Source organism: Thalassospira sp. CH_XMU1448-2, from assembly GCF_037027285.1.
Taxonomy (GTDB): Bacteria; Pseudomonadota; Alphaproteobacteria; order Rhodospirillales; family Thalassospiraceae; genus Thalassospira; species Thalassospira profundimaris_C.
Genome location: NZ_JAYMEA010000001.1, coordinates 229,856 through 287,526, shown reverse-complemented (window position 1 = coordinate 287,526; position 57,671 = coordinate 229,856). Strand labels below are relative to the sequence as shown.

General features: G+C 55.5%; 53 protein-coding genes and 1 riboswitch (2 of these 54 running past the window's edge). Of the genes, 27 read left to right on the top strand and 26 right to left on the bottom strand.

Features of this window, described 5'->3' with window-relative positions:
• The 11 genes from nusA to WA318_RS01270 form a co-directional block, all read left to right on the top strand.
• Window positions 1–1,059, top strand: partial view of a transcription termination factor NusA gene (gene nusA, locus WA318_RS01320; RefSeq protein ID WP_114096302.1) — the 3' portion only. Its footprint begins 510 nt before the window's first position; only the last 1,059 of its 1,569 coding nucleotides appear in the window; the start codon falls outside the window, past its left edge; its stop codon occupies window positions 1,057–1,059.
• An 18-nt stretch (window positions 1,060–1,077) separates the two neighbouring features.
• Window positions 1,078–1,668 carry an RNA-binding protein gene (locus WA318_RS01315; protein ID WP_114096301.1) on the top strand — a complete coding sequence of 197 codons (591 nt, stop codon included), beginning with the start codon at window positions 1,078–1,080 and terminating at the stop codon, window positions 1,666–1,668.
• Between the two features lie 80 nt (window positions 1,669–1,748).
• Window positions 1,749–4,415: a translation initiation factor IF-2 gene (infB, locus tag WA318_RS01310; protein WP_114096843.1), complete on the top strand. Its 2,667-nt coding sequence runs from the start codon at window positions 1,749–1,751 to the stop codon at window positions 4,413–4,415.
• Window positions 4,416–4,432: 17 nt separating this feature from the next.
• Complete coding sequence (rbfA, locus tag WA318_RS01305) at window positions 4,433–4,852, top strand: 30S ribosome-binding factor RbfA (protein WP_114096300.1); 420 nt, start codon at window positions 4,433–4,435, stop codon at window positions 4,850–4,852.
• Window positions 4,852–5,778, top strand: coding sequence for a tRNA pseudouridine(55) synthase TruB (gene truB, locus WA318_RS01300; RefSeq protein WP_114096299.1), 927 nt, complete (start codon window positions 4,852–4,854; stop codon window positions 5,776–5,778). Before rbfA ends, truB begins: the two co-directional genes overlap by 1 nt.
• Before the next feature lie 17 nt (window positions 5,779–5,795).
• Window positions 5,796–6,065 (top strand): 30S ribosomal protein S15, encoded by a 270-nt coding sequence (gene rpsO, locus WA318_RS01295; RefSeq protein ID WP_101246771.1) that lies wholly within the window; start codon window positions 5,796–5,798, stop codon window positions 6,063–6,065.
• A gap of 209 nt (window positions 6,066–6,274) precedes the next feature.
• Window positions 6,275–8,398, top strand: coding sequence for a polyribonucleotide nucleotidyltransferase (gene pnp / locus WA318_RS01290; protein WP_336079617.1), 2,124 nt, complete (start codon window positions 6,275–6,277; stop codon window positions 8,396–8,398).
• A 99-nt stretch (window positions 8,399–8,497) separates the two neighbouring features.
• A complete protein-coding gene (locus WA318_RS01285) occupies window positions 8,498–9,892 on the top strand; it encodes an NAD(P)H-dependent flavin oxidoreductase (protein WP_114096842.1) in 1,395 nt (464 codons plus the stop codon).
• A 185-nt stretch (window positions 9,893–10,077) separates the two neighbouring features.
• A complete protein-coding gene (irrA, locus tag WA318_RS01280) occupies window positions 10,078–10,518 on the top strand; it encodes an iron response transcriptional regulator IrrA (RefSeq protein ID WP_114096297.1) in 441 nt (146 codons plus the stop codon).
• A gap of 228 nt (window positions 10,519–10,746) precedes the next feature.
• The gene (locus WA318_RS01275; RefSeq protein WP_114096296.1) at window positions 10,747–11,175 is read left to right on the top strand and encodes a rubrerythrin family protein; all 429 of its coding nucleotides are present in this window, start codon (window positions 10,747–10,749) and stop codon (window positions 11,173–11,175) included.
• Between the two features lie 104 nt (window positions 11,176–11,279).
• Window positions 11,280–11,564, top strand: a complete 285-nt coding sequence (locus WA318_RS01270) for a YciI family protein (RefSeq protein WP_114096841.1) — start codon at window positions 11,280–11,282, stop codon at window positions 11,562–11,564.
• 55 nt (window positions 11,565–11,619) lie between these two features.
• On the opposite strand, the gene eutC is transcribed toward WA318_RS01270, so the two are convergent.
• From eutC to WA318_RS01245, 5 genes are all read right to left on the bottom strand, one after another.
• Window positions 11,620–12,393 carry an ethanolamine ammonia-lyase subunit EutC gene (eutC, locus tag WA318_RS01265; RefSeq protein WP_336079615.1) on the bottom strand — a complete coding sequence of 258 codons (774 nt, stop codon included), beginning with the start codon at window positions 12,391–12,393 and terminating at the stop codon, window positions 11,620–11,622.
• Window positions 12,393–13,784, bottom strand: a complete 1,392-nt coding sequence (locus tag WA318_RS01260) for an ethanolamine ammonia-lyase subunit EutB (protein ID WP_336079613.1) — start codon at window positions 13,782–13,784, stop codon at window positions 12,393–12,395. The genes eutC and WA318_RS01260 overlap by 1 nt, the downstream gene beginning before the upstream one ends.
• Before the next feature lie 168 nt (window positions 13,785–13,952).
• Entirely contained in the window at window positions 13,953–14,777 is an 825-nt protein-coding gene (locus tag WA318_RS01255) for an ABC transporter ATP-binding protein (RefSeq protein WP_336079612.1), read from the bottom strand.
• Entirely contained in the window at window positions 14,771–15,730 is a 960-nt protein-coding gene (locus WA318_RS01250; protein WP_336079610.1) for a FecCD family ABC transporter permease, read from the bottom strand. Before WA318_RS01250 ends, WA318_RS01255 begins: the two co-directional genes overlap by 7 nt.
• A 101-nt stretch (window positions 15,731–15,831) precedes the next feature.
• Window positions 15,832–16,962 (bottom strand): ABC transporter substrate-binding protein, encoded by a 1,131-nt coding sequence (locus tag WA318_RS01245; RefSeq protein ID WP_114096292.1) that lies wholly within the window; start codon window positions 16,960–16,962, stop codon window positions 15,832–15,834.
• Window positions 16,963–17,140: 178 nt separating this feature from the next.
• On the opposite strand from WA318_RS01245, the gene WA318_RS01240 reads away from it, so the two are divergent.
• Window positions 17,141–17,935, top strand: a complete 795-nt coding sequence (locus WA318_RS01240; RefSeq protein WP_336079607.1) for a class I SAM-dependent methyltransferase — start codon at window positions 17,141–17,143, stop codon at window positions 17,933–17,935.
• Window positions 17,936–17,969: 34 nt separating this feature from the next.
• On the opposite strand, the gene WA318_RS01235 is transcribed toward WA318_RS01240, so the two are convergent.
• Together WA318_RS01235 and WA318_RS01230 are read right to left on the bottom strand one after the other, a co-directional pair.
• Window positions 17,970–18,431, bottom strand: a complete 462-nt coding sequence (locus WA318_RS01235) for an OsmC family protein (RefSeq protein ID WP_336079605.1) — start codon at window positions 18,429–18,431, stop codon at window positions 17,970–17,972.
• 16 nt (window positions 18,432–18,447) lie between these two features.
• Window positions 18,448–19,068, bottom strand: a complete 621-nt coding sequence (locus tag WA318_RS01230; RefSeq protein WP_336079603.1) for a GntR family transcriptional regulator — start codon at window positions 19,066–19,068, stop codon at window positions 18,448–18,450.
• 145 nt (window positions 19,069–19,213) lie between these two features.
• Between WA318_RS01230 and WA318_RS01225 the strand changes: the two genes are divergently transcribed.
• Complete coding sequence (locus WA318_RS01225) at window positions 19,214–19,555, top strand: hypothetical protein (RefSeq protein ID WP_147251912.1); 342 nt, start codon at window positions 19,214–19,216, stop codon at window positions 19,553–19,555.
• A gap of 28 nt (window positions 19,556–19,583) precedes the next feature.
• Here WA318_RS01225 and WA318_RS01220 read toward each other — a convergent pair whose 3' ends face one another.
• The gene (locus WA318_RS01220) at window positions 19,584–21,935 is read right to left on the bottom strand and encodes an alpha/beta fold hydrolase (protein ID WP_336079601.1); all 2,352 of its coding nucleotides are present in this window, start codon (window positions 21,933–21,935) and stop codon (window positions 19,584–19,586) included.
• A 300-nt stretch (window positions 21,936–22,235) separates the two neighbouring features.
• Between WA318_RS01220 and WA318_RS01215 the strand changes: the two genes are divergently transcribed.
• Window positions 22,236–23,567, top strand: coding sequence for an MFS transporter (locus tag WA318_RS01215; protein ID WP_336079599.1), 1,332 nt, complete (start codon window positions 22,236–22,238; stop codon window positions 23,565–23,567).
• 62 nt (window positions 23,568–23,629) lie between these two features.
• A complete protein-coding gene (locus WA318_RS01210; protein WP_336079597.1) occupies window positions 23,630–24,199 on the top strand; it encodes a CHAP domain-containing protein in 570 nt (189 codons plus the stop codon).
• Window positions 24,200–24,333: 134 nt separating this feature from the next.
• Here the strand turns inward: WA318_RS01210 and bioB are convergent, their stop codons facing one another.
• From bioB to WA318_RS01145, 13 genes are all read right to left on the bottom strand, one after another.
• Window positions 24,334–25,350, bottom strand: a complete 1,017-nt coding sequence (gene bioB, locus WA318_RS01205; RefSeq protein WP_336079595.1) for a biotin synthase BioB — start codon at window positions 25,348–25,350, stop codon at window positions 24,334–24,336.
• A 3-nt stretch (window positions 25,351–25,353) separates the two neighbouring features.
• A complete protein-coding gene (locus WA318_RS01200) occupies window positions 25,354–25,935 on the bottom strand; it encodes a biotin transporter BioY (RefSeq protein ID WP_336079593.1) in 582 nt (193 codons plus the stop codon).
• A gap of 267 nt (window positions 25,936–26,202) precedes the next feature.
• On the bottom strand, window positions 26,203–26,853 hold the full coding sequence (locus WA318_RS01195) for a GntR family transcriptional regulator (protein ID WP_114096838.1): 651 nt from the start codon (window positions 26,851–26,853) through the stop codon (window positions 26,203–26,205).
• Between the two features lie 150 nt (window positions 26,854–27,003).
• Entirely contained in the window at window positions 27,004–27,753 is a 750-nt protein-coding gene (locus tag WA318_RS01190) for a proteasome-type protease (RefSeq protein ID WP_336079591.1), read from the bottom strand.
• Window positions 27,754–27,770: 17 nt separating this feature from the next.
• Window positions 27,771–28,589 carry a transglutaminase family protein gene (locus WA318_RS01185; protein WP_114096282.1) on the bottom strand — a complete coding sequence of 273 codons (819 nt, stop codon included), beginning with the start codon at window positions 28,587–28,589 and terminating at the stop codon, window positions 27,771–27,773.
• Between the two features lies 1 nt (window position 28,590).
• Entirely contained in the window at window positions 28,591–29,538 is a 948-nt protein-coding gene (locus WA318_RS01180) for an alpha-E domain-containing protein (RefSeq protein ID WP_114096281.1), read from the bottom strand.
• 19 nt (window positions 29,539–29,557) lie between these two features.
• The gene (locus tag WA318_RS01175; protein ID WP_114096280.1) at window positions 29,558–30,961 is read right to left on the bottom strand and encodes a circularly permuted type 2 ATP-grasp protein; all 1,404 of its coding nucleotides are present in this window, start codon (window positions 30,959–30,961) and stop codon (window positions 29,558–29,560) included.
• A 175-nt stretch (window positions 30,962–31,136) separates the two neighbouring features.
• Window positions 31,137–31,898 carry a precorrin-4 C(11)-methyltransferase gene (gene cobM, locus WA318_RS01170; RefSeq protein WP_336079588.1) on the bottom strand — a complete coding sequence of 254 codons (762 nt, stop codon included), beginning with the start codon at window positions 31,896–31,898 and terminating at the stop codon, window positions 31,137–31,139.
• Window positions 31,898–33,847 (bottom strand): precorrin-3B C(17)-methyltransferase, encoded by a 1,950-nt coding sequence (cobJ, locus tag WA318_RS01165; RefSeq protein WP_336079587.1) that lies wholly within the window; start codon window positions 33,845–33,847, stop codon window positions 31,898–31,900. The genes cobM and cobJ overlap by 1 nt, the downstream gene beginning before the upstream one ends.
• Window positions 33,844–34,581, bottom strand: coding sequence for a precorrin-2 C(20)-methyltransferase (cobI, locus tag WA318_RS01160; RefSeq protein WP_336079585.1), 738 nt, complete (start codon window positions 34,579–34,581; stop codon window positions 33,844–33,846). Before cobI ends, cobJ begins: the two co-directional genes overlap by 4 nt.
• A complete protein-coding gene (gene cbiE / locus WA318_RS01155) occupies window positions 34,578–35,831 on the bottom strand; it encodes a precorrin-6y C5,15-methyltransferase (decarboxylating) subunit CbiE (protein ID WP_336079583.1) in 1,254 nt (417 codons plus the stop codon). The genes cobI and cbiE overlap by 4 nt, the downstream gene beginning before the upstream one ends.
• Window positions 35,828–36,511 carry a precorrin-8X methylmutase gene (locus WA318_RS01150; protein WP_336079581.1) on the bottom strand — a complete coding sequence of 228 codons (684 nt, stop codon included), beginning with the start codon at window positions 36,509–36,511 and terminating at the stop codon, window positions 35,828–35,830. Before WA318_RS01150 ends, cbiE begins: the two co-directional genes overlap by 4 nt.
• 33 nt (window positions 36,512–36,544) lie before the next feature.
• Window positions 36,545–37,582: a sirohydrochlorin chelatase gene (locus WA318_RS01145; RefSeq protein WP_336079580.1), complete on the bottom strand. Its 1,038-nt coding sequence runs from the start codon at window positions 37,580–37,582 to the stop codon at window positions 36,545–36,547.
• A 428-nt stretch (window positions 37,583–38,010) separates the two neighbouring features.
• Between WA318_RS01145 and cbiB the strand changes: the two genes are divergently transcribed.
• Together cbiB and WA318_RS01135 are read left to right on the top strand one after the other, a co-directional pair.
• Window positions 38,011–39,027, top strand: coding sequence for an adenosylcobinamide-phosphate synthase CbiB (cbiB, locus tag WA318_RS01140; protein WP_336079578.1), 1,017 nt, complete (start codon window positions 38,011–38,013; stop codon window positions 39,025–39,027).
• The gene (locus WA318_RS01135; protein ID WP_336079576.1) at window positions 39,024–39,641 is read left to right on the top strand and encodes a nucleotidyltransferase family protein; all 618 of its coding nucleotides are present in this window, start codon (window positions 39,024–39,026) and stop codon (window positions 39,639–39,641) included. The genes cbiB and WA318_RS01135 overlap by 4 nt, the downstream gene beginning before the upstream one ends.
• Before the next feature lie 20 nt (window positions 39,642–39,661).
• Here the strand turns inward: WA318_RS01135 and rfaE1 are convergent, their stop codons facing one another.
• Genes rfaE1 through WA318_RS01120 form a run of 3 tightly spaced genes read right to left on the bottom strand, consistent with a single transcriptional unit; the run spans window position 39,662 to window position 42,755 of the window.
• On the bottom strand, window positions 39,662–41,134 hold the full coding sequence (rfaE1, locus tag WA318_RS01130; RefSeq protein ID WP_336079574.1) for a D-glycero-beta-D-manno-heptose-7-phosphate kinase: 1,473 nt from the start codon (window positions 41,132–41,134) through the stop codon (window positions 39,662–39,664).
• A gap of 53 nt (window positions 41,135–41,187) precedes the next feature.
• Complete coding sequence (locus tag WA318_RS01125) at window positions 41,188–41,772, bottom strand: D-sedoheptulose 7-phosphate isomerase (protein WP_336079573.1); 585 nt, start codon at window positions 41,770–41,772, stop codon at window positions 41,188–41,190.
• A gap of 29 nt (window positions 41,773–41,801) precedes the next feature.
• Window positions 41,802–42,755: a UDP-glucuronic acid decarboxylase family protein gene (locus WA318_RS01120; RefSeq protein ID WP_336079572.1), complete on the bottom strand. Its 954-nt coding sequence runs from the start codon at window positions 42,753–42,755 to the stop codon at window positions 41,802–41,804.
• Window positions 42,756–42,987: 232 nt separating this feature from the next.
• Here WA318_RS01120 and WA318_RS01115 point away from each other — a divergent pair, with 232 nt between their 5' ends.
• A complete protein-coding gene (locus WA318_RS01115) occupies window positions 42,988–44,217 on the top strand; it encodes a hypothetical protein (protein WP_114096268.1) in 1,230 nt (409 codons plus the stop codon).
• Between the two features lie 61 nt (window positions 44,218–44,278).
• On the opposite strand, the gene cobT is transcribed toward WA318_RS01115, so the two are convergent.
• Window positions 44,279–45,313: a nicotinate-nucleotide--dimethylbenzimidazole phosphoribosyltransferase gene (gene cobT / locus WA318_RS01110; protein ID WP_114096837.1), complete on the bottom strand. Its 1,035-nt coding sequence runs from the start codon at window positions 45,311–45,313 to the stop codon at window positions 44,279–44,281.
• A gap of 265 nt (window positions 45,314–45,578) precedes the next feature.
• Between cobT and cobS the strand changes: the two genes are divergently transcribed.
• Together cobS and WA318_RS01100 are read left to right on the top strand one after the other, a co-directional pair.
• Window positions 45,579–46,400, top strand: coding sequence for an adenosylcobinamide-GDP ribazoletransferase (cobS, locus tag WA318_RS01105; protein WP_336079571.1), 822 nt, complete (start codon window positions 45,579–45,581; stop codon window positions 46,398–46,400).
• Window positions 46,401–46,460: 60 nt separating this feature from the next.
• Window positions 46,461–47,072 (top strand): histidine phosphatase family protein, encoded by a 612-nt coding sequence (locus tag WA318_RS01100; RefSeq protein ID WP_114096266.1) that lies wholly within the window; start codon window positions 46,461–46,463, stop codon window positions 47,070–47,072.
• A gap of 114 nt (window positions 47,073–47,186) precedes the next feature.
• Here the strand turns inward: WA318_RS01100 and WA318_RS01095 are convergent, their stop codons facing one another.
• Window positions 47,187–47,861: a hypothetical protein gene (locus WA318_RS01095; protein ID WP_114096265.1), complete on the bottom strand. Its 675-nt coding sequence runs from the start codon at window positions 47,859–47,861 to the stop codon at window positions 47,187–47,189.
• A gap of 243 nt (window positions 47,862–48,104) precedes the next feature.
• Window positions 48,105–48,294, top strand: a riboswitch (cobalamin riboswitch).
• A gap of 56 nt (window positions 48,295–48,350) precedes the next feature.
• On the opposite strand from WA318_RS01095, the gene cobU reads away from it, so the two are divergent.
• From cobU to WA318_RS01060, 7 genes are all read left to right on the top strand, one after another.
• On the top strand, window positions 48,351–48,878 hold the full coding sequence (gene cobU / locus WA318_RS01090; protein WP_336079569.1) for a bifunctional adenosylcobinamide kinase/adenosylcobinamide-phosphate guanylyltransferase: 528 nt from the start codon (window positions 48,351–48,353) through the stop codon (window positions 48,876–48,878).
• Window positions 48,879–48,912: 34 nt separating this feature from the next.
• On the top strand, window positions 48,913–49,953 hold the full coding sequence (cobW, locus tag WA318_RS01085; RefSeq protein WP_114096263.1) for a cobalamin biosynthesis protein CobW: 1,041 nt from the start codon (window positions 48,913–48,915) through the stop codon (window positions 49,951–49,953).
• Window positions 49,954–50,046: 93 nt separating this feature from the next.
• On the top strand, window positions 50,047–53,817 hold the full coding sequence (gene cobN, locus WA318_RS01080) for a cobaltochelatase subunit CobN (RefSeq protein WP_336079566.1): 3,771 nt from the start codon (window positions 50,047–50,049) through the stop codon (window positions 53,815–53,817).
• Between the two features lie 183 nt (window positions 53,818–54,000).
• Window positions 54,001–54,702, top strand: a complete 702-nt coding sequence (locus WA318_RS01075) for a hypothetical protein (protein WP_114096261.1) — start codon at window positions 54,001–54,003, stop codon at window positions 54,700–54,702.
• Between the two features lie 175 nt (window positions 54,703–54,877).
• Window positions 54,878–55,708, top strand: a complete 831-nt coding sequence (locus WA318_RS01070) for an endo alpha-1,4 polygalactosaminidase (RefSeq protein ID WP_336079564.1) — start codon at window positions 54,878–54,880, stop codon at window positions 55,706–55,708.
• 53 nt (window positions 55,709–55,761) lie between these two features.
• Window positions 55,762–56,388, top strand: a complete 627-nt coding sequence (gene cobO, locus WA318_RS01065) for a cob(I)yrinic acid a,c-diamide adenosyltransferase (RefSeq protein ID WP_336079562.1) — start codon at window positions 55,762–55,764, stop codon at window positions 56,386–56,388.
• A 57-nt stretch (window positions 56,389–56,445) separates the two neighbouring features.
• Window positions 56,446–57,671 carry the 5' portion of a cobyric acid synthase gene (locus tag WA318_RS01060; RefSeq protein WP_336079560.1) on the top strand. It continues 343 nt past the right edge of the window, so only the first 1,226 of its 1,569 coding nucleotides appear in the window; it begins with the start codon at window positions 56,446–56,448; its stop codon lies off the right edge, out of view.

Sequence of the window (57,671 nt, the reverse complement as noted above, 5' to 3'; positions counted from 1 at the left end):
GAAGAACTGATCCCGCGTGAAACCGTCCGTCAGGGCGATCGCGTACGTGCACTGATCCTTGATGTGCGCCGCGAACAGCGTGGTCCGCAGATTTTCCTGTCGCGTACCCATCCGACCTTCATGGCAAAACTGTTTGCCCAGGAAGTTCCGGAAATCTATGACGGCATCATCGAAATCAAATCGGTTGCCCGTGATCCGGGTTCGCGCGCCAAGATTTCGGTTCTGTCTTCTGACAGCTCGATCGATCCGGTCGGTGCCTGTGTTGGTATGCGCGGTTCGCGTGTTCAGGCCGTGGTTGCCGAGCTGCAGGGCGAAAAAATCGACATCATCCAGTGGTCGGAAGACCCGGCAACCTTCGTTGTGAACGCCTTGGCTCCGGCCGAAGTCACCAAGGTTGTTCTTGATGAAGAAACCAACCGTATCGAAGTCGTCGTTCCGGACGATCAGCTGAGCCTCGCAATTGGCCGTCGTGGTCAGAACGTGCGTCTGGCATCCCAGCTGACCGGTTGGGATATCGACATTCTGACCGAGGAAGACGAAAGCGAACGTCGTCAGGAAGAAGCGCGCAAGCGTGCGGAAATGTTCATCAAGGCACTTGATGTTGATGAAGTTATCGCCCATCTCCTGGTCGCCGAAGGCTTTACCTCGATCGAGGAAGTCGGTTACGTGCCGCTGGCCGAACTGGCAGAGATCGAAGGTTTCGAAGAAGAAATCGCCGAAGAGCTGCGCAACCGTGCACGGACCTTCCTTTCTGAAGAAGCCGAGCGTCTGCAGAAGCGTCGTGAAGAGCTCAAGGTTGCCGATGATCTGGTCGAATTCAATGGCCTGTCGCTGGCGGTTGTTGTTCGCCTTGGCGAAAACGACGTCAAAACCCTTGAAGATTTCGCTGATCTGGCCAGTGACGAGCTGATCGAATATATCGGCGATGCCGACAACATGACCATGGATCAGGCAAACGACCTGATCATGGAAGCCCGTCGCAAGCTTGGCTGGTTCGAAGGTCTTGAAGACGAGACTGACGAAACTTCCGAAGACGCGGTCGAAGGCGAAGAGGCTTAAGGCCGATCGGAGGACACCATGTCGCATCGTAAAGGCGGCAAGGTAGCCGAGGTTCCGGAACGCCGGTGCATTGTCACCGGCGAAGTCCGGGACAAGGAAGATCTTCTCAGGGTTGTGATCGGGCCGGATGGTTCGGTTGTTCCCGACCTTGAGGAACGGCTACCGGGACGGGGATTATGGTTGTGCCCGTCGCGGGATGTGGTAAATACCGCCTGTGCAAAAAACGCTTTTGCCCGGGCAGCACGGCAAAAAGTCGTGGTCGACGCCGCGCTTGCAGACCGGATCGAGCAGCTGCTGACGCAGAAATGCCTCGATCTGCTGTCGCTTGCGCGCCGCGCCGGTCAGGCTGTCGCCGGATTTGAAAAGGCCCGCGCCCAGATAGCTGAGGGAGCGGCTCTGATATTGGCAGCACGCGATGGTGCTGCGGACGGAAAATCCAAGATCGAGGCCAAGGCCCGGGATCTGCCGATTTATTCCGTTCTGGATGCTGCTGAAATCGGCGCGGCTTTTGGCCGTGAAAAAGCAGTACATGTGGCTGTTGCACCAGGTGGTCTGGCCAAACGGCTGGGTCGCTCGCTGAAGCGGCTAGAAGGATTTCGCGCAGTCTGACATCAGATATGCGCCGGACGGACAGGACAGGATCGGCATTGGAAGTCGATCCCGCAGGAAATGAGGAAGTTGGACGGATTATGAGTGATCGCGATCAGGAGAAGAAACCGCTGAGCCTCAACAGATCGAAGCTTGAATTGAGCAAGACGGTCGAGGCAGGGCAGGTTCGTCAAAACTTCTCGCATGGACGGTCCAAATCTGTGACCGTCGAAGTGCGTAAGAAGCGTACATTCGAAAAGAACGAATCCGGCCGCTTCCGTGAAGTGAAAAAGGATATCGTTGCAGAGCAGGCCCCGGCTGAAACCCCGGCACCGGAAGCCAAAAAGGAACCGGTAGAAGAGCCGAAATCGCGCCCGGTTGTCGAAGATCATGGCAACCTGACCGATAGCGAACGTGCTGCCCGTATGGCTGCTTTGAAGGCCGCTGAAGAGCGCCGCAAGCAGGAAGAAGCTGACGCCGAAATCCGTGCGCGCGAAGAAGCTGCCCGCAAGGCTGCAGAGGAAGAAGCCCGCAAGGCCGAGGAAGCAAAAGCTGCCGAAGCTGCGCCGGTCGAGGAAGAGCAGTCCAAGGACAAGGCTGAAGTTTCTGTCGAAGACGTTGAAAAGCAGCTTGCTGCATCGACGGCAAAAGGCAAAACCTCCAAGCCGAAACCGGCTGCGACTCCCAAAGCCAAGGAAGAAGAAGTGATCATGGGTGAGCCGGCAGAGCCGCTGGTTCCCGAGGAACGTCGTCGTTCTGCGCCTGCAACTGCGAAGCCGAAAAGCCGCAAGGAGCAGGACGAGGAAGATGCCCGCAAGGCAGCCCGCAAGCGCGCCGAAGAAGAAGCAAAAGGTGCTGCACGTGCCAAGACCGACGATGGTCGCCGCCGTGGCAAGCTGTCGATCGCCAATGCAATGACCGGTGATGAAGGTGGCCGTCGTCGTTCCATGGCATCGATCAAGCGCCAGCAGGCCAAAGCCAAGGCCCGTGCAATGGGCCCGCAGAAGCCGAAAGAGAAAATCGTACGTGACGTTATCATTCCGGACGTTATTACCGTTCAGGAGCTGGCCAACCGTATGGCTGAACGCGCTGCAGACGTGATCAAGACCCTGATGAGCATGGGCGTTATGGCGACCATCAACCAGAGCCTTGATCCCGATACCGCACAGCTTGTGGTCGAGGAATTCGGCCATAACGTCAAACGTGTTTCGGATGCCGACGTTGAAGAGGCACTGGTTGTTGCAGATGACAGCGAAGAGCAGCTGCTGGGTCGTCCGCCGGTCGTGACCGTTATGGGCCACGTTGACCATGGTAAAACCTCGTTGCTGGATGCCCTTCGGGCAACCGATGTTGCCGGTGGCGAAGCTGGCGGCATTACTCAGCATATCGGTGCTTATCAGGTCACCATGGCAACCGGTTCGAAGATTACCTTCATCGATACCCCGGGCCACGCAGCATTTACCGAAATGCGTTCGCGCGGTGCCAAGGTAACCGATATCGTGGTTCTGGTTGTTGCTGCTGATGACTCGGTTATGCCGCAGACCATCGAAGCGATCAGCCACGCAAAGGCTGCTGGCGTTCCGATGATTGTTGCGATCAACAAGGTCGACAAACCGGGTGCCAACCCGTCGAAAGTTAAAACCGAACTGCTTCAGCACGAAGTCGTGGTCGAGGAAATGGGCGGCGACGTCCAGGCTGTCGAGGTTTCGGCCAAGCAGCGCACCGGTCTGACCGAACTTGAAGAAGCCATTCTTCTGCAGGCCGAGGTTCTTGACCTCAAAGCCAACCCGAACCGCGTTGCGGATGGTGTGGTTGTTGAAGCCCGTATGGAAAAAGGTCGTGGTCCGGTTGCAACCGTTCTGGTTCAGCGCGGTACGCTGCGTACGGGGGACATCTTTGTCACCGGTGCCGAGTGGGGTCGTGTCCGTGCCCTGGTTGACGATCACGGTACCCGTGTTTCCGACGCCATTCCGGGTATGCCGGTCGAGGTTACCGGTCTGAACGGTGTTCCGTCTGCAGGTGATGACTTCGTGGTTGTCGAAAACGAAGCCAAGGCCCGTGAAGTTGCCGACTTCCGTCAGCGTCGCATCCGTGAAACCCAGGCTGCTGCGATGAAGAAATCCGCACTCGAGAACATGTTCTCGCAGAGCGGTGAGGTCAAAGAACTTCCGATCGTCATCAAGGGTGACGTGCAGGGTTCTGTCGAAGCCCTTATCGGGACGCTGCAGAAACTTGGTAACGAAGAAGTTTCGGTTCGCGTTCTGCATAGCGGCGTTGGTGGTATCAACGAATCTGACGTGACGCTGGCGCGTGCATCCAATGCACTGATCATCGGCTTTAACGTGCGTGCGAACCAGCAGGCCCGTGAACAGGCCCGTCGCGACAACGTTGATATTCGTTACTATTCGATCATCTATGATGTTGCTGATGACATCAAAAAGATGCTGTCGGGCATGCTGTCTCCGGAAGTTCGCGAGAAATTCCTGGGTTACGCACAAATCCGCGACATCTTCACCATTTCTGGCAACAAGATCGCCGGTTGTATGGTCACCGAGGGTATCGTCAAACGCGGTGCGGGTGTCCGCCTGCTGCGCGACGATGTCGTTATCCATTCTGGCGAACTGTCGACGCTCCGTCGCTTCAAGGACGAAGTCAAAGAAGTCCGTGAGGGCTATGAATGTGGCATGTCCTTCGCCAAGTATAACGATCTGCAGGTTGGCGATGTGATCGAGTGCTTCGAAAACGAGGAAATCGCCGTCGAACTGTAAGACGGTGAGGAACTGAAATGGCGAAGCAACCAGCCAAGGCACCAAGTCAGCGACAGCTCCGAGTGGCGGAAGAAATCCGCCAGGCGCTGTCGCAGGCGTTGGAGCGTGGAGATATTTACGATCCGGATCTGACACGTCGCCCGGTAACCATTACCGGCGTCAATCTTTCACCGGATATGCGCAATGCTATGGTATCCTTTACCCCGCTTGGCGGCGGTGAGGCCGAAACGTCGCTTAAGGCGTTGACGCGTCAGAAAGGACACCTGCGCAACCATGTGGCCCATACGGTCCACATGAAATTTGTGCCTGCATTGCGTTTTGTCGAAGACAAAAGTTTTGATGTCGCCGACCATATTGGCGCCCTGCTGCGCGACCCGCATGTCGCGCAGGATCTGGTGGATGACCGGTCTGGTGACCAGGAAGATGAGGACGACTGATGGCGCGTCGCCGTCGCGGTATAAGCATTAATGGCTGGCTGGCGGTCGACAAGCCCCTTGAGATCACCTCGTCAACGGTGGTCAACCAGGTGCGTCGTCTGCTTGATGCCAACAAGGCCGGACATGGCGGGACGCTTGACCCGCTGGCATCCGGCGTACTGCCAATTGCCTTTGGCGAAGCAACCAAAACGGTTGCCTATGTCATGGATGGCAGCAAAAGTTATCGTGTGACGCTGAAATTCGGCGAGGCACGCAGCACGGACGATGCCGAAGGCGAGGTTATTGAAACCTCTGACCATCGTCCGACTGAAGACGAAATCAAGGCCGTGCTGGGCGAGTTTATTGGCGAAATCCAGCAAGTGCCGCCAAAGTTTTCGGCGATCAAGGTCAATGGCAAACGTGCCTATGATCTTGCGCGCCGCGATGAAGATGTGGTGTTGAAGCCACGTCCGATTCTGATCAAGGATCTTCGACTGGTCGAGATGCCGGATCGCGATCACGCTGTGTTCGATGTTGTGTCGGGCAAGGGTGCCTATATGCGATCTTTGGCGCGCGATATTGCGCTGCGCCTTGGTACTGTCGGCTATATCGCCGCGCTTCGCCGGACATCGGCGGGGCCATTTTCGGAGGAAAATGCCATCCCGTTGCAGGAATTGCTCGAGATGGACCCCGAAGAGGTGATGAAGAAAATGCTTCCGGTTGAGACCGCGCTGGACGACATCCCGGCGCTGGCCTTGACCGAAGTCGAGGCGCAACGCCTTTCTTCCGGGCAGCCTGTCGGGCTGTTGCCGGTGGCAAAGCGCAATGCTCTCGAAAACCCCGTCGTGCAGGACGAAATCGTCTGTGCCATGCTCCATGACCGCGCAGTAGCGTTGGCGGAGATCAATGGTGGCGAAATCCGGCCTGTACGTGTTTTTAATCTCTAAAGGCGAAAGGATGCCTGATGTCGATTACTGCTGAACGCAAAGCTGAGCTGATCAAAGAATACGCTCAGAAAGACGGTGACACCGGTTCCCCCGAAGTCCAGGTTGCAATCCTGAGCGAGCGGATCAAGAACCTCACCGAGCACATGAAAGAACATAACCACGACTTCCATAGCCGTCGTGGTCTTCTCATGATGGTTGGTCAGCGTCGCCGCCTGCTGAAGTATCTGCAGCGCAAAGACCAGTCGCGTTACGAGAGCGTTATCGAACGCCTCGGTATTCGCCGCTGATTTCAAACTGCGGCGGAGGGAGACCTCCGCCGTCGTTTTTTATTGTTCCGGTGGATCGGGACACGAGAAGCAGGGTCGGATGGGCCGACCCGATTGCTTGCGCCGGACCCATTAATTATGAAGCTGTTATGAAAGCCTCATAATTAATGTGTTCGGAACTCGTGTAGTATTCCGGGTCCGCCAGAGGTTTGTAAGAGGAAGAGAAAATAATGTTTAATGTCGTCCGTAAGGAAATGCAGTGGGGCAATGCCAAACTGGTTCTCGAAACCGGTAAGATTGCTCGTCAGGCCGATGGTGCCGTCAAGGTAACCTATGGTGAAACCGTCGTTCTTTGTACCGCTGTTGGCGCCAAGCAGCCGCGCCCGGATGTCGACTTTTTCCCGCTGACCGTCAACTATCAGGAAAAAGCATTTGCCGCTGGCAAAATCCCGGGTGGTTTCTTCAAACGTGAAGGCCGTCCGTCGGAAAAAGAAACCCTTGTTTCGCGTCTGATCGACCGTCCGATCCGTCCGCTGTTCCACCCGCAATACCGTAACGACACCCAGATCGTTTGTACTGTCCTGTCGCATGACATGGAAAATGATCCGGACATCGTTTCGATGATTGGTACCTCGGCGGCCCTGACCATTTCCGGCCTGCCGTTCCTCGGTCCGATCGGTGCGGCACGCGTCGGTTACAAGGATGGTGAATACCTTCTGAACCCGTCGAGCGAAGCCATCAAGGAAGGCGATCTTGACCTTGTTGTTGCCGGTACCCGTGACGGCGTGATGATGGTTGAGTCCGAAGCATCCGAACTGTCCGAAGAAATCATGCTCGGCGCTGTCAAGTTCGGTCACGAACAGTTCCAGGGCGTTCTCGACCTGATCATTGATCTGGCCGAAGAAGCAGCCAAAGAACCGCGTGACGTTGCAGAGCTTCCGGAAGGTTACGAAGCACTGGTCGAAAAAATCGCCGGTCTTGGCACCGAAGGCCTGACCGCGGCTTATGCCAATGTTGTCAAACAGGAACGTTCGGCTGCTGTTTCGGCGGCCAAAGCTGCCATCGTCGAGAAACTTGGTGATGAAGTTCCTGATGAACTCAAAGGCAAGGTTTCCTCGATCATCAAGGATCTGGAAAAAGACATCGTTCGCGGTGCGATCCTGAAAACCGGCAAGCGTATCGATGGCCGTACCGGCGCAGACGTTCGCCCGATCCTTGGCGAAGTTTCGGTTCTGCCGCGCTCGCATGGTTCGTCGCTGTTCACCCGTGGTGAAACCCAGGCACTGGCTGTCGTTACCCTTGGTACCGGTCAGGACGAGCAGATCGTTGACGCGCTTGACGGTGAATACCGTGAAAGCTTCATGCTGCATTACAACTTCCCGCCCTACTCGGTTGGTGAAGCTGGTCGTATGGGTTCGCCGGGCCGTCGTGAAATCGGTCACGGTAAACTGGCATGGCGCGCCCTGCATCCGCTGATGCCGGGTAAGGACGTCTTCCCTTACACCACCCGTATCGTTTCCGAAGTTACCGAATCCAACGGTTCTTCTTCGATGGCAACCGTTTGCGCAAGCTCGCTTGCGATGATGGATGCCGGTGTTCCGCTGGCACGTCCGGTTGCAGGTATTGCAATGGGCCTGATCAAGGAAGAAGAAGACTTCGCAGTTCTGTCCGACATTATGGGTGATGAAGATCACCTTGGCGACATGGACTTCAAGGTTGCCGGTACCGAAAACGGTATTACCTCGCTTCAGATGGATATCAAGATCACCTCGGTAACCCCGGAGATCATGCAGATCGCTCTGAAACAGGCACGTGACGGTCGTCTGCACATCCTTGGCGAAATGGCCAAGGCTCTGCCGGAAGCACGTGGTGAAGTATCGGGCAACGCGCCGACCATCACCCAGTTCTCGATCCCGAAAGACAAAATCCGTGACGTCATCGGTTCGGGCGGCAAGGTCATTCGCGAAATCTGCGAAGAAACCGGTGCCAAGGTCGATATTGAAGATGATGGTTCGATCACTGTCGCACATACCGACGGTGCAAAAGGCAAGCAGGCTGTGGATTGGATCAAATCCATCGTTGCGGAACCTGAATTGAATCATATCTATGATGGTAAGGTTGTTAAGGCCGTTGATTTCGGTGCGTTCGTTAATTTCTTCGGCGCACGCGACGGTCTTGTTCACATCTCCGAGCTGGCACCAGAGCGTGTCAAACAGGTTTCGGACATCGTGAAAGAAGGCGACCAGGTTAAAGTCAAGGTCATCGGTTTCGATGACCGTGGCAAAATCAAACTGTCGATGAAACGCGTCGATCAGGAAACCGGTGCCGACCTCGAAGCAGGCGAAGCCGAATAAGCAAAACGGTATGCCGGACGACGACAATAACAATACGTCGTCCGGCACTCTGTGCGATGCAGAGGCATCGCAGGCAAATGCCGAATGGGAGAGACGAATTTGAAAGCCCTTAAACCGCTCGTCATGTCGGGTAAAGAAGTCTTGCCAGTTATTGAAGGTGGCAAAGGCATTGCTGTATCGACGGGTAAAAGTTCCGGCGCATGGGCTGCTGCCGGCGGTATCGGGACTTTTTCCGCTGTGAATGCCGACTCGTATGACGAGAACGGCAATCTGGTCCCGGTCGAATATGCAGGAAAAACCCGCGGTGATCGCCATCAGGAACTGATTGCGTATGGTATCCGCGGCGGTATTGCGCAGGCCCAGATCGCACATGAAATGCGCAACGGCGAAGGCCGTCTGCACATGAACGTGCTGTGGGAAATGGGGGGTGCTGAACCCATCCTTCATGGTGTTCTTGAAGGTGCCAAAGGCCTGATTCACGGGGTAACCTGTGGGGCTGGCATGCCTTACAAGATATCCCAGATCGCCGCGCAATATGGTGTTCACTACTATCCGATCGTGTCATCGGCACGGGCGTTCCGTGCCTTGTGGCTGCGTGCCTATAAAAAGATTCCGGAATGGCTTGGTGGCGTGGTCTATGAAGATCCATGGCGCGCTGGTGGCCATAACGGTCTTTCGAATTCCGAAGACCCGCTGGTGCCCGAAGATCCGTTCCCGCGTGTTGCGGCCCTGCGTGAATTCATGAATTCCGTCGGCCTTAATGATGTTCCGATCATCATGGCCGGTGGTGTCTGGTTCCTGCGTGATTTCGAAGACTGGATCGACAATCCGGAAGTTGCCCCGGTGGCCTTCCAGTTCGGTACCCGTCCGCTTCTGACCCAGGAAAGCGAGATTTCCGCTGAATGGAAACAACGCCTGACCGGTCTTCAGAACGGTGATGTGTCGCTGCATAAATTCAGCCCGACCGGCTTCTATAGCTCGGCTGTGCGCAACGACTTCCTTGAAGACCTGCATCAGCGTTCTGATCGTCAGGTACGGTATTCCCGTACGGCCGAAGCAGACCTGCATGTCGGTATTCCGCTGGGACGTCGTGGTCGCCCGATCTATGTCCGTGAAGACGATGCCGATAAGGTACGTGCATGGCTTGAAGCCGGCTATACCGAAGGCATGCCGACCCCGGACGAGACCATGGTGTTTGTGACGCCAGACAGTGCATTGACGATCAAGAAAGACCAGATCGATTGCATGGGTTGTCTGTCACAGTGCCAGTTCTCCAACTGGGAACAGCATGAAGGTACGACCGGCAAGCGTGCCGATCCGCGTTCCTTCTGCATCCAGAAGACGCTTCAGAACATTGCCCATGGTGCATCGGTCGAAAATGAACTGATGTTTGCAGGCCACAATGCCTACAAATTCGGTGAAGATCCGTTCTATGCCAATGGCAATATTCCGACCGTCAAGGAGCTGGTTGATCGCATCATGACCGGCGATTGATCAGTCAAATCGCATACTTATTCGAAAAGGGCCGGTTTTCCGGCCCTTTTTATTTGGGGCGGTCTGGTTTCTACATCTTATTGTAGTTGATCAAAATCAAAGAATCGTGCGCCCGGGTTCTCTAGTCTGATCATGGAATTTAACGGAACCGCAATGCCGGTTTTACCAATGATAGGGGCAAAGACATGAGAACCACTTCGCGTCCATATACCGACGCCTTGAACCGGCTCAAAGATGCCAATCTGCGACCGACCCGTCAGCGACTGGCGCTTGCGCGTCTGCTGTTTGAAAACGGACATCGGCATGTCACGGCAGAACAGCTTCATTCCGAAGCCATGAGCAACAGCATCAAGGTATCACTGGCAACGGTTTACAATACCCTGCATCAGTTCACCGATGCCGGTTTGCTCAACGAGATCGTGATTGATCCGGGCCGGTCCTATTTCGATACCAACACCTCACCGCATTACCATTTCTATTGCGAGGAAGACGGGCTTCTGTCCGACATTCCCGCAGACTCGGTACAGATCAACAGCATTCCGAGCATGCCAAACGGTACCGAACTGGCATCGGTTGATCTGGTCTTCCGTCTGCGCCGCAATTGCACGGAACAGGATGCGGCCTAAGCCGTCAGGCGTTTGAATTTGATCTGTGACCACATCGTCTGTTGTGGTGCGTAACAGACAGATGAAATCCGCGATTGACCCGGTGCAATTGCCCCTGTGACGGTTGACGATCCGGAATTTCAGGACACATAAGAAGGCGGCGGGATGAAATGTCCCGCCGCCTTATTTTTACGTCTTTCGCGTGGTTATGTGACAACCGATCGCGAACAATAACAAAGGACAGCGCACATGGCGCTCAAGGGTACACGGACCGAGAAAAACCTGCGCGCAGCCTTCGCCGCAGAAGCCCAGACCAACCGTCGCTATCTCTATTTTGCCCAACAGGCCGATATTGAAGGTCAGACCGAGGCAGCCGAACTTTTCAGAACCGCCGCCGAGGCCGAAACAGGTCATGCATTTGGCCATCTGGAATTTCTGGAATCCAGCGGTGATCCTCTGACCGGAAAGCCGCTTGGCACCACCCGGCTTAATCTGGAAGCAGCCCTTGCCCAGGAAAAGGACGAGGCAGAGACAAGCTATCCGGAAATGGCCCGCATCGCGCGCGAGGAAGGCCTTGAAGATGTCGCTGCATGGTTTGAAAGTGTTGCCCGCGGCGAAGCCGCCCATGCCGAGCGTATTGAACGCCTTTTGAACCGGCTTTCAGGCCATCAGGACTGATCACACAGCAATGGCCACATCGCCAAAATGTGATTTGCGGTTTGTTGCGAAACTACCGACTTTCCGAATGAACCCGATATCTGAACCGCTTGCAGGAAGATCTGATGTTTATCGTATCGCTCAGCTACAAGGTGCCACTCGAACAGGTTGATGCCCATATTGACGGGCATATTGCATGGCTGAAATCAGCCTATGCCAAGGGGATGTTTCTGGCATCCGGGCGCAAGGTGCCGCGCGATGGTGGTGTGATTCTGGCACGTGGCGACAGGGCAGCCCTTGAAGAAGAACTGACCCGCGATCCGTTTCATCAACATGATCTGGCCGACTACACCATCACTGAATTTGATCCGGTCATGGTTGCCGACGGGCTTGAGGCGCTTCGGGCCTGACGCCATTGGAAATGAAATAGAAAAGGGGGCATCGCCCCCCTTTTTTTTGGGCGAATCAGCCTTCAATCAGCGCCGGACTGGATGAGTTATCCTTCAAGGCGACGCCTGAAAGACCAAGTTTCCGGGCCTCGCTCATCAGATAGGCAATCTTGTCGGCCGCCTTCTCCGGGGCCAGCCCGGCCGGGCGGATGTTTGAGACACAGTTGCGATCCGCATTGGATCGACCGGGTTTCGGGCCCCATGTCAGATAGGCCCCAAGGGAGTCTGCACTCGACAATCCGGGGCGCTCGCCAATCAGCATCACGGTCAGTTTTGCTCCAAGGGCGGTTCCGATTTCATCGCCCAGTCCGACACGCGACTGGGTTGCCAGTGTGATCGGCGCAATCGACCAGCTATCACCCAACCGTTTAAGGATCAGCGACAGCGTATTGGCGCCGTGATCATGGGTCGCCCGCGCCGACAGGCCATCGGCCAGAATGAAGGCGACGTCATAGCGCGCCTTGTGCGTGGTCAGCGTTTCGCGTGAAGCATCGTCAAGCAAACGACCCAGATCGGGGCGTTGCAAATAGGTTGCCCGATCCGGTGCCGCGGAATGGACATCAAGGATCGTCTGATCAAGGGATGCAAGCTGTGCACGCACACCACTGGCATCAAATGCCATATGCACCGAATCACGGGCGCGTGCATGGGCCATCTGGAATTCAAGCAACCTTTCGGTAGGCAATCCATCCCCGACCCGGCCAAGACCGATACGGGCATCGGTATGGATACGCAATGCATTCCATGGATCAAGGCCGCTCGGGATTTTCTTGTCAGAAAGCTTGCTCATCACGCGGCCCCCGACCATGCCAGAAGGTTCTGGGCGGCTTGCCCGTCAAGCTGCGGACGGGTGCGGCCATTCTGATCAAGGATATCCATCTTGCGCAGCCATGCGGCAAATTCCGGGGCGGGTTCCAGCCCAAGTACCGACCGCAGATACATCGCATCATGGAAGCTGGTACTTTGATAATTAAGCATGATGTCATCCGCACCGGGCACCCCGATGACAAAGTTGCATCCGGCAACGCCCAGCAGGGTCAGGAGGTTATCCATATCGTCCTGATCGGCTTCGGCATGGTTGGTATAGCAGACATCACAGCCCATCGGCACGCCAAGCAGCTTGCCACAGAAATGGTCTTCAAGCCCGGCACGGGTGATCTGTTTGCCATCAAACAGATATTCCGGCCCGATAAAGCCGACCACCGTATTGACCAGAAGCGGGGAATATTTGCGGGCAACCGCATAGGCACGCGTTTCAACCGTTTGCTGATCAAGTCCTTCGTGGGCATCGGCTGACAATGCCGCACCCTGCCCGGTTTCGAAATACATGACATTATTGCCAACCGTGCCACGTTTAAGACCCTTGGCGGCGTCTTCGGCCTCGGCCAGCATGGCCTGCGTGATACCGAAACTTTCATTGGCCTTCTGGGTTCCGGCGATGGATTGAAACACCAGATCAACCGGGGCATTGCGCGCCATTACGTCAATCGCGGTCGTGACATGGGCCAGCACACAGGACTGGGTCGGGATATCGATCCGTTCGCGAACCTCGTCGATCAGTTTTAAAAGATCGATCATCGCTTCGGGGCTGTCAGTTGCGGGATTGATGCCAATTACCGCATCGCCGCTGCCATGCATCAAACCATCAAGGATGGATGCCGCGACCCCGGCCGGATCATCGGTCGGATGGTTGGGTTGCAGGCGCACGGCCAGATGGCCGGGCAGGCCGATGGTATTGCGAAAGGCAGTGACCACGTGACATTTCCTGGCCACGGCAATCAGGTCCTGATTGCGCATCAGTTTGGAGACCGCTGCGACCATTTCGGGCGTCAGGCCGGGTGCAAGGTTGCGAAGAACCTCGGGCGTGGCGTCATCGCCCAGCAACCAGTTGCGAAATTCCCCGACGGTCAGTGACGATACCGGCGCAAAGGCATCGGCGTCATGACCGTCAATGATCATGCGCGTGACATCGTCATCCTCATAAGGAACCAGTGCCTCGTTCAGAAAGCGTTTAAGCGGCACATCAGCCAGCGCAAAGCGTGCCGCAACCCGTTCTTCGTCCGAACCCGCCGCAAGTCCTGCAAGCACGTCGCCGGACCGCAGCGGGCTTGCCTTAGCCAGCAGGGTTTTAAGATCGGGAAAGGTAAAATGTTCGAAACTGAATGGCGCGCCGGTCTGCAAGTTCTGCCTCCTGAAGCATCGATCACGTCACATGATATTTTTGTTTGTATTATCATATGGTTACCCGGCAGGATCGGAAACCCTGCCGGGCGGTGATCATCATGCTTCTATGGAAACAGAAAATTCCCCAAATGCAAAGTTTTTAATCAGAAAGAAAATCGCGCCCGCCTATTGGGCAGCACGCGCAGATTCTGATGGGGGATTGCGCAGGATTGCGGTGTTGTGACGGCTGTCGGTCTCGTCACTTGGGCCGCGCAAGACGATATGGCGATGGCCCAGAGAGTTCAGTTCGACATGGCCATCTACCTGATAGACATCGCGTAACAGATCGCGATCAATCACATCGGCACAGGGGCCATAGGCGACCATTCTGCCATCGCGAATGGCCATGGCCTGATCGCAATATTGCAAGGCGTGGTTGAGGTCATGGATCGCGATCAGGACGATGATGTTCTGGCCCTTGGCAACATCGCGCATGAAAGACAGGACTTCCATCTGACGATGCAGGTCAAGGGCCGAGGTCGGCTCGTCCATCAGAAGGATTTTCGGATCGCGCACCAGTGTCTGGGCAATGGCAACCAGCTGGCGCTGCCCGCCACTCAGTTCGCCCAGATTGCGCCCGGCCAGATTGGCAATGCGCAAGGCGGCCAGAATGTCGTCAATCCGGCTGAGTTCTTCGGCACGCACGCGCAGGCTTGACCCCTGCTTGGCGGCCAGAATGATCGACTCGTAAACCGACAAGACCGCGGTTGATCCGGTATCCTGTGGCATATAGCAAATCGTGTTGCGATCCTTGGTCGCACTGCCAAGATCAACCGTGCCATCGCCCTTTGCCAGTCCGGCAATACGTTTGAACAGGCTTGATTTGCCGGCCGCATTCGGTCCGATTACGGCCGTCACGGTACCCGGCTGAATGACCGGTGTTGTGATCCCTGAAACCACCTGCACCTTGCCATAGCGGGTACCAATGTCATCAAGACGAAGCGTTACCATGATTTCCTCCGACTTGCGAAAATCAGCGAGAAGAAGAAGGGCACGCCAACAAGGGCAGTAATCACCCCGATCGGAAGAATTGCACCCGGTATCAGAAGTTTGGACAGAACCGATGTCGCCGAAAGGATCAAGGCCCCGCACAGCACCGATGCCGGCAGGAAGAAGCGTTGATCTTCACCAACCAGCATGCGGGCGATATGGGGGCCGACCAGCCCGATAAAGCCGATGGTGCCGACAAAGGATACCGGGATTGCTGCCAGCATGCTGACAATCAGCATGGTCCGTAAACGAAGCCCCTGCACATTGACGCCAAAACTTTCGGCCTTAGCATCCCCAAGACGCAGGGCGGTCAATGCCCATGCCTGACGCACAAACAGCGGCAATGCAATCACAACGGCACATGCGGTGACCGCAACCTTGGTCCAGGTGGCCTTGACCAGACTGCCCATGGTCCAGAACACCACAGCGGCCAGTGCCTGCTCGCTGGCCAGATATTGCAAAAGTGCCAGAAGCGCGTTGAAGGTAAAGACCAGCGCAATACCAAGCAGAACGATGGTTTCGACTGTCACCCCGCGCAGGCGGCTGAAGAAATGAATGATCAGTGCCGTTCCCATCGCCATGACAAAGGCATTGATCGGAATGATGAAATCAACAAAGGCTGGCAAAAGCGCAACACCGAGAACCAGCGCCAAGGCGGCACCAAACCCGGCGGCAGCAGAAATACCAAGCGTAAAGGGGCTGGCAAGCGGGTTGGCAAGGATGGTCTGCATCTGTGCGCCTGCGGTCGACAGGGCCGCACCGACCGTCAGCGCCATAAGCGCAATCGGCATGCGGATTTCCCAGATGACCACGCGCATCTGGTCGGTGGCCGACCAGGGATCAATCAGGGTGGCGATCACATCGCTTAGCGGATAGTTCGCAGGTCCGGTTGCCAGATCAATGGCAAATGACAATACCAGGGCTCCGCTCATTGCAAGCAGGATTAAAAAACGCTGCAAGGAGCGCGCTTTATAATGCGCGCTCCCGGCTTCGATACTGACGTGAGTGGTCGACATTAGTTTGTGACACTATCGCTTGCAGAAATGAAGTAACCCGGCTGGTAGTCGAGCGGCAGGAACCGTGTATGCAGTTCCTTGAAGGTTGCTTCCGGGTCGATGTCGGTAAACAGGTCCGGATGGAACCATTTGGCCATTTGTTCGATGACAACAAACTGGTACGGGCTGTTATAGAACTGGTGCCAGACAGCATGGACCTGACCGTTTTGAACAGCCTTGATACCGGTAAATGCCGGACGTTCCATCAGGCCTATCAGCTTGCGGCGGGCTTCAACCATGTCTGCATCCGGACCAAGGCCAACCCAGGCACCACCGGGGACATAGGCTTCCCAGCTTGCACCGGTACCAACGAACTGATCGGGGTTGGATGCCACAACCTGCTCGGGGTTGATGGTGCCAAAGGTGCCCGGAATGATCGCCGCGGCAATGTTTACGCCACCGGCCATCTCGACCATCGTGCCAAAGTTTTCGTTGCCGAATGACATGCAGCATTCTTCGGAGTAACCGGCTGCACGTTCGATAAAGACTTGCGGCTTTGCCGGGTTTGCCTTGGCCAGACGATCAGTGATGCGTTTGATGCTGTCGGAACGGAACTTGATGAACTCGGCAGCGCGATCTTCCTTGCCGGTCAGCTGACCAAGGATTTTCATACTGGTTTCGGTGTTTTTCATCGGCGCTTCACGGAAGTCGATATAGACCAGCGGAATGCCAACGGCAGCAAGCTTGTCATCATAGCCGCCATCTTCGGTAGCACCCTTGGCTTCAAGGTTCATGATGACAACATCAGGCTTGAGCGAAATCGCCTGTTCGACGTCAAAGGTACCGTCCTTGATGCCACCAAAGGTGGGGATATCATCAATGCGCGGATATTTCGCAGCATAGATGTCATAGGTCTGCGGATCGGCTTTTTTAAGATCATCTCTCCAGCCGACGACACGTTCGAACGGATCTTCGCTATCAAGCGTTGCCAGACCATAAATCAGGCGACCTTCGCCCAGAATGACACGTTCAACCGGCAGATTGATGGAGACTTCCCGCCCGGTAACATCTGTTACCTTGATGGAATCAGCAGCCTGTGCTGTACCCGCGACCAGCATTGTCAGAGCTGCAAGTGCACCCGAAAATTTCATTCCCGTTCCCTTATTTTAGGATTGCCTGACGACGGATTTATCAGTTATTGAGAATGCAAATCAATATGTTTCGCAATGAAAATGCAATTCATTATCTTTTTTAGGGGAAAATGCCCCGTCGAAAACAGGTAAGGAACGCCGTTTTCTGCCGCGTAACGACAGAGAGAGCATCAAGATCATGAATCAGGCCAGCAACTACAACTTGCGGGAAGAGATCAGGGAATACTGGTCGATGCGCGCCGCCACGTTCGACGAACAGCCCGGGCACGAGATTTTTTCCGAGACAGAACGCAATGCCTGGCATGCCCTGCTTGAACGACATTTCGGCAAGGGCGAAGGTCGTCAGGCCCTTGATCTGGCCAGCGGGACCGGTGTGATCAGTCATCTGATGCATGATCTTGGCTTTGCGGTCACCGGCATGGACTGGTCAGAGGCGATGCTTGAAAAGGCACGTGCGAAATCAAAGCTGCGCGGATCAGATATCCGGTTCCTGCTCGGCGATGCCGAACACACTCTTGAAGATGATGACAGCTATGATGTGATCATTACCCGTCATCTGGTCTGGACGCTGGTTGATCCGGCGGCGGCCTTTGCCGAATGGTTCCGGGTTCTCAAACCGGGTGGAAAGCTTTTGGTGGTGGATGGCGATTTTGTCTCGCCGACCTGGGCAACCAAATTCAACAAGGTGATGGCTGGCTTCCTGGAATCCATCGGGTTGCGCAAACCCGTCGAAGCGGTTGCCCATATGCAGACCCACCGCGATATCCTGGCGCGTGTCCATTTTTCCGAAGGCGCCCGTGCCGATGAAGTTTCATCAATGCTGGCACAGGCCGGATTTGATCCGATCCGGATTGATTTCGACCTTAGACAAATTCACAGCGCCCAGAAGAAACATATCAGCTTTGCCAAGGGGTTGGAGCGCGGTGCCCAGCATCGCTATGCCATCTGCGCGCAGAAGCCGCTTGCCAACTGAGCGGCTTTTGCCCGGTTGCGATTTATCGTGCGGTTTATCGCACCAGCTCGGTTACGACTTCGGTCCTGACCGAGTTGGCAAGAAAGCAGGCATCATGGGCACGGTGATGAAGATCGTCTTCAAGGGCGATGTCGGGTGCCTGCCCGCCATAGGTGACTTCGGGGCGAAGTGTGACTTTGGTGATCATGGTTTTGCCATCGACCGTTTCCATCACCCCCATGGCCGCATCAGCATAATGATCAATCACCAGCCCGGCATCGGATGCGAAATGCAGGAAGAACAGCATGTGGCAGCTTGAAAGGCTGGCGACAAAGGCTTCTTCCGGGTCGACATTTTCAGCAAGCGAATAGGGCAGCGGCACGACATGCGGTGACGATGATGCCGGAACTTCGACTCCGCCATCAAACTGCCAGACATGGCCACGGCAATAGCGCCGGTCGGTAAATTTTTCGGATTTCTGGCGGTGCCAGATAACCTTCGCGCCAAAACTGCTCATGCGGGGCTCCTGTTTGTCAGGGTTGATCAATCGGGATCAGGGTTGCTGCGGTTATCCCGATATGGGTGGCAAGGATGTCGCAAGCGGTGGTGACGTCATGTGCCGCCAGCGCATCAAGAATCCGGTTATGTTCGTCATAAAATGCACTGCGCGGGCGTGATCCTGCCGGTTGCAGCGCATAGGCGCGTTTTGCCTCGCCGCGCATGTCAGCAATCATTGCAAGCAGCCGTTCATTGCCGCAGGCACCATACAGCGTGCGGTGAAAATCCCGATCGAGTTCGGCAAGGATTTCCGGGTCTTCTTCTTCAAACAGGTCTTCATTCAGGCGCCGCGCCTTGCGAAGCGCACTGGCCGAAAGGTTCGGGGCAGAAAGCGTCAGTGCGGTGGTCTCAAGGGCGATGCGAATCTGGCAGAGCTCGCGAACGTCTTCTGTGCGAAGTCCCGTGACGGCAAGGCTTCTGTCCGGGCGTTTTTCAAGCAGGCCCGATGTGCGTAACCGTTCAAGGGCATGGCGCACGGGCTGGCGGCTAACGCCAAAACGTGATGCCAGTTCTTCCTGTTTGAGCACTGTTCCCGGTGCCAGCAGGCCCGATTGAATTTCGCGTTCAAGTGTTTGGGTGATAATGTTTGTATCCATGGATCCAAACTATGAGAATGCCAAAACAACGTCAAGCTTGTTGCAAGGCAATTTGGGTATTAATCTATAGGTTGAATTTGGCCGGGTTTCGGGTCTTTTTTTTGGTGTGTATGGCCGGGATGTGGCCCGAAAATGGGGGGTAATAATGCGCCCAAAACCAATCAGTTTTCAGGCAGTCACCCGTCAGGATCGACACCATGTGATGGATATTGTCGAGCAGGCGATCAGCAAGGCGCATGGCTGGATTGAAGACAGTCAGCTTTATTCCAACAAGATGGCAACCATCCGCTTTGTAATGGATGGTCGGCAATGCGATGCCTTTTGCGACTTCCTTCGTTCCAGCGACATAGAGGTCGATTGTGTCGGTGGTGCGCAATCCATGAAGGCAGATCCCGTGTTTCTGGCCGAGATCCCGGCGACGATCCAGTTGACCTTTATCCATGATCAACCCGATCTGCGTCAGGTGATCCCGGCGGTTCCCGGTTAGGGGCGTTAGCCGTACCTGAAGTAACAGGCTACTGAGCAGGAATGGCGCTGGCCTCGATCATCTCGGCGGCACAATGATCACTGATGAAATCGATGATCCGGTCATGGGTGCCGTCGATATCCTCGTTCACAATCCCATGGCGTTCGGATTTGATCATCTGAACATCGATTTCCGGGGCATTGGTTGCAATCCGGCGGATCATGGTTGCACTGGCCGGATCAACCACCTGATCGCCATCGCCCTGAAGGATCAATGTCGGGCAATCAATATCAGGCAGGCGTTTTTGCATCTCGGCAACGGCCTGACGCAATTGATGCAGACCACCAATCGGAATGTTGCGGTAATTGATGTCGGGATGTTCGGATTCATTTGGCCGAAAACTGAGCATTTCCTGTGCCGATGGCATCCATCCCATCAGCTTGTTGGCGCCATACAGCAGCGGCACAAACATCAGATTGCGGTTGCGGAATTTAAGGGGTGTCCCGGCCAGAACCAGCCCGGCCAGCTTTTCGGGATGATCCGCAGCATGGATAGCCGATAGCGCCCCGCCGGTCGAAAAGCCGACGATGATCACCTGATCGCAGAAAGGTGCAAGGATTTCATAACCGCGCCGAACCGATTCCAGCCAGTCGGTCCATTTGCGCTTTTGCAATTCATGCGGCGATGTTCCATGTCCGGCAAGCCGAACCCCCATTACCGCATAGCCAAGTGCGGAAAGCTTTTCGCCAAGCGTGTTGAGTTCCGCAGGCGAGGCCAGAAAACCATGCACCAGCAATACACCACAGGCAAACCGGGTCTGTCCGTTGGGCAACAAAAGATAGGGTCGGCTATCGGCCGTGGCTGTTTCCTGTTGATTGATGGCGTCGTATTTCGGGCCCTTGTATTTTGCGCGGTTCCAGGACCACGCACGAATTTCATCGTCAAACCGGCGATGGGCGATATCAACGGGGCTTAAGTGATCGACCTCTATCCGGGCCCGTTCAAGCGCCTGCCAGGCTGCATGGATCGGAGCCATTTCATTGGCATAGACCATGATCGGGTTATCCATGCGGATCTGGTCAAAATTGGCGTCCTCCTGCAATTTTGGCAGGAAGCAATATTTCTGATCCTTGCGTTCGATCAGGCCAAGCTGAACCGCGCTATCAATGAAGAACCGGATTTGCGGGCAATTGAGTTCAAAAATACCGATATAGTCGGCCGGGTTCTTCATGCCGCGATGCAGGTGAACGTCTTCGGCCTGCTGGATATTCTTGATGGCCAGATAAAGGGTGCGATCAAAATGTCTGATATCGACTTCGGTCACACCATCAGCCAGCCACATCATGATCAGTCGCGACGCCAGATGACTGACATTGATCGTCAGATTGGAATACATCACCGCCATGCAATGATTGCGCAGCGGTTTGATATGCCGGGTGATGGCGTATTGGGTGACCCGGTCTGTTATTTTCTCAAGTGTGCTGGCAGGCCGGAAAAGATCATCAATTGATCGGGCCCGTTCCACGCGTTTGGCCAGCATGCGCCGGTCCAGCCAGTTAAATTGCAGGCGCGGATCGACCGGATCGCCAAGGCGGATGTCCATATCGGTCTTCTTGAACATCAGGTTGCCTTCAATGATCAGTTCTTCGGCCATTTTCGGGTTGAGCCCGCCGGTAAACATGTCAGCCGCCCAGGCCAGAAGATTCTGATCAACGCGCAGCGGATGGAACGTGATATTGGCGGGAAACATCAGGGTTGGCTTGGCAAGGGTGGTGCGAAGATCGTCCTCTTCACGTTCAAGAATCCCGGCCCAGCGGGAAAGTTCATCGCGATGGCCCTTTTCGATCAGGGTCGAAAGCCCGATTTTGAAACCGTCAATACACAGACCCAACAGGGCCGCACCGGTATGATGGGCGCGCCTGGTATCGGCAGTGCGCGAATAAACGCTGTAATCAGGGCGCTTGGGGTGCGGGCGTTCCGCAGCAAGAACACGGCGATCCTTGACCATGCCGCCTTCGGGAAACACGACGACCTTGCCGCCGCGCAGGATTTCCTCGGCCAGAAAGGGCAGCAGTCTTTCATAGTCGTTGGGTACGCCGCCAAGGGCGCGCAGATAGCGCGAGAATGTGTTGTCCTGGGCAAAAAACTCGCCCGATGCGATGGACCGGCAATAGACGCCGGTTTCAAGCGCGATCAGGAATTGCGGGATAAAGGTTTCAAACCGGGCGAAATGGTTGAACATGAAAATATCGCCCTGATCCAGATGATCGCGCGGCCCGTGCATTTTGATGCTGATGTCGATATTGGCGCGAAGTGCGGTCATGGCGCGAATGGTCCATTCGCACGTTTTGGCATTGATCGCGAACTTTTCACGTTCGATATCGCGAAATTCAGTCGTCATGTGATGCGATACCCGGTTTGGCCTAGGACCATGTTTTCAAGGACGTTTTATCGGTTCTGTGCCGATGGTTTTGTTATTTTGATATGTGTCTTATCGCGGGTTTTGGGAAGGCCTGATACAGCTAATTTGCGAAGAATTAATGCCAAACAGCTTAGTCTTTCCTATAATCACATTACTGCATGACCACCATTTTGCAGTTCTGTTCATCCAGTTCCGGCCATCCTGACGATCTTGCCGGTTGTCTGTTTGCCCCGACAGACAGATGGATGGATTTCCGCCCCACATCATCCCGGAGCCCCCGTGCCAAAAGCTGCCCCTGATCCGGAAACATCTGACGTGCTGCAAGACCTGCCACAAGATCCGCCACAAGATTTGGGCGGGTCAAAGGCCGCATCACAATCGATTTTTTCCGACCGCAATTTTTTGCTGTTTCTGGTTGGGCAATGCATCTCGACCCAAGGGTTGTGGATTCAGAAAATTGCCATGTCCTGGCTGGCCTGGTCGCTGACCGGATCGGCATTCTGGACGGGGCTGATCGCGGCATTGAATTTCGCCCCGGCCTTTTTCCTGGGGCCGATTTTCGGGGTGATGGCGGACCGGGTTGATTTGCGCCGCACGGCGATGATCCTCAATCTTGGGCAGGCGGGAATTTCATTCTTTCTGATGGGTTTGTCCCATGCCGGGATGATGACCCTGCCATGGATGGTGATTCTGGCGGCATCCATGGGGATATTGGGCAGTGCGATGACGCCGGTGCGTTTGTCATTGGTGCCGGTCATTGTTCGCCGGGAATTCATGAGCCGTGCGGTTGCCTATGCGGCAATGAATTTCAATATCTCGCGGCTTGTCGGTCCGGCGATTGGCGGGGTTGTGATCGCAACATGGGGGACGGGCGTTGCCTTTATGCTGAATGCCATCAGCTATCTTCCGATGGTGTTTGTCCTGTCGGTTGTGACCATTCATCTTGAACGGGCACCCGATGCCAAAAGCAGGCGAATCTGGGCAGCCCTTGTCGATGGGGCGCGTTATGCCATTTCCCATCCGATGATCCGGTCTGTCTTGGCGTTGTCCTGTTTTGTATCGCTGGTCGGAACGGGAATGATCGAACTGATGCCGGTTTTTGCTGAGGCGGTCTATGAACGCGGGGTTACCGGGCTTGGCATGATGGCATCTGCGGGCGGGATCGGGGCGGTGGCATCGACCTTTATGCTGTCGCGGGTGAAATCAAATGCTGCTGATTTTCAACGTATTACCATTGTCGGTGCCTTTGCTGCGGCGATGGGCATGTTCGGTCTTGGCTTTTCGCCATGGTATGAGCTTGCCGTGGGCTTGGTGGCGCTGACCGGTTTTGGCCTGACAGCTGTCGGGGTCGGATCGCAAACCGCCTTGCAGTTGACCGTGGATAACAAATTGCGGGGCCGGGTCATGAGCTTCTGGAGTGCGACCAGTTTTGGTGGTATGGCCCTGGGAGGGACCATGCTTGGTGCGATATCCGAAGCAGGAAACATTCAATATACGGCGCGCGGTTCAGGGGTGTTGATCCTGTGTGCGGCATCTGTCGGGCTTTGGCGATTGTACCGGATCGGTGCACTTGGTCGCAGGAGTTCGGATATTTCCGATGCAGTGCGGTAAAGGATTATTAAGGCATGCCCCCCTATGGTGAGCCAATGTGAGTCATTTGGGGAAAATTTCAGATGCGTTTTCTGGGAATTGTCGGACTGTGTTTGGTGCTTTCTGCGTGTTTTAGCACGGGCAATTCCGCAACCCAGACGACCGGCCCCATGCCAAGTGATACGGTCACCACACTTGCCAGTGTCAATGTGCCGAGCTCGCGTCTTAATCCCTTTGCGCCGACCGACAAGTTCCTGCAATGCGTGCCCTATGCCCGTGAAGTATCAGGGATCGAGATTTATGGCGATGCTTGGACCTGGTGGGCGCAGGCCGGAAAACAGAATTTCCAGCGCGGCAACCGCCCGCAGGTCGGTTCCGTTCTTGCACTTCGCAAGACATCCCGTCTGAAACTTGGTCATGTTGCCGTGGTTTCGGCCATCCTTGATAGCCGAAAGATTCTGGTCAATCACGCCAACTGGGGCAGTGATTCGCGCACGCGCGGCAAGGTCCATTACCGTCAGCCGGTGGTCGATGTTTCAGCGAAAAACGACTGGTCGGAAGTCCGCATGATGAATACCCAGGGCACGTTTGGCAGCGTTTACCCGGCACATGGTTTCATCTATCAGCCGCAGGAAACTGCACAGGCCAACTAGGCCGTGCTGGTTGCGTGTTTCCCTTTTCCATATTGCTTTAAATAAAATGGCGAAGCTCCCATGGAAGGAGAGCTCCGCCAGTTGAACCCATGCGGGCGGCACGGGTTCGGGGGTTGAACTTTGTGCCTGAATGGTCAGGCGGCAACCGGCCCAAGGGCTGCGAACAAGGCGCTGTCGCTGTTTTCTTCGGGGTTTGGCGTGGTCAGAAGCTTTTCGCCATAAAACACCGAATTGGCCCCGGCCATCAGACACATGATCTGGGCTTCGCGATTAAGATCGGTGCGTCCGGCCGACAGGCGCACGGTTGATTTTGGCATGGTGATGCGCGCGGTTGCCACCATGCGCACCAGTTCAAGCGGATCAATCGGATCACGCCCGGCAAGCGGAGTACCTTCGACCGGCACCAGCGCATTGATCGGCACACTTTCGGGATGGGGATCAAAACCCGCTAGGACCTGAAGCATTGATGCCCGATCACGGATGCTTTCACCCATGCCGATGATCCCGCCACAGCACAGATCAATCCCGTGTGACCGGACGGAAGCCAGCGTATCAAGCCGGTCCTGATAGGTTCGGGTGGTGATGATCTGACCATAGAATTCCGGACTGGTATCAAGATTGTGGTTATAGGCTTTAAGCCCCGCATCCTTGAGCTGTTTGGCATGACGGGGTTCAAGCATGCCAAGGGTGACGCAGGCCTCCATGCCAAGGTCATCAACCCCGCGCACCATTTCAAGAACCGCGTCAAAGGCCGCCCCGTCACGCACACGACGCCATGCAGCCCCCATGCAAAACCGGTCTGCCCCGGCATCTTTGGCGCGTTTGGCCAGTTCAATTACTGATGCCGGGTCAAGAAGCTGTTGCTTTCCCAGCTTGACCTCGCGGTGGTGGGCGGATTGCGGGCAATAGGCGCAATCTTCAGGACAACCGCCGGTCTTGATCGATAGCAGGCTGGCCTTTTGAACACGGGACGGATCGTGATGGGCGCGGTGAACGGCACTTGCCCGCCCGACAAGGTCAAGAAGGGGGCTTCGATAAATCGCCTCGATCTCCTCGATACTCCAGTCATGGCGCAGGGTGCCGTCAGCAGGCGGGTTCGCATTGCGCGCACCGGGCTGGGGCGAAGTCGTGTTTGAGTGTGCACCCGTCATCGGTCAGGCCGCCTTGTTCGGGCTTTTAAGGTGGCGGATGGCGGCAAAGCCAACGGCAACCAGCGCAATCTTGAGAATGTCGCCAAGGATGAAGGGGGTAAAGCCAAGGGCAACGACCTTTTCCGACGGCACAAAGGCCGAAAGCCCCGCCAGTCCAAGAAGATAGACCGGCACCATACCGACCATCATCACAGCAAACTGACCGGCTGCGCTGCGCCCACGTGCCAAGGCCCCGACCAGACCGGCCGCTACCAGATATCCAGCGAGATAACCGCCCGTCGGACCCATCATATAGGCAATGCCGATGCCGCGTTCCGGTGTTCCGGCAAAGACCGGCAGGCCCGCAGCCCCGGCGGCAAGATAGGCCAGCAGGGTGGTCAGGGCCATGCGCGGACCGGTCGCAACGGCGATGGCCATGATCGCCATGGTCTGCAACGTCATCGGCACCGGCCAGAACGGAACAGTGATCTTTGCACTTGCCGTGATCAGGGCGACGCCCGCCAAAACCATCAGGGTGTTTTTCGTTCCGTTGAGGACAGGATTGTGGAGTGCGGTGCTGCTTTCCGGGGTGACGGAATTGACCATGATGACGTGTTCCTCCGGCTTTGTTCTAAAATTATCTATAAAATTGAATCTGATCTATTAATTACGCCGCCATTGGATCGTGAAATCAATCCAAAAATCGCAAAATCAGCAAATTTGTTGCAGGTCCCTAGGAAGTTTTAGATAACTAACTGAAAATGAATAATAAAAATTATCTATAAAATGTTGAAATGTAGATGCAAAAATGGCGCGATTGATGCCAAAGGCATCCAATCGGTAATCATCAGACCAGAAAATTTGGATTTTTGATCAGATCGCAGACAGCTTGCGACTGTTTTTGCCGGGCTTGGTGCCGATCCATTTGACATGGCGGGCAAGGGTGGCGGCAGCGACATCAAACTGATGTTCGCGCAGGGCGCGCAGGATGGCGCGGTGGTCCTGATCGGTCGGGGCTTCCCATTCCATGCGGAAACCGGAAAACAGGAAACGCGCACTGGCGGCATGAAGATCATCGATGCTCGCCATCAGGCGCGGCATGTTGCACGGCTCAAGAATGATGCGGTGGAACGCCTTGTTGGCGTCTTCCCATGCCCGGACATCCTTGGCGTTTTCACCGGCGCGATTGATATCCTCGGCCTCGTCAAGGATCGCGCTGGTCAGATGCGGGGCCGCGTGACGCAGGGCCAGAACTTCAAGCGATGCCCGCATTTCTGCGACTTCGCGGACTTCGGCGATGTCAAAGCTTGCGACACGCACACCGCGTCTGGGTTCGCTGACCACCAGACCCTGTGCCTCTAGGCGGCGAAAGGCTTCGCGCACGGGAACGTGGCTTGCACCAAATTCCTCGGCAAAGTGATCCTGACGCAGCTTGGTGCCCGGCGCGATATCGCCGGCAATGATGCGATCAGCAAGGGTGCGGGTGATCCGCCCGGTAACGGTGGTGTCGGTCTTTTCTGTCATGATTTTATAGATAATTTGATGCGCGATATTTGTCACTGGAAAGTTCATGCCAGCGTCGTGCAAGCAGGAAAAATTTCAGACCGGGAATGAAAAAAACCGGACCCTGACAGGTCCGGATTTGTACTCGGGACTGCTTAAAGTAGTGCCGGATTACTCGGCGGCCAGATCGCAATGTTCGTCTGGCATATCGGCAAAGGCATCGCGCAGCGCATTTGACCATGCATCGGAAAGGGCGCGGAAACCCTTGTCATCGGCCTCGATCCGGCGCAGTTCGGAAAACTGGCAGGCATCATCGGGCAAAACGGCCAGATCAAGTGGCATGCCGACCGACAGGTTCGAGCGCAGGGTCGAATCCATCGATAGCAAAACCGCCTTTACCCCGTCCTGAATCGGGGTTTCGGGGCTGATGACCCGATCAAGGATCGGTTTGCCGTATTTATGTTCGCCAATCTGCAAATAGGGCGTATCGGCTGTGGCTTCGATAAAGTTGCCTGCCGCATAGACCAGAAACAGACGCTGCTCGCCACCTTTGCGCTGACCACCCACCATGATCGAGGCCGCACTGCTTTCGTGATGCTGCTCAAGGGTGTCATGGTATTTGTGCTGAACTTTCTGCATGGCTTCGCCAACAAGCTCGGCAACGCGGAACATGCTGGGCGCACTCAGGATGCAGTTACCCGGTTCGGTGTCGGGATCATCAATGGCTTCATGCAGGGTGCTCATCACCGCTTGGGTGATGGCCAGATTGCCTGCCGACAAAGCCACGATGGCGCGATCACCGGGCACTTCCCATGTGAACATTTTGCGATAGCGCGAAATGTTATCAAGGCCCGCATTGGTCCGCGTATCTGAAAGGAAAACCATCCCTTCGTTCAGCATCAAACCGACACAATAGGTCATTTTTCGTCTTGGTCCGGTTACTGTTGTGATTGCGCGATGACGACTGTTACATCCAAATTTTCGTTCGCGCCACCAGTATGTACACCCCGTATAGGTGTAGCCACCTGCCCATCAAGTCCAGCCCCCAGTCGAATATAATAATCTGTCGGACAACAACGGTTTGCCGGATCAAATCCGACCCAGCCGAAATCAGGCAGATGTAATTCCGCCCATGCATGGGATGCCTCATGGGGCTTGCCATCCTGATCGGCAAACAGATAGCCCGATACATAACGCGCCGGAATATCAAGATGGCGGGCGGCTGAAATCAGGACATGGGCATGGTCCTGACAGACCCCCTTGCCATCGGCCAGTGCGTCAGCCGCGGTCGTGTGAACATGGGTCGTACCCGGCGCATAAGCGATGGCATCGGAAACTGCTGCGGAAAGTGCATGGGCGCGATCAAGAAGGGACGCGTCCCTGGTCTTTTTGGCGACTTTTTCGGCCAGCTTGCGGATGGCAGCGCTGGATTTGGTCATCGGTGTCGAGCGCAGGAAAACAGTCGGAAAGGCTCGTTCCTTGTGACCGCGAAGCACGCCTGCGGTGTCGGTGGTTTCGACCTCGCCGCGTACGACAATCTCGATCTCGTCGACCGGTCCGCCTGCCGTCAATGTGCTGATGATATCGCCATTGCCGTCGGTAAATTCCGTCCCGATCAGGCAACCCTCGGCAGTGATCGACCAGTTAAGGATTTTCTGACCTTCAAATTGTGCCGGTGTGAGCTTCAGGCTTTGCACAACATGACGGGCCGGGGATTCATAGCGGTAATGGGTTCTGTGTTCGACTGTCAGGCGCATCTTACTGCCCCCCGAAATAATAGGCTTCGGCAATGGCACTTGAAAGCGCACCGTTGCGGATCTGGAAGTCAGTGAGGAATTCGTGCAGACCTTCCGAGAAAATCTCGTCCATCGCACTTTGCGTCAGAAGCGAATACATCTCGACGGCCTGCCCGTGAACGTCATGGCGTTGACCATAGTGACGCGCCAGCCGTTCCAGATGCTGTGTGATCTGTTCGGCACAATGGGCCAATGATCGCGGACTGAACGGATTAAGGATCAGGAAATGCGCGATGCGATGCGGGGAATAATCATCGCGATAAACCCAGTGGAATGCACGCAGTGACGATGCCGCACGTAAAACTGTGGTCCATTGATAGTTATCCACACCATCGCCAACCATGCTGGTTTCAGGCAACAGCACATAATATTTCACGTCCAGAAGACGGGCAGTGTTGTCGGCCCGTTCGATAAAGGTGCCCAGACGGATAAAGTCATAGCCGTCATTGCGCAGGATGGTGGAATCAGTTGCGCCACGGAACAGTGACCCCTGCTTTTTCACCCAGTCGATGAATTCTGGCAGCTCGTTCTTGGCCAGATTATGCATCGACGGACGGCGAAGTTCCATCAGGGCATTGTTGAGCGCCTCCCACATTTCTGCGGTGATCGCGGTACGCATGGCACGTGCATTGGCGCGCGCATATTCAAAACAATTGATGATCGAAGACGGGTTATCCCGATTGAAAATCAGGTAATTGGCGACTTCTTCCTGACGCAGCGGTGCATCAGGATCATATCCGGCAAGACATCCGGACGCCGAAAGAACCGATTCCCATTCCGAACGGTTGCCATCGCCAACAGCAGGCATCAACGCCATGCGATAGCCCATCTCCATCAGGCGGGCCATGTTTTCGGCCCGTTCGACATATCTCGACAGCCAGAAAAGGTTGTCTGCGGTACGACTAAGCATCTTTCAACCCTTTCCCTTGTTAATCACTCATGATCCAGGTGTCCTTGACCCCGCCGCCCTGCGACGAGTTCACGACAAGCGATCCTTCACGCATGGCAACACGGGTCAAACCGCCCGGTGCAAGGCGAATGTCATCTCCGACAAGGCAGAAAGGCCGGAAATCGACATGGCGCGGTGCGATGCCGCTTTCAACAAAGGTCGGGCAGGCAGACAGCGCAAGCGTTGGCTGGGCAATGAAATCACCCGGATCGGCCTTGATGCGTTCGGCATAGGCCGCCTGTTCTTCCCTGGTTGATGCCGGACCGACCAGCATGCCATAGCCACCCGAACCGTGAACTTCCTTCACGACCAGCTCGCCCAGATGTTCAAGAACATATTTCAGATCATCGGGCTTGCCGCATTTCCATGTCGGAACGTTATTAAGGATCGGTTCCTGCCCCAGATAGAACCGGATCATGTCTGGAACATAGGTATAAACCGCCTTGTCATCGGCCACACCGGCCCCCGGTGCCGAACAGATGGCAACCCCGCCCGAACGATAAACATTCATCAGTCCGGGAACACCCAGAACAGAATCCGGCCGGAAACACAGCGGATCGATATAGGCATCATCAATCCGGCGATAGATCACATCGACCCTTGCCGGGCCGCGGGTGGTCCGCATATAGACCCGGTCGTCGGAAACAAACAGGTCCTGACCCTCGACAAGTTCAACACCCATCTGGTCAGCAAGGAACGAATGTTCGTAATAGGCGCTGTTCATCGCACCGGGTGTCAGCACGACGATATTGGGTTCGCGGTCACATTTGGGCGGTGCGATGCTTTTGAGCGTCTTGAGCAACATGTCCGGATAGCTTTCAACCGGCTCGATGCGCAGGTTTTTGAAAAGCTCGGGGAACATGCGCATCATGATTTCGCGGTTCTCAAGCATATAGGACACGCCAGACGGGGTGCGGCAGTTATCCTCAAGCACATAGAAATCTTCGGGCCCGGTGCGCACGATATCGACACCAACGATGTGGCTATAGACCTTGCGCGGGGGATCGATGCCAATCACAGCCGGTTCAAAGGCGTCGTTCTTGAACACCAGATCGGCGGGAATGATCCCGGCCTTGATGATTTCGGCATTGTGATAGACGTCATAGAGGAACGTGTTGAGCGCCCGTGCGCGCTGTTTGACGCCGCGATCAAGTTTGCGCCATTCGCTTGCGGTGAAAATGCGCGGGATCAAATCGAACGGAATCAACCGTTCCGGGTCTCCGCCCTCGCCGTAGACGGCAAAGGTAATGCCGATTTTTCGAAAGAGAGTTTCAGCTTCAAGGCGCTTTTGTTCGAGTACCTCGGGGCCGTTTGCTTCCATCCAGTCAACCAGTGCGCGATATGGCTCGCGGACCTGGTCGTCCATTGTCATCTCGTTGAACATGCATACTCCCCTTTATTACCCTTCGATTAAAGGCGTGGCGGGGCTTGGCGGTCAAGGATGTTCAGGGTTGAAATGACAGATTTTTCGGCAAAATTCTCTTGTGCTGAAAAAATGAACTTGGTGCATAGGGGCTTTGTACAAAAAACGGGCGGGTTTTGCGCCCGCCCGATCCGGTTTACGCCTTGGCCGGGCGTAATACGTGGGTATGGTCGGCGGCATAAAGCCGGGAATCGGTGAAATCCTTGCGGCCAAAGACCTCGCCCACCATGATGAGGGCGGTACGCGTGATGCCGCTTCCCTTGACCTTGGCGCGGATGTCGCCAAGGGTCCCGAAGATATATTTCTGATCGGGCCAGGTCGCGCGATAGGCAATCACCACCGGGCAGTTTTCGCCATAATGCGGGATCAGATCGCGCACCACATTGGCCAGATTGTTGATCGACAGATGGACTGCCAGTGTCGCGCGTGATTTGCCCAGTTCGGCAAGACTTTCGCCTTCGGGCATGCTTGATGACCGCATGGCAGTGCGGGTCAGGATCACGGTTTGCGAAATATCGGGAAGGGTCAGCTCTGCGCCGATCTCGGCTGCGGTTGCGGCATAGGCTGAAACACCCGGCGTAATATCATAGGGAATGCCAAGATCATCCAGACGACGGATCTGTTCGGCGATTGCGCCATAAATCGACGGATCACCTGAATGGACACGCGCCACATCCTGACCCTTGGCGTGGGCGGCCTCGATCTCAGCGATGATTTCATCAAGATTCATCGGGGCAGTATCAATCACGCGGGCACCTTCGGGGGCGCTTGTGACGATTTCCTCGGGCACCAGTGATCCCGCATAAAGACAGACCGGGCATTTTTCAATCAGACGTAAACCGCGTACCGTGATCAGGTCCGGAGCGCCGGGACCGGCACCGATAAAATGAACAGCCATTATTGTGCCCCGCCTTTCTTGGAAGTGTCGTTTCTGGAAGTGTCAGTGCTGCTATGAACCGGGGCCTTGGCCGCATCCGGGCCCTTTTTGGCATAGCCGCGCGGCGTATAGACCCATTCATTCTCGCCACGGGTGATATGGCGGCTGTTGCTTGATCCGACCAGAACCGTGGTCAGCATATCAACCATGTCGACTTCCAGTTTCGAAAGCGGAACGACCGTTATTTCCTCGTCCGGGCGGCCAAGCTGACGGCCAAGAACAACCGGCGTGTCAGCCTGGCGGTGTTCAAGAAGGATATCACGGGCCACGGCCAGCAAATCACGGCGGCGCTTGGAAACCGGATTATAGAAGGCAATGACAAAGTCGCCCTCGCCTGCGGCCTTGAGGCGGCGCAGGATATCTTCACGCGGGGTCAAAAGGTCGGAAAGCGAAATCGCACAGAAATCATGGCCCAGCGGTGCGCCAATGCGCGATGCTGCGGCCTGAAGGGCGGAAATGCCCGGCGATACCTGAACCGCAACCCGGTTCCAGTCCGCGCGATCTTCACGATCCAGCAATTCGAACACCAGTGTTGCCAGTGCATAGATGCCCGCATCCCCCGACCCGATCAGGGCAACATCCTTGCCAGTGGCAGCGAGTTCAAGGGCGTGGCGCGCACGGGCTTCCTCGGCACCAAGATCGGAATGATGGCATGCCTTGCCGTCAATCAGCGATCCCAGAAGATCAAGATACATCTGATAGCCGACGATATCGGTCGCACGTCCGATCAAAGCAGTAGCTTCGGGACTGCGCCAGCCGATCTGCCCCGGACCGATGCCAACGATGGACAATTTGCCCTGTGCCGTGCCGATGGTGTCAGGAATAATGTCGTCCTGTGACAGCGCAACCGCACAGGTGGATTTCCCGGTTTTGTGTTTGGGGACGATCAGTTTGCCGTTTGGCCCGACGGTGGCAAGTGCGGCCCCCTCGGCCACGCCATGACAGCCGGTTTCGGCAAAGACCACATCGGATGGCGTGACAAGACGGTCTGCCTCGGCCTCAAGGGTCTGGGCATCAAAGAACCGGGCCGGAACGCCAAGGCGGCGAGCCAGTTCATGGACGCAAGCTTCGTCGGCCTTGAGATCAATGGAACTGACACAGGCAATTGCCTTGGGGCTCAGGCACTGACCGGCCAGTGTTTCCATCACAAGGTCATAAAGATCATCAACCGGGCAGCCGCGTTCACAGCCAACCCCAAGGGCCAGAACAGGCGGGTGATAGGTGATTGCGGTTTCCGCACCATCGCTGATGGTGTCATCATCAGCCCCCTCGCGCGCGGTGGCGGTGATCAGAACACTGCCATCCTCGCTTTGGGCGATGGCACTGTTGGTCAGCCATGCCGCCGATCCGGCTTCGACCTCAATCCGGGCAGAGGCCCCGGCCAGAAGGGCCGCCGTGGCCGGTTTGACCGTTTCGGGTGTGCCCAGTTTCCAGCCCGCAGGCGGTTCATCAAGGGCAAGGCCCAGCATCGCATCGCCCGGGGTGGTGATTGCGGCCTTGCCGCCCAGCCGTTCGGCCAGATCGCGGGCCAGCCGGTTACCACCGTGATGCCCACCCAAAAGCGGGATGAAGGTATCGCCTGCTTCGTCAACGGCAATGACGGCGGCATCCTGCCACTTGCCAACCAGAAGCGGCGCAAGGGCGCGGATCAGAATGCCCGCGGCACAGACACCGATGATGACATGATCAGACGAGAATGTTTGTTGCAGATGCGCAATGGTATCGTCAAAGGCAACATCAACGTCCTTGACCGACACGCGGGTCCGCAAGCCATGGACACTTGCACCCTGAAGGTTCGATGCGATCTTGCGCGCAGTCGGAAGGGCGCGCTGCGTCAGGCAAATGACGGCAATCGGGGCGATCGGGTTGGTCGGCAATGCCGGGCTGTTCGAGCTGTTCTGGGCGGTCATCGCCATGCGTCTCCGCGACGGTGGATCAGGATCATGGAAAAATAGGGGGCCTTGGCATCTGCCGGAAGATCGCCAAGCGGCACCATTTTCTGGGTTTCCAGGGTTGCACGTTCGATATAACGCGCCCGGTCCGTCAGGCCGAGCTCGTTGATCACGTCGCGCACCTTGGCAAAATGGCGGCCGAGTTTGATGATGGCAGCTGCATCGGTATTGGCAAGCTGTGCGCGCAGGCGATCAGCATCCAGCGGGCCGGGAATGACTTGCAATACGTCATTCTTGGCGGCCAGTGGTGCGCCAAGCTGGGCGGCACAGGCCATCATGGAACTGACACCGGGAACAGTTTTGACCGGATAGCCGGCCTCGGCCAGACGGCCAAACAGATACATGAAGCTGCCATAGAAGAACGGATCACCTTCGCAAAGTACCGCAACGGTTTTGCCGTCAGCCAGATGCTTGCCGATTTCAATCGCGGCGGCGTCATAGACCGGGTCGGCGGTTTTGCCCATTTCGATGCGGATGGCAATTTCGATCCGGCCTTCGGGAATGTGCGGATCGACAATCTGGCGGGCAAGGCTGACGCCGTCTTCAAGGGCAGGATAGGCAATCACATCCGCCTGTTGCAGGATTTTATAGGCCTTGAGCGTGATCAGATCAGGCTCGCCAGGTCCGATACCAAGCCCATAGGCCGTTCCGGCAACCGGAAGGCGCTCTGCGGGAAGGTCCGCACTGCTCATGCTTTTACTCCGAGGTAATGGGTGACAGGGGCAAGGTTGCTCCAGCCCTTGAACGTGCCGCGCGGGACAAGTCGGGATACCGACAGGCGCGACAGCGTGCCACCTTTTTCATTATAGAAACGTAATAATTTTTCTTCGCCTTCAAGCGTGACCGTATTGGCGACCAGCCGCCCATGGGTCGGAAGCAGGTCCCAGCAGGCATCGAGCAAACCATTGCTGGTGATACCACCGCCAATAAAAATGGCATCGGGTCGCGGCAGGCGATCGGCAAACATGATTGCGTCTTCAATTGTGCTTTGTTCGATCACAAGTCCGGGGACACCAAGGTGCAGGGCATTTTTCCTGATCATTGCACAACGTTGGGCATCGCGTTCAATCGCAACCGCCTGACCGCGCATGCGTATCCATTCGATGGAAATCGAACCGCACCCGGCCCCCAGATCCCACAATATGCCACCGGCAAAGGGTGCAAGCGATGACAGGGTTTGGGCACGGATTTCGGATTTCGTGATCATGCCGTCATGAATAAAGGCATCATCGGGCAAGCCCGGTCCCGTGGGTAACGGATTGGCCTTTGGCCCGGCTTCGAGATCAATCATGATCAGATTAAGCGGATCGACGGCCTTGACGTCTGGCATCGATGTGGCGGTGGACTGCCAGGTGCGGGCCGTCTGGGTGGTGATCCGTTCTTCCGGACCGCCAAGCCGTTCACACACCGACATGCGGCTTTGATCAAAGCCTGCTTCGCACAGCATGACCGCGACCAGTGCCGGGGTCGATCCATCGGCACTTAGGGCAATCAGTTTGCCATGCGGGCGCAAATGGGCGCGCAAGGTTTCCGGATCACGGCCATGAAGCGTGATCACATCGCATTCCGCCAATGGCCAGCCAAGGCGCGATGCCGCCAGTGAAATGCTTGATGGCGACGGGATTGCATATATCGGTTCGGGTCCGAAATATTTTATCAGCGTGTTGCCGACCCCGAAATACATCGGATCACCGCTGGCCAGAACCACCGGGTTCTGATCAAGGCAATCCTCGATCAGCGGCAGGTTGGCTTCAAACGGGGTGATCCATTTGTTCAGGGTGGCGGTGTTTGATCCGGGCAGCATGGCAATATGGCGGCTGCCGCCAAAGATAACGGTGGCATTTTCAATGATCTTGCGGGCCATCGGCGACAGGCCGTCATAACCGTCTTCACCGATCCCGATGACTGTGATGCGGCCCTTGAGCGGGGCTTGTTCGTTCATGGCATGCCCCCGTTCCTGCGATCAAGGGTGCCATCGGGTGTGGTCGCGTCATCGCGCGCCAGACGAGCCAAAGCATTGACCGTTGCTGCCGTCACAGCACTGCCGCCAAATCGACCGCGCAAGGTGACAAAGGGAATATCCCCGGCATGGTCAATCAGCGCATCCTTGCTTTCAGCCGCGCCGACAAACCCGACCGGCATGCCGATGATGGCGGCGGGCTTGGACAGGCGTCCTTCATGGATGGCTTCAAGCACATGGAAAAGGGCCGTCGGCGCATTGCCGATGGCTATTATTGCGTCTTCGATATGATCTGCCCATGCCTCGACTGCGGCGGCTGACCGGGTTGTACCGAGCCGGTTGGCAATGTCATGGGTCGTGTCGTCATTCAGGGTGCAGATAATCTTGTTTTCTGCAGGCAACAGGCGGGAAATGATGCCCTGGCGGACCATTTCCGCATCACAGAGAACGGGTTTTCCCGATCTTAGCGCAGCTGTTGCCGAACCGACCAGATCGCCGCCAAAGGCGATCCGGGCCGCCATTTCGACCATGCCACAGGCATGTATGATGCGGATGGCAACAGGCTGTTGGTCATCTGAAAAGCGCGCAAGGTCAGCCTCGGCCTCGATGGTGGCAAAGCTTTTGGCATAGATTTCCTGCGGATCACGCAGATAGTCAAACATTGTCGCGCCTTTCAGAATCCCGGGATCGACCGGTCAGGAACCGGTCGATTTATTCACGTCATCATGGGAATGGCTGTGCCCGTGATTATGGTCATGACTGTGATCGTGGCTATGACCATGTTCGTGTCCATGATGATGGTGCCCATGACCATGGTCATGATGGCCGTGGCTATGACCATGGCTGTGTCCGTCCGTGCCGATCCCCATCACATGGTGGTGGTGGCCAACCTGCGGGGTGCCAACATCGCCTTCAAAGCCGATGATCTGTTCGCGGTATTTGCACAGCTGACAGTTCATATTGTTGTCGCCGGTGTCGATCTCGGCAAGGCGTTCGGCAAAGCTTTCAAGCACCATCGGGTGGTCTTTAAGATAGCCTGCCTTGATGAATTCAACATCGCCAAATTCGGCGGCAACTTCATCGGTGTGGGTATAGATGCGGTCAATCAGGATACCGGCGAACAGGAAATAGGGGAAGACGACGACGCGCTTGTATCCCAGTTTCATCGCTTCGCGCAGACCCGCATTGACGCGCGGATGGGCAACGCCGGAATAACTGATTTCGGTACGGCCAAAGCCCATACCTTCCTGCAGCATGCGGGCAACTTTATAGACGTTTGAATTGGCATCCGGATCGTTGGTGCCACGCCCGACAACCATCAGAAGCGTTTCCTTGCGTGACACGCTGTCGTCGGCATCGGCCATCGCTTCCTCGATACGGTCTTTGGCCGCACTCAGAAGTTTGGGATCAATGGCCAGATCGCGGCCAAACAGGACTTCGATATCCGGATTTTCATGGGCGAAATTGTTCACTTCGCTTGGCAGGTCATTTTTGACGTGACCGGCAGCAAACAGCATACCCGGAAGGGCATAAATCTTTTTGTGGCCCATGGCTTTGAGCTTTTCAAAGCCGTCACGAAGGATCGGGTGGGCAAATTCGAGAAAGCCGCTTTCGACATCATAGTCGGCCAGATGGGTCTGTTTCATCGTTTCAACCATGGCGTTGAACTGTGAAACGGCGCGTTCGTCGCGCGAACCGTGGCCGCAAATCATTACTGCGCCTTTGGGGGACATAAAAGGCTGCTCCTTTGTCTCTCTTTTGGTGTTCTTCGCGATGCTTTTGCCATCGCGGTACCCGATGCCACCCCCGTTTTCACCGATTGGCTTGCGGAATGCAAGCGGCAGGTAACAGAAGATGGATCGCAGGCCACATCGGGGGCGAAAATACTACTTATTGTGGGCAGGGTATCTGTTGATATCGAAGATGTTGTAGGGGGCGTTTAGCTATGGGGATGTCTTTATCTGGCTGGTGATCGCAAGGGGTGTCTGATGTGACCGAAACTTCGGTCACTGACCTGTTAGTATGATGAAATTAAAAATCGTATGAAAATGTTCTAGCAAACCGGATCGGGAATGGCAAATCGTCTTGTTGATAGAATGACTTATCCACAGGGCTTGTCATTGGCATTGACGGTTGGCTGTGCAGGACGCACATTGCGCCGATGGAACCTGATCTCGTCGATTTTCTTATTCCGGTTTCCGGGTTTTCCGGGCCACTTTTCACAATACTGGTGCTGGCGCTGGTGTTGGACGCCATCTTTGGCGACTTCCCCTGGCTGTTTTCGCGCATTTCTCATCCGGTTGTCTGGATTGGCAACCTGATTGCGTGGTTTGAAGCCCGCCTTAACCGTCCGGGTCGCAGCCATGCTGATCTGATCGTTCGCGGGATTGTAACAAGTTTGGCGGTGATTGCCGCAGCCGGGTGTTTTGGCGGGGTGGTTCAGCTGGTTTCGACGCTGGGGGATGTCTTCAGGGGATTTGAAATTCTTCTGGTCGCAGTTCTGATTGCCCAAAAGGGGCTTTATCAGCATGTCAAAGCCGTCTCGACAGCGCTTAGGAAAGACGGGCTTGCTGGCGGGCGCAAGGCGGTTTCGATGATTGTCGGGCGCGATCCGGACAAGCTTGATGAAGCCGGTGTCAGCCGGGCCGCAATTGAAAGCTGTGCTGAAAATTTCTCGGACGGTGTTGTCGCACCACTCTTCTGGTATGTGGTTGCCGGTCCGATCGGCATTTGCGTCTATAAGGCGATCAATACCCTTGATTCCATGATCGGTCACCGCAACGAACGTTATTTGTATTTCGGGCGTTTTGCCGCGCGCCTTGATGATGTGGTGAATTTCATTCCGGCCCGCATTGCCGGGGGGGTGATTTGTCTGGCCGCTGTTCTTGGGGCAAAGACCAGTGGCAAAGCCGCCTGGCAGACACTTTTGCGCGATGCAGGCAAACATAAATCCCCAAATGCCGGATGGCAGGAAGCAGCCTTTGCCGGGGCGCTTGATCTTGCCCTTGCCGGACCCCGCCAATATGGCGACGAGATCGTTGATGACCCCTATATCGGATCGGGGCGGCGTGATGTCACGGCCTCGGACATCGACCGGGCATTGTCGCTTTATACCGGGGCCTGCCTGATCAATGCAGCCTGGCCGGTTGTGATCAAGCTTCTCTGGGTCGGGTTATGAGTTCGGGGCAACTCATTGATCAGTGTGTTCTCGGCGCAGACTTCGTAAACGGGGTTCTTCAAAACCGGTTCAATGGCGAAATTCTGGGTCGGTTCGGATCACTTGGCTTTTCCGATTGGTGGCTGACCGCCGGCTGTCTGGCGCAAACCATCTGGAACCTGAATGCCGGACGGCAGTCGGAAGCCGATATCAACGATTACGACATTTTTTATTTCGATCCCGATACGGACTGGAAGGCCGAGGATCGGGTGATTTCCCAAGCCGCGGCACTCTTTGCCGATTTGCCAGTTCGCATTGAAGTCCGAAATCAGGCGCGCGTGCCGATCTGGTATCCGGAAAAGTTCGGTTTTGACTGTGGCCCGGTCCATTATGCCAGCGACGGGATCGACCGTTTTGCCTATCAGACAACGGCAATCGGACTGCGAAAAGACAGAAATGGCAGCTTTCGCATCTATTCCCCGTTTGGGCTGGAGGCCGCGATGTCAGGCCAGATTATACCCAATCCGGTTTTGCCAATCCGCAAGGTCTATGAGGCGAAAGTCGCGCGCTGGAAGAAAATCTGGCCGGAACTGGTCATCGGGCCATGGCCCGATGACGTCAAAGCCGTTCCATAAGGTCGTCTGAAAGTCAGACCTTATTTCTTGCCGTCATTCATGCGCGCAATGGTCGAGGTGGTTGAAAACCCGTCTTCAAGATTGGCCAGAACCACCTTGCCGCCATAGCCATGCACGATATCGGCACCCACCACCTTGTCGATGGTGTAATCGGCACCTTTGACAAGGATGTCAGGCTTGATCGCCTCGATCAGTTTGATCGGTGTGTCTTCACTGAAAATCACGACGCCACTGACGGTTTCAAGGGATCCCAAAACAGCAGCACGGGCAGCTTCGGACTGAACCGGGCGGCTTTCGCCTTTGAGACGTTTGACCGATGCATCGGAATTAAGCCCGACAATCAGGCGGTCGCAATTTGCGCGTGCCTGTCGGAGCAGGCTGAGATGGCCGGGGTGCAAAAGGTCAAAGCAGCCATTGGTAAAGCCGACCTTGTATCCCTTGCGACGCCAGCGCTCTGCGCGATCCACCATACGATCAAGCGGCATCAGTTTGGCCTCGCCAATCATCAGATCATGGTGGTGCAGGGCCGATACCAGCTCATCAGGATAGACAATCGCAGTGCCGATTTTACCAACCACGATACCGGCGGCAACATTGGCAATGCGCGCCGCATCGGCAAGACTTGATCCCGCCGCCACGGCCGAGGCAAGGCAGGCAACCACCGTGTCACCCGCACCCGATACGTCAAACACTTCGCGGGCCTCGGTTGGCAGGTGAATGGCCTCACCCCCCTTGGTGACAAGGGTCATGCCATCCTGGCTTCTGGTCAGAAGGACATTATCAATGCCGCATTCGGTGATGATTTTGGTTGCCGCAGCAACCGCATCTTCGTCACTATTAACCGCAATGCCGGTCGCGGCCTGTGCTTCGGCGCGGTTCGGCGTGACCACGGTGGCACCGCGATAGATGCTGTAATCATTGCCTTTCGGGTCGACAATGACCGGCTTCCCGGCCTTGCGTGCCGCATTGATGGCGGCGGCAACCACGTCGGCGTGCAAAACACCCTTGCCGTAATCAGACAGAATGATCGCTTCAACGTCTGGTGCCAGCTGCCCTGCAAGGGCTGAAAGGTTGCTGATTGTCGCCGGGGCAATATCGGATGTGGTTTCGTTGTCAGATCGCAACAATTGCTGTCCGCTGGCGATATAGCGGGTTTTGATCGTGGTCGGGCGATTGCGTTCGGTCTGGATATAGGGCTCAACACCCTTGTCACTGGAAACATATTCCATGACTTCCCGACCCGGCAGATCATCCCCGACAAGTGTCAGAAACTGAACAGACGCGCCAAGGGCTGTGGCATTGCGCGCAACGTTGCCCGCACCGCCGAGCATTGCACTTTCGCGTTCGACCCGGATTACCGGGATCGGGGCTTCGGGCGAGATACGGTTGACCGATCCATAGACAAAGCGATCAAGCATGACATCGCCAATGCAAAGAACTTTGGCATCGGTCAGTTGTTCTACCTGTCGGGCCAGATGGCTAAGATCGGTCATGCTTTGCGTCTTTATTCTGTCTGAGTATTTTATAAATCAGTTGTCAGGCGAACTTATCGTTTGGTCAGGCCAAGGGTGTGCTCAAGGGCACCGACCAGCATCTGACCAAGCTGGATATGCATTTCCTGAATGCGTGCCGTGGTGTTGCTTGGCACAATCATCAGCGGATCACACAGATCAATCATATCGCCGCCGGTTTTCCCGGTCCAGCCGGTCGCAATCAGTCCCATTTCCCTGGCCTTGGCCAGCCCAAGATTGACGTTCTTGCTGTTGCCCGATGTCGAAATACCGATTGCAACATCGTCGGGGTTGCCGAGTGCTTCGATCTGGCGCGAGAACAGGTAATCGAACCCGAAATCATTGCCGATTGCGGTCAATGCCGAACTGTCGGTGGTCAGGGCAATGGCCGGAAGGGCGCGACGATCATGGATATAGCGAACCGTAAATTCGGTTGCGATATGCTGGGCATCTGCCGCAGAGCCGCCATTGCCGAAAAACAGCAGTTTGTTGCCGTCATTCAGCGCATCGGTACAGATTTCGACCAGTTCAATGAACGCATCGCGGGTTGCTTCGCGGGTTTTGTTGACCAGATCAAGATGCTCGTCAAATTCGGCATCGAAAAAGGCTTTGATATCCATCGTATGTCAAAATCCTGCAGTAAGTCGTCTTAACCGTGTTTCGCAATCAGATCGCGGAAATACTCAATGGTTGAGCCAAGACCGGTTTCCAGTGCCACTTTCGGCTCCCAGCCCAGTGTATTGCGGGCAAAGGTAATATCGGGTTTACGCTGAAGCGGATCATCAGCCGGCAGATCCTTGAAGATCAGCCTGGATGACGATGACGTCATGTCAATCACACGTTCCGCAAGTTCGCGAATGCTGATTTCAAACGGGTTTCCAAGGTTCATCGGGCCGGTCACTGATTTATCAGTCGCCATCAGACGAATGAATCCTTCAATCAGGTCGGTATAGAAACAGAAGGAACGGGTTTGTTCACCGTCTCCATAGATGGTGATGTCTTCACCCTGAAGTGCCTGAATGATGAAGTTTGAAACCACGCGACCATCTTGTGGATGCATGCGCGGCCCATAGGTATTGAAGATGCGGGCAACCTTGATATCAAGGCCGTGCTGGCGGTGATAGTCAAAGAACAGGGTCTCTGCGCAGCGCTTGCCTTCGTCATAGCAGGCGCGCGGGCCGATCGGGTTGACATTGCCACGGTAATCTTCGGTTTGCGGATGTACTTCCGGATCGCCATAGACTTCGCTGGTCGATGCCTGGAAAATCTTTGCACCAACCCGCTTTGCAAGGCCGAGCATATTGATCGCACCATGTACGCTGGTCTTGGTTGTCTGGACCGGGTCGTACTGGTAATTTATCGGAGATGCCGGGCAGGCCAGATTATAGATCTCGTCGACTTCAATATAGAGCGGGAAGGTCACATCGTGACGCATCAGTTCGAAATGCGGATTTTCAAGCAAATGAACAATATTGTCTTTGCTGCCGGTATAGAAATTGTCGACGCAAAGGACGTCATTGCCTTCTTCAAGCAGACGTTCACAGAGATGTGAGCCCAAGAACCCGGCACCACCCGTCACAAGAATGCGATTACGTCGCCACATATCGTTCTTTGACCTATCGCTCAGATGTTAAATCGGGCTGAAACTAGCAGCTTGGATGGCGGAAAGCTACGACTTATCTTTTCGCCAGATGTTTGAAAATGTCCGATTTTCACGTTTGGTTTCAATAGATATGAATGATAAATACATAACCTGTTAATCGACAGGCTCTATTATGAAACGGGCTTGGTATCGGCATTGGTTCCGATAAAACAATAATCTGGTTTTTGCATTAATGTCTGATAGCTCACTTCCATCACCCGAGGCCTTTCTCGTCGACTATGTGCGGCGCCTTGAGCGGCGCAAGGACGGTGTCGGTGCTATCCATGTGCATTTCTCGAAATTGCAGGCATTCAACCGGCGTGATCACCATATCCGCACGGCGATTGTTGCCTTTGAAGAAATCGTGCCGGAAGTCACCGGTCGCATTTTTACCCTGTCGAATCAGGATCTGATTTTCATTTTCGATGCCGCGGAAATGGACGAGGTCAATGCCGTCATTTTCCGGCTTAAGTTCCTGTTTAATGATGATCCACTGATCAGCGATGGCAAGGATGAAAGCGGTGCACCGGCCACTTTCACCGACTATTTCGATGTCGGTCAGCAATATAAGGAATTCCTGCATCTGACCCAGATGCTGGTGCGATCAAACGCCAACCGGCCACGCGTCGTCAGCAAGGCAGCAGAACGCCATAACGATCACCCGGACTATGGGGATGATCGTGCGCCGCTGACACCTAAAATTCTTGGCCGTATTGATGAATCCCTGCGTCGTGCCGATCTGTCCAATCTGATGCGCCGTCAGGCGATTTGTGCTGTGGTCGGCGATGCCAACCCGACGCCGGTATTCCATGAATTGTTCATTTCAATCAAGGATTTGCAGGAAACGCTCCTGCCCGATGTCAATGTTCTGTCGAACCGGTGGCTGTTCCAGCATCTGACGGAAATTCTTGATCGTCGCATGCTGTCGCTTTTGACGCGGTCCAATGATGCATCCGTGACCGGTTCGGTCAGTATCAATCTCAATGTGTCGACCTTGCTGTCACCTGATTTCCTGACCTTTGACAGCAATGTCAAAGCCGGTCAGCGCGGCACCATCGTTCTTGAACTGCAAAAGATCGATATTTTCGCCGATCTGGGTGCGTTCTTCTTCGCGCGTGATTTTTGCCGTGATCGCGGGTATCGCATCTGTATTGATGGTATCAGCCATCTGTCGCTTCCCTATATCAACCGTAACAAGCTTGGCGTTGATATGATCAAGATGATCTGGGACCCGGAGATGGAAAGCATGGACGAAGAGCATCGCGAAGCCATGCGGGCTGCGGTTGCTGAATCTGGTGATACGCGTGTGATTCTTTGCCGTTGCGATGATGAACGGGCCATCAAGTTTGGCCATTCAATCAATATCACCATGTTCCAGGGCCGCCATGTCGAGCACCTGATGAGCGAGCGGACAAAAAAATAGCGCCGGTTGCCTCCGGCGCTATCCTGTCGATAACATCACTTATCGCATCGCTTGGAAAAGCTTACGCCTCTTCCTTGCCATCAATTCCGGCTTTTTCAAAGGTTGCCATGCCGTTGTGGCATTCGGCTGCCGAACGCAGAAGCGGGATGGCAAGTGCGGCACCTGATCCCTCGCCAAGGCGCATACCAAAATCAATCAGGGCCTTTTTACCAAGCTTGTCGAGCAAGCGGATATGCCCCGGCTCGGCTGAAACATGACCGACAAGGCAGTGATCGAGCGCATCAGCACGCACCGCAGCAAGAACAGCAGCCGCCGCACAGGAAACATAGCCATCAAGCAAAACCGGCACCCGTGAATAACGCGCAGCAATAATCGCACCAGCCATGGCGGCGATTTCACGACCGCCGACACAGCGCAACACATCAAGCCCGTCATGCATCTGGTTTTTATGCAGGATGATGGCATCGCCAACCACGCGGGTCTTGAGTGTGAGTGCGGCATCATCAATCCCGGTGCCCCGGCCTGTCCATTCGGCCGGGGTTCCGCCATAAAGCGCATGTGCAATTGCGGCGGCCGCGGTGGTATTGCCAATCCCCATTTCACCCGGAACAAACAGGTCAAGGCCCTTTTCGATTGCGCTCATGCCAAAGGCCATCGCTTCTGCGCAGCCTTCATCATCCATCGCCGGTTCCTGGCTGAAATCATTGGTCGGGATTTCAAGGGCAACTTCCATCACCCGCAATTCCGCATCAACCGATTTGCAAATCTGGTTGATGGCCGCCCCGCCATTGATGAAGTTTTCGACCATCTGCTGGTTCACACTTGGCGGAAAGGCCGAAACTCCCTGCGCGACCACACCGTGGCTTCCGGCAAAGACCGTAACGCGTGGACGCGACATGCGCGGACGCGATGTTCCCTGCCAACCTGCAAGCCACAAGCTGAATTCTTCCAGTCGCCCAAGCGATCCGGCCGGCTTGGTCAGGGTCGGTTCGCGTTCGAGTACCGCTGCCTGTGCGTCGCTATCCACACCGGGCAATTCAGCTAGAAGGGTGCGGATCTCATCAAGGTTTTGGGGCGGGTGCTTGGCATTGAACATATTGGTCTCCGGCTGGCGGCATTTCGTCGAAAGCGTGTTCCGCTTGGCTTCTGAGATGGTAAGGACTAGGTTCAGAAACCAATCAAATGGTGCGTCTTGCTGTTCATCAGGTTTCTGGTTTCCCGGTGCGGGGCAGCTTCCATCAGATGGCAGGATGACAGGCGCCGGGGAAATCGGCCTCAAACTAGGCCCATGTGCAACAGAATGCCAGTTCGAATATCGGAATTTGACGGTGCCCGAAGATCATAACCAAAACGAAACAAATATGCAAAGCACAGATCGACCGGATGCGAAGTCAAAGGAATTTGGCCGCGAAACCATCGCAGATACATCTGTTTTGACCGACTTCTGGCGGGCCATGGCTTTGCTGAGCCGGGTGCCGGTTTACCATATTGATGACTTTCGTCCTGTCATGATTGCACGATCAGTCTGGTGCTGGCCGCTTGTTGGTCTGGTGCTGGCCGGATTTGCTTTGCTTCCTGCCATGCTGGCCCATTACCTGACCGGAAATGCGGTCATATTTGCAATCTTTGCAGTTGCGTCCATGGTGCTATTGACCGGGGCCATGCATGAAGACGGTCTTGCCGATTGCGCAGACGGTTTTGGCGGTGGTGTCGATCAGGCCCGCAAACTGGAAATCATGCGCGACAGTACGGTTGGTACTTATGGCGTGGTTGCCTTGATACTTGGTCTGGCATTGCGTCTGACCCTGATTATGGCGGCTGCGGATATGGGCCAGGGGGCGGTTATTTTCCTGGTTGTCGCGGTAATTTCACGTGCCGCCATACCGGTTATGATGCGTATCCTGCCCCCGGCGCGCGATAATGGTCTGGGCAAGGGGGCCGGACGGCCCGACGGGCTGCCGATCCTGATCGGATTTGCGATTGCGGCTGCGATTGTTCTCGTCCTTTCCGGCATTGTTGCAACGCTTGCGGTTAGTTGCGGCGTTGCCCTTGCCATTTGTCTGGTCCGGCTGGTTGCCAAATGGCAGATTGGCGGGCAAACAGGCGACGTTTTGGGTGCAACGCAAATCTGTGCAGAGCTGTTTGCCGGTATCGGATTTATCGCAGCGATGACCATGGCATGATGGTAAGATGACAGCGTTTGCGATCCTTCATCGCCAAAGCCCGATTGGTCTGAGGAATATATGATCAAAGCTGAAACAACGCGCTGGTGGCTGGTGCGACATGCCCCGGTCGAGAACCCGGAACGTCTGGTTTACGGCCGCAGCGACATGCCCGCTGATTTGTCTGATGAAAAGAAATTACGTGCAGTCGCCCGCCATTTACCGCGCGATGCGGTCTGGGTCACAAGTCATCTTTCCCGGACTCTTGATACCGCGCTCAAGCTTCAGGAAGTTATTGACGAAGACGTTGTGCCAACGCGCGAAAGCGGCTTTTCCGAACAGCATTTCGGCGCGTGGGAACTGCAGCACTGGAATGATCTTCCCAAAGGTGAAACCACGCAGTTCTGGACCGATTTCGCCCGTCAGCAACCACCCAATGGCGAAAGCTTCGCCGATGTGGTCGACCGGGTTGGTCCGATTTTCAATCGTTTGAACCGATACTGGGCCGGGCGCGATATCGTTGCGGTCATTCATGGCGGAACGATCCGGGCGATCATGGCCAATGCCCTTGGCTTGTCGCTTGAGGCGGCCCTGTCATTTCATATTGATACGCTGAGCCTGACCAAGCTTGAATATATTGACGGGGTTGATCAGCCCGGCTGGCGGATCACCGGTGTTAATCAAACTTACTAAAACCGGAAACTGCGGTGTCACCATCTCGGCCCTGCAGAACCAGAAATGGCATCTATCCCGTTTGAGATGATGCCGTTTCTGGTTCTGGCCGGATCGATTTCCGGATGGTCGCGTTCAGGCCGATTGTAGTTCTGCTTTTGGGGAAAGATCGTCAAAAGCCTGTTCGGCCAGATATCGATCGAGTAGATCTGCCGAAATGTCATACTTTTCGCAGATCGCGGTCACGTCCTGAAGATAGGCCTCATAATAGGGCATCGGACGGCTGCGCGACTTGTTGCGCAAATTGGCAACATTCGGAAAATCTTCGGACAATGCCGTATTTTCAATCACCTGAATAACATTGTCGTCGATAATGGCTGCTGGCATGCCGCAATAGGTCTTGCCGCAGGCCGAGAGCATCTTGCTTGCGGTCGGAACCGAAATGCCCGGCTGGGCCAGCAATTCGTTCAGTTCCTCTTCGCCGAAATCGGAAATCGACATCAGGGTAATCAATGTCGGAAGGTCGCGGACAAGCAGCGACAATGCATTCACACGGATGCCTCGGGAATGGGACCAGATAATGGTTCCAATCACGCCCTTGGAGGCATCAAGCGCAAAGATGTTGCGAACATCACGTCGCGAAAGCGTGATCTCTGAATCCGTCGCATATTCGTGCAAGAAGGTCTGAAACGCGCGATTTTCAGAGTTCAAACGTTCAAGCAAGCCAAGCCACATATCCTTTCGGGACGATGTAACCCAGCTTGGCGTGTTCGGTTTTCGGATTTTCGATAGTTGTGCAGAAACTGCCATCTGATTATGAAAAATTCCAGTTAACCCCAAGATTCAGTTGCCACATTTTTTCTGTGGCACACCGGGTTATGATGGTTTTTGTCCCGGCGATCCCACTGGAAGGTGATTTTGTCTCACTCTAATTCCAGCGTGATAATATTATGTTCTCTTAAAGGAGGGCTCCCCTCAAGAAGACAATTCTTACAAATACTGACCTTTCGATTAGGGTGCTTCGCCAATTGGAGAATGCCCTTTGGGTTCGGAACCAAACCTGTTAGGTTCGGCGCACCGTTCGGTGATGGGAAATCGGTGCGATGCCGATGCTGCCCCCGCAACTGTATCGGGTTGGGTGATCCAGATGGACGCAAGGTCGTTCATCAGCCACCGGGAAACCGGGAAGGCGGATTGCTTTCATGCCCGCAGCCAGGAAACCAGCCGAAGGTGTCACCAGTCAAGAACCGGTGGCGACGCAATCGGGCCTCGGTGGGAGGCCATGGCGAGGAACAGACAATGACCCAAAATGACCCGCTTGGCGGGATGCACCTGATCCTTGGCGGTGCACGATCGGGTAAAAGTCGGTTTGCCGAAAACATCATCAATCATGCCGGTGGCGGGATTTATGTCGCGACGGGTCGGGCATGGGATGATGAAATGGCCAACCGCATCGACCTTCACAAACAGTCGCGCGGCGATCTTTGGCAAACGATTGAGGAACCCCTTGATCTTTGTGGCACGCTTGCAACCTGCAACCGAACGGGCGCAAAGCCGGTTCTGGTTGATTGCCTGACCTTGTGGCTGACCAATCTGATGCTTGAAGATCGTGACATTGATGCGGAATTTGATCAGCTTTGCGAACTGATCCCGACATTGAAGATTCCGGTTTTGCTGGTATCAAACGAAGTCGGTTTCGGCATTGTTCCGGAAAATGCAATGGCGCGGACCTTTCGTGACCATGCCGGACGGCTGCATCAACGCATCGCTGAACTGGTTGATCGGGTGACACTGGTGGTCGCAGGCATCCCGATGCAGGTCAAATAACAAGTTAATATATTGATTTTTAAGGATTTATAAGATGGCGCAATTGGGAAAAATCCCGGCAACGGTTATCACCGGTTTTCTGGGTGCGGGCAAGACAACCATGATCCGCAACATGCTGGAAAATGCCAATGGCAAACGTATCGCCCTGATCATCAATGAATTTGGCGATCTTGGTGTTGATCGTGGCATCATCAATGGCTGCGGCATCGAAGGTTGTGCCGAGGATGATGTCGTTGAACTGGCAAACGGGTGCATCTGCTGCACGGTCGCAGATGATTTCCTGCCGACCATTCGCGGGCTGATTGATCGCGAAACACCGCCTGATCACATCGTGATTGAAACATCTGGTCTGGCTTTGCCGAAACCGCTGGTCAAGGCGTTTAACTGGCCGGAAGTCCGGTCGCGTGTGACCGTGGACGGGGTGGTTGCGGTTCTTGATGGCGCGGCCCTGCGCGACGGTCTGTTTGCCCATGACCATCATGCGGTTCAGGCACAGCGCGAGGCTGATGAAAATCTTGACCATGAAAGCCCGCTTGAAGAACTGTTTGAAGAACAGCTTCATTGCGCGGATATGGTGGTTTTGAACAAAACCGATCTTCTGACCGACGAAGAACGCGCCAAGGTCGAAGCCGACATTCGGGCAGAGCTGAAAAGACCGTCGGTCAAGATCATCGCAACCGAACATTCTCGCGTTGAAAACGCCATTCTGCTGGGGCTTGGTGCCGCTGCCGAAGATGACCTTGATAGCCGCCCAAGCCATCACGACGATGGTCATGAGCATGATCACGATGACTTTGAAAGCTTTGTGGTGTCGCTTGATGCGGTCAATGATCCGGCTGCCCTGGAAAAGCGCCTGGTCGATGTTGTCCGCCAGTTTGATGTTCTGCGCATCAAGGGTTTCCTTGATATCCCCGGCAAGCCGATGCGCCATGTGGTTCAGGGTGTTGGCGAACGTTTCCAGCGTTACTTTGATCGCCCGTGGGCAGAAACGGAAAACCGCCGCTCCGAGCTGGTGGTGATCGGTCTGCATGGACTGGATCGCGCCGCCATCGAGACCGCGATCAAGGCGGCCTGAGGCCGTCTTTCCAAAGACAGATCAATCTGACCGATACCGGGTGTTTTGCATCCGGTATCGGTGCCTTTGACGACGTAAAAGACGGAATTTCAAATGCATCTTTTGGCAGCTCAGCCCGGAATGGTTACCGATGGCAGCGAGGCGGTGGACCTTGGTCAGGAACCAGGGGATGTCGTGATCCTGTCTGCTGCCGAGTCCGAGCTTGCCTGTCTTGCCGGGGCGCAGGCGCGCTTGATCGATGCCTTTGGTGATGACGTTCCATCCTTGCGTCTGGCCAGCCTTTTGCAGCTTGGCCACAATATGTCGGTCGATCTGTATGTCGATGATGTATTAAGCGATGCCAAATTCATCATTGTGCGCATTCTGGGCGGGCGCGGTTACTGGGAATATGGCGTCGAGCAACTGGTTGCCATGGCGCGCGCCAGGGACATTCCATTGGTTTTGCTGCCGGGTGATGATCAACCCGATGCCGAACTGCTTTCGCTTTCGACGCTCAGAGGCAGTGAATATCAGCATATCTGGCGCTATCTGATTGAAGGTGGCCCGCAAAATTCCGAGAATTTACTTCGTCTTATATATGAAAAGTTAAATGTAAATGTGAGCTGGAACTGGTCCCCAGCCGCCCCTTTGGTCAAGGCGGGTGGCTATTGGCCGGGAAAATCCCACGCAAATCTTGATGAAATCCGGTCAAACTGGGTTAAAGATCAACCGGTTACACCGATAATCTTCTATCGATCCCTCGTGCAGGCCGGGAATCTCGACGTAATTGACGCATTGGTTGAAGAACTTTGTGTCAACCATCTCAATCCATTGCCAATTTTTGTCGCCAGCCTTAAGGACCCGGTGGCAAGTGCGCTGGTTAGTGACTGGTTATCGGAAACATGCGCGGATTTGATCCTCAATACCACCGGGTTTGCGCTTTCCGTTCCGGGATCGGAACGACTTGACGGGCCGTTTGATACAGTCGATGCCCCGGTCTTTCAGGTGGTGCTGTCGGGTGGCAGCGAAGAAGCCTGGCGCGATGGCGTGAACGGCTTGGCCGCGCGGGATATTGCGATGAATGTCGCACTGCCCGAAGTCGACGGGCGTATTCTGGCACGTGCCATTTCGTTCAAGGGATCGGCGGGCAAGGACGACCTGACGCAGATCGATCTGGTGAAATATATCCCGGTACGTGATCGCGTGGCCTTCACGGCCAAACTTGCCGCCAACTGGATCAGGCTGCGTACCACTGATGCCCCGCACCGCAAGATCGCCATGGTCATGGCGAACTATCCCAACAAGGATGCCCGTCTGGGAAATGGTGTCGGGCTTGATACCCCGGCTGGCATGATTGAAACCCTGCGTGCCATGCAGGCAGAGGGGTATGAGCTTACCGATGTGCCCGATAATGGCGACGCCCTGATTTCGGCGGTGAAGGCCGGACCGACCAACGATTTCAAATCCCTTGCCGGACGCGACATACGCGTGACCTTGCCGATGGCAAAATACCGGACCGCGTTTGAGGAATTGCCAAAATCCATTCAGGATCAGGTGACGGATGCCTGGGGCGACCCGAAGACCGATCCGTTTTATCTGCCCGATCAGGACAGCTTTGCGCTATCGATCCTGCCGATGGGCAATGTGGTGGTCGGGTTGCAGCCTGCGCGTGGCTATAACATTGATCCGCTTGAAAGCTATCACTCGCCCGATCTGGTGCCGCCGCATAACTATTTCGCCTTTTACATCTGGCTGCGCCATGTGTTTGGCGTCGATGCGATCATTCATTTTGGCAAGCACGGCAATATGGAATGGTTACCGGGCAAGTCACTGGCACTGTCCGAGGATTGCTTCCCCGAGGCGGTCTTTGGCCCAACCCCGCATTTCTATCCCTTTATCGTCAATGATCCGGGCGAAGGCACGCAGGCCAAACGCCGGGCACAGGCCGTGATCCTTGACCATTTGACCCCGCCCCTGACGCGGGCGGAAAGCTATGGCCCGCTCAAGGATCTCGAAGCACTGGTGGACGAATATTATGACGCTGCTGCGGTCGATCCGCGCCGTCTGGTGATCCTCAAACGCGATATTCTTGAGCTTGCCATTCGCATTGGCCTTGATCGTGATTGCGGGATCGAAGCCGGCGAAGACGAAGAAAGCGCGTTGGCCAAGCTTGATAACTATCTGTGCGAGCTCAAGGAACTACAAATCCGCGATGGCCTGCATATCTTTGGAAAGGCCCCTGAGGGTGATCTTCTGACCGATCTTCTGGTCGCGCTGGCGCGCTTGCCACGCGGTGCTGATACGGGACCAAAGGCATCGCTGCATCGGGCAATCGCCAGGGATATTCTTGCTGATCCGCAATTTGACCCGCTTGATTGCGCATTCGCTGAATTCTGGCCCGGTGCCAAGCCCGATATTCTTGCCGCCTATGATGATCAGGATATCGGGCCCTGGCGCACGACGGGTGATACGGTCGAACGCATCGAACTTCTGGCCCGTGATCTGGTCAATGGCACCCTCACTGCCGATCCGGCATGGGATGCAGTGAATGATGTTATTTCCGATATCGAAACAAATATTCGCCCGGCCGTAACCGGTTGTGGTGCGGCCGAGATTTCCGGCATTCTGCGCGGCCTTTCGGGCAAGTTTGTCGAACCGGGACCATCGGGGGCGCCAACCCGCGGACGGCCCGACGTGTTGCCGACCGGACGTAATTTCTATTCGGTGGATACCCGCACAATCCCGACGCCAGCGGCCTGGCAACTGGGATGGAAATCGGCAGAATTGCTGCTTGAACGGCACGTGCAGGATCACGGGGAATGGCCCAGTGCCCTTGGACTTTCGGTTTGGGGGACCAGCAATATGCGCACGGGTGGTGACGATATTGCGCAGGCCCTTGCCCTGATGGGGGTACGTCCGACATGGGATAGCGCGTCACGCCGTGTGACCGGGTTTGAGATCATGCCGGCATCGCTTTTGGGCCGTCCGCGTGTTGATGTAACCTTGCGCATATCTGGGTTCTTCCGCGATGCGTTTCCGGGCCTGATTGACCTGTTTGACAGTGCAGTACGCGCGGTGGCCGATCAGGCCGATGAAGCTGAGGACATCAACCCGATTGCCACGCGTATCGCGCGGGAGACGGCAAAACTAAGCGATCAGGGCATGGATGCCGATCAGGCCCGCCAGCAGGCCGGTTTCCGCGTGTTCGGATCAAAGCCCGGTGCCTATGGTGCCGGTTTGCAGGCGATGATCGACGAACAGCTGTGGGAAGACGAAGCCGATCTTGCCGATGCCTATCTGGCATGGGGCAGTTATGCCTATGGGAACGGGGCCGAGGGCATTGCTGCGCGCAAGCTGTTTGAAACCCGTTTGGCGAATGTTGATGCGATTGTCCATAATCAGGATAACCGTGAACATGATCTGCTTGATTCCGATGACTATTATCAGTTCGAAGGCGGAATGACATCGGCGGTGCGCAATCTGTCGGGTAAACAGCCCATTGTTTATCATAGTGACCATTCCCGCCCCGAAAGCCCCAAAATCCGCACGCTGGAAGAAGAAATCGCCCGTGTGGTCCGGGCCCGTGTGGTCAATCCCAAATGGATCAATGGCGTGATGCGCCATGGCTATAAGGGCGCGTTCGAGATGGCAGCCACAGTGGATTATCTGTTTGCCTTTGCGGCAACGGCGCGTTGTGTGGCTGATCATCATTTTGATCTGGTTTATGATGCCTATCTTGATGATCCAAAGGTTCGCGACTTTATCGAACAGCACAACCCAGATGCCCTGCGCGACATTCGGGATCGCCTGCGCGAAGCAATCGAACGCGGCCTTTGGCAGCCACGTCGCAACAGCGTTGCCACCGAACTGATGGACCGCCCATAGGTGTGGTCGACTAACTGACGGGATTCACAAGAAATTTACCAAGGGAACATTGTCAGGAGTTGAAACGTTACGTTTTCGCACCATATCTCGATTAACCAACTGTTAATAAGTTGTGAGGGACGGGGCACACCTTTCGGATCGTCTGCACGGGAAGCAGGACGATCGAAAAGATAGGAGGCCGCGATGGAGAACAAGACCAACGTTCGTTTGCCTGACTATTTGCAAACTCCCTTGCCTGCCCACAAAGGGCACGCAGATATCATTGACTTCCTGCTTGCAGATTGTGACATGCCCGACTGGTTGCGGGCCGATACGCACGGACAGGGGCGTTATCGCCCGGCCCGCGGGGCCATTCGCGCCGTTCTTGACGTGCGTGAACGCTTTAACGGCCAGCATCGCCCGGTCAGCTTTGAAGAATTTCATGCCGGCATGACCGAACTTGCCCATCATCTGCCCGGCCCGGACCAGACCCGGTTCGAAATTGATGCCAAGGTTCAGATTTATTGGCGCTACCTGCAAGGTGTCGAACGTCAGGTCTGGCGCACGGCAATTTCGGTTGCCCATGTGGCCCTTGATCATTTTCCGGTGGTCCGGGAATTCAGGGCCCTGATCGAAGAGGTGGTTGTCAGCCGCGACTGGCTTGAACGCAGGCTTGAGGTCGTCGAACACAGTTTCCAGACCCCGGTGACATCGCACAATGAAACCGTGCGCAAAGCCTTGATGCGGCTGAAACGCATGTCGCCAGGTGATCGTCTGCAATTGTTTAACAAGGCCCGGATGCGGCGCCCGGAATTGCGCAATATCGATATGCGCGAACCCGATAAGTGGGCTGATCTTGTCACCGGTGATCTTGGTCTGTCACCGCGCGAAGGCACGATCTGCTAAGGAAATATCGTTCCGGAAAGACAGTTTGGTTTGTGGGTGGGGAATGCTGCCAATGGCAGCAGAAGGGTGCGGTCTTTGGGCCGCACCTTTTCTTATGTGCATGGTCCTGGGGTGTAAGGGTTGTCTTGCTTGCCGCGGGCGGGCAAAGTGAGGCGGTCATATTCCGGGGCCATCAATGAACGACGCGAAAAGATTGTTTTCCTTTGTCTTCTGCCTGTTTGGCGTCGCCATTTGTCTGATGCCTGTGGCACAAAATGCGCGGGCCACAGAAAACAATGGATGGTTTTCCGTGCCTCATGGGGCTTTTCACTGGCAGCTGCAGGGTGAAATTGCTGTCGATCCGGCCAGCATTGCTGTGATTGGTGCTGATCTTGATGAAACAACCGCGCTTCAGGTGGCGAAATGGCGCAAGGCGGGACTTTATCCGGTTTGCTATATCAATGTCGGCGCACTTGAAGACTGGCGCGACGATTATCATCAGTTCCCGACGGATGTGGTTGGCAATGCCTATTGGGGTTGGGACGGCGAATACTGGCTTGATATCGCCCATTATGAACGCTTTGCCGATATCATGACGGCCCGGTTTGACCGGTGCCGGCAAAAGGGATTCTTGGCGGTAGAACCCGATAATATTGACGGTTACGAAGCCGATCAGTCAAACAGGACAACGGGATTTAAGCTCACACGTGAAGATCAGGTGCGCTATGTCGAATGGCTGATTGATCTGGCCCATGATCGCGGTCTTGCCATCGGACAGAAAAATGCCTCCGAACTTGTCGATGATCTGGTGGACCGGATGGATTTTGCGCTACTTGAATCGGCATTCCGGCTTGGCTTCATGGATGAATTTGATCCCTATATTGCACAGGGAAAGCCGGTCTTTGCCGTGGAATATTTTGAAGAGGGGGCGGATCCGGCCCTATTTTGCCCGGCAGCCCGCAAGCATGGTTTTCAGGGTGTGATTGCCGGGCTTGAGCTTGATCAAACACCGCAAAACTGCCCTTGATCCCGCATGCGCTTTCGCCGCATTGTGGGGGCGCACTTCAAAGGGATGAAACCATGACCGATAAAAGCCAGCCAGACATTGATATCAACGCGCGCCATGATGAAAAAATGAAGAAAATCAAGGCCGCGCGCGACAAGATGATGGCCCAGAAGATCGATAAAAAGGGCCTGATCATTGTCCATACCGGCAAGGGCAAGGGCAAATCATCCTCGGCCTTTGGCATGGCAATGCGCTGTGTCGGCCATGACATGAAGGTCGGTGTGGTTCAGTTCATCAAGGGCGGCTGGGAAACCGGCGAGGCAAAACTGCTTAAAAAGTTCCCCGATCTTTGCGAATTCCACGCCATGGGCAATGGTTTCACCTGGGAAACCCAGAACCGTGCGCAGGATGTCGCACTGGCGCGTGAAGCCTGGAACAAGGCGCTGGAAATGCTGCGTGATCCAAGCTTTGCCATGGTCATCCTTGACGAGATCAATATCGTTCTGCGCTATGATTTTCTGCCGCTTGGCGATGTGCTTGAAGCGCTTTCAAACAAGTTGCCCGATCAGCATATTGTCCTTACCGGCCGTAACGCGCCCGATACCCTGATCGAGGCTGCTGATCTGGTGACCGAAATGACCATGATAAAGCACCCGTTCCGCGAACAGGGCATCAAAGCCCAGATCGGTGTTGAGTTCTGATCAATCTGGCGCGATATCGCCGTTATTGGGGAACAAGGTGAAAGTTTTGAAACCGGAATGAACGTGCAATCTGTTCCTGCCCTGATGCTTCAGGGGACCGGATCTGATGTCGGTAAATCCATGCTGGTTGCCGGATTGTGCCGCGCCTTTGCCCGGCGTGGCCTGCGCGTGCGCCCGTTCAAGCCGCAAAACATGTCCAACAATGCCGCTGTCACCGATGATGGCGGCGAGATCGGCCGTGCGCAGGCGCTTCAGGCCCGTGCTGCCGGGGTTCCAACCACGGTCCATATGAACCCGGTCCTGCTCAAGCCACAAAGTGATATCGGCGCGCAGGTTGTCGTACAGGGTAAAGTCCTGACCAGTGCCAAGGCGCGCGATTACTATCGTCTCAAACGTGATCTTTTGCCCAAGGTCATCGAAAGTTTCGAGGTGATGGCGCGTGATGCCGACCTTGTCCTTGTCGAAGGGGCCGGGTCACCGGCGGAAGTCAATCTCCGGGCGGCTGACATCGCCAATATGGGCTTTGCCGAGGCGGCGAAAGTCCCGGTCATTCTGGTGGGCGATATTGATCGCGGCGGGGTCATCGCATCCATCGTCGGTACCCATGCGCTTTTGTCCGACGATGATCGCACATGGCTAAAGGGCTATGTGATCAACAAGTTCCGCGGTGATGTGTCGCTGTTTGCATCGGCAACCGACATCATCGAACAGGCATGCGGGCTAAAAAGTTACGGTATCGCAACATATTGGCAGGGCGCGCATAAACTGCCCGCCGAAGATGGCGTGGCCCTTGAAAAAGCGGGCAAATATCAGCGCCGCGCAGATGGTGCGGCGAAGGACAACCATGCCAAGGATAATGGAGAAGCCGGGCGCGTGATCCGGATCGCCGTGCCACATCTGCCGCGCATTGCCAATTTCGATGATCTTGATCCGCTGGCGGCCGAGGATGATGTCGACCTTCTGGTGATCAAACCCGGTCAGGTGATCCCTGCCGACTGTGACCTGGTGCTTTTGCCCGGCTCAAAGTCGACCATGGCGGATCTGCGTTTCCTGAAAGAACAGGGCTGGGATATCGACATTCTTGCCCATCACCGGCGCGGCGGCTTTGTCATCGGGATTTGCGGCGGCTATCAGATGTTGGGCCGGATGGTCCATGATCCTGACGGGGTCGAAGGCAAAGCGGGAAGCGAGGCGGGCTTGGGTCTTCTGGATGTTGAAACCGTCATGGCGGGTGACAAGACACTGCGCAAAACCGATGGCGTAACGACATCGGACGCCGTTCG

What these genes read in the sequence shown, in the direction of transcription:
- WA318_RS01220 (WP_336079601.1), bottom strand. Translation starts at nt 21,935, where the DNA reads ATGACGACTGAATTTCGCGATATCGAACGTGAAAAGTTCGCGATCAAT.
- WA318_RS01120 (WP_336079572.1), bottom strand. Translation starts at nt 42,755, where the DNA reads ATGTGGCGACGTAATCGCATTCTTGTGACGGGTGGTGCCGGGTTCTTG.
- pnp (WP_336079617.1), top strand. Translation starts at nt 6,275, where the DNA reads ATGTTTAATGTCGTCCGTAAGGAAATGCAGTGGGGCAATGCCAAACTG.
- WA318_RS01075 (WP_114096261.1), top strand. Translation starts at nt 54,001, where the DNA reads ATGGAGAACAAGACCAACGTTCGTTTGCCTGACTATTTGCAAACTCCC.
- bioB (WP_336079595.1), bottom strand. Translation starts at nt 25,350, where the DNA reads ATGACGGGTGCACACTCAAACACGACTTCGCCCCAGCCCGGTGCGCGC.
- truB (WP_114096299.1), top strand. Translation starts at nt 4,852, where the DNA reads ATGGCGCGTCGCCGTCGCGGTATAAGCATTAATGGCTGGCTGGCGGTC.
- WA318_RS01185 (WP_114096282.1), bottom strand. Translation starts at nt 28,589, where the DNA reads ATGCGCCTGACAGTCGAACACAGAACCCATTACCGCTATGAATCCCCG.
- WA318_RS01210 (WP_336079597.1), top strand. Translation starts at nt 23,630, where the DNA reads ATGCGTTTTCTGGGAATTGTCGGACTGTGTTTGGTGCTTTCTGCGTGT.
- WA318_RS01315 (WP_114096301.1), top strand. Translation starts at nt 1,078, where the DNA reads ATGTCGCATCGTAAAGGCGGCAAGGTAGCCGAGGTTCCGGAACGCCGG.
- cobW (WP_114096263.1), top strand. Translation starts at nt 48,913, where the DNA reads ATGGCGCAATTGGGAAAAATCCCGGCAACGGTTATCACCGGTTTTCTG.
- WA318_RS01240 (WP_336079607.1), top strand. Translation starts at nt 17,141, where the DNA reads ATGAATCAGGCCAGCAACTACAACTTGCGGGAAGAGATCAGGGAATAC.
- WA318_RS01270 (WP_114096841.1), top strand. Translation starts at nt 11,280, where the DNA reads ATGTTTATCGTATCGCTCAGCTACAAGGTGCCACTCGAACAGGTTGAT.
- WA318_RS01175 (WP_114096280.1), bottom strand. Translation starts at nt 30,961, where the DNA reads ATGTTCAACGAGATGACAATGGACGACCAGGTCCGCGAGCCATATCGC.
- WA318_RS01125 (WP_336079573.1), bottom strand. Translation starts at nt 41,772, where the DNA reads ATGGATATCAAAGCCTTTTTCGATGCCGAATTTGACGAGCATCTTGAT.
- eutC (WP_336079615.1), bottom strand. Translation starts at nt 12,393, where the DNA reads ATGAGCAAGCTTTCTGACAAGAAAATCCCGAGCGGCCTTGATCCATGG.
- WA318_RS01095 (WP_114096265.1), bottom strand. Translation starts at nt 47,861, where the DNA reads ATGGCAGTTTCTGCACAACTATCGAAAATCCGAAAACCGAACACGCCA.
- WA318_RS01230 (WP_336079603.1), bottom strand. Translation starts at nt 19,068, where the DNA reads ATGGATACAAACATTATCACCCAAACACTTGAACGCGAAATTCAATCG.
- WA318_RS01225 (WP_147251912.1), top strand. Translation starts at nt 19,214, where the DNA reads ATGCGCCCAAAACCAATCAGTTTTCAGGCAGTCACCCGTCAGGATCGA.
- WA318_RS01100 (WP_114096266.1), top strand. Translation starts at nt 46,461, where the DNA reads ATGATCAAAGCTGAAACAACGCGCTGGTGGCTGGTGCGACATGCCCCG.
- cbiE (WP_336079583.1), bottom strand. Translation starts at nt 35,831, where the DNA reads ATGAACGAACAAGCCCCGCTCAAGGGCCGCATCACAGTCATCGGGATC.
- WA318_RS01190 (WP_336079591.1), bottom strand. Translation starts at nt 27,753, where the DNA reads ATGACCTATTGTGTCGGTTTGATGCTGAACGAAGGGATGGTTTTCCTT.
- cbiB (WP_336079578.1), top strand. Translation starts at nt 38,011, where the DNA reads ATGGAACCTGATCTCGTCGATTTTCTTATTCCGGTTTCCGGGTTTTCC.
- WA318_RS01195 (WP_114096838.1), bottom strand. Translation starts at nt 26,853, where the DNA reads ATGACAGAAAAGACCGACACCACCGTTACCGGGCGGATCACCCGCACC.
- cobJ (WP_336079587.1), bottom strand. Translation starts at nt 33,847, where the DNA reads ATGACCGCCCAGAACAGCTCGAACAGCCCGGCATTGCCGACCAACCCG.
- cobS (WP_336079571.1), top strand. Translation starts at nt 45,579, where the DNA reads ATGCAAAGCACAGATCGACCGGATGCGAAGTCAAAGGAATTTGGCCGC.
- WA318_RS01070 (WP_336079564.1), top strand. Translation starts at nt 54,878, where the DNA reads ATGAACGACGCGAAAAGATTGTTTTCCTTTGTCTTCTGCCTGTTTGGC.
- WA318_RS01115 (WP_114096268.1), top strand. Translation starts at nt 42,988, where the DNA reads ATGTCTGATAGCTCACTTCCATCACCCGAGGCCTTTCTCGTCGACTAT.
- WA318_RS01255 (WP_336079612.1), bottom strand. Translation starts at nt 14,777, where the DNA reads ATGGTAACGCTTCGTCTTGATGACATTGGTACCCGCTATGGCAAGGTG.
- WA318_RS01200 (WP_336079593.1), bottom strand. Translation starts at nt 25,935, where the DNA reads ATGGTCAATTCCGTCACCCCGGAAAGCAGCACCGCACTCCACAATCCT.
- rfaE1 (WP_336079574.1), bottom strand. Translation starts at nt 41,134, where the DNA reads ATGACCGATCTTAGCCATCTGGCCCGACAGGTAGAACAACTGACCGAT.
- WA318_RS01150 (WP_336079581.1), bottom strand. Translation starts at nt 36,511, where the DNA reads ATGTTTGACTATCTGCGTGATCCGCAGGAAATCTATGCCAAAAGCTTT.
- cobU (WP_336079569.1), top strand. Translation starts at nt 48,351, where the DNA reads ATGACCCAAAATGACCCGCTTGGCGGGATGCACCTGATCCTTGGCGGT.
- rbfA (WP_114096300.1), top strand. Translation starts at nt 4,433, where the DNA reads ATGGCGAAGCAACCAGCCAAGGCACCAAGTCAGCGACAGCTCCGAGTG.
- rpsO (WP_101246771.1), top strand. Translation starts at nt 5,796, where the DNA reads ATGTCGATTACTGCTGAACGCAAAGCTGAGCTGATCAAAGAATACGCT.
- cobI (WP_336079585.1), bottom strand. Translation starts at nt 34,581, where the DNA reads ATGAGCAGTGCGGACCTTCCCGCAGAGCGCCTTCCGGTTGCCGGAACG.
- WA318_RS01235 (WP_336079605.1), bottom strand. Translation starts at nt 18,431, where the DNA reads ATGAGCAGTTTTGGCGCGAAGGTTATCTGGCACCGCCAGAAATCCGAA.
- WA318_RS01145 (WP_336079580.1), bottom strand. Translation starts at nt 37,582, where the DNA reads ATGTCCCCCAAAGGCGCAGTAATGATTTGCGGCCACGGTTCGCGCGAC.
- irrA (WP_114096297.1), top strand. Translation starts at nt 10,078, where the DNA reads ATGAGAACCACTTCGCGTCCATATACCGACGCCTTGAACCGGCTCAAA.
- cobM (WP_336079588.1), bottom strand. Translation starts at nt 31,898, where the DNA reads ATGGCTGTTCATTTTATCGGTGCCGGTCCCGGCGCTCCGGACCTGATC.
- WA318_RS01275 (WP_114096296.1), top strand. Translation starts at nt 10,747, where the DNA reads ATGGCGCTCAAGGGTACACGGACCGAGAAAAACCTGCGCGCAGCCTTC.
- WA318_RS01180 (WP_114096281.1), bottom strand. Translation starts at nt 29,538, where the DNA reads ATGCTTAGTCGTACCGCAGACAACCTTTTCTGGCTGTCGAGATATGTC.
- WA318_RS01135 (WP_336079576.1), top strand. Translation starts at nt 39,024, where the DNA reads ATGAGTTCGGGGCAACTCATTGATCAGTGTGTTCTCGGCGCAGACTTC.
- WA318_RS01245 (WP_114096292.1), bottom strand. Translation starts at nt 16,962, where the DNA reads ATGAAATTTTCGGGTGCACTTGCAGCTCTGACAATGCTGGTCGCGGGT.
- infB (WP_114096843.1), top strand. Translation starts at nt 1,749, where the DNA reads ATGAGTGATCGCGATCAGGAGAAGAAACCGCTGAGCCTCAACAGATCG.
- cobT (WP_114096837.1), bottom strand. Translation starts at nt 45,313, where the DNA reads ATGTTCAATGCCAAGCACCCGCCCCAAAACCTTGATGAGATCCGCACC.
- cobN (WP_336079566.1), top strand. Translation starts at nt 50,047, where the DNA reads ATGCATCTTTTGGCAGCTCAGCCCGGAATGGTTACCGATGGCAGCGAG.
- cobO (WP_336079562.1), top strand. Translation starts at nt 55,762, where the DNA reads ATGACCGATAAAAGCCAGCCAGACATTGATATCAACGCGCGCCATGAT.